This window comes from Psychroserpens sp., from assembly GCF_036960315.1.
Taxonomy (GTDB): Bacteria; Bacteroidota; Bacteroidia; order Flavobacteriales; family Flavobacteriaceae; genus Psychroserpens.
The window spans coordinates 461,374-519,044 of the sequence record NZ_JBALVR010000001.1 but is presented as its reverse complement, the minus strand read 5'-3'; the positions used below and the strand labels follow the sequence as shown (position 1 = coordinate 519,044).

Genomic DNA, 57,671 nt, shown 5'->3' with positions numbered 1-57,671 from the left:
TTATCAATTGAACAAGATTTTAGTTTCAATGGCTATGAAGCAACGGAATTTATTGATAATGGTATTGCAGCTGAAGACATACTTTATTTCTCAACCAATACAAGTTTTAAATGGTACTATTCGAGTTACTTATTTGATGCTGATTGGGTAGATCTTTATTCTTCTGCAGGTTTAGGAATCTTTACTATAGATGAGTTCAATACTTCTGCAAATGTTTCTTTTGGAGCCTTGTTTTGGATTAACCCAACTAGAACTATTGGTGTCAGAATTCAAGGGACTGGTAAGTTTGCATTTAATGCGGACAGTAAACAATTTGACAATAATCATTGGCAGTATTTTTTACAAGCTGTTTTTAGATTATAGTAAGTCAACTTTTAAAATCTTAATTCCCTAATATTTTATATTAGGGTTTTTTTATGCTTTTTTTGAATTTCAGAAAACTACAACATTCCAATTTTAGTATCCCGTAAAGTTAAAACCTAGCATGGTCTTTACTTTCTTATATAAGTTTGGAAACTGCGTTCTAAAAGACTCGGGCGATTCAATAAATGTTTCAAGTATTACAGATAAGAATTCAAACTGATTAGTAAATGCGTACTCTCGTAAAAACTGAGAGGTTATCAACTTAGATTTTAATTCGGCATCATTATCTAGCAAATGACTTAACTCTACAAAAGCATCCAATGGTCTAAATTTATTCTTTATTAACTGAAAGATACATAGAACTACGTATGTAATTGTTGTAAGTATTTAATAACTATAAAAACAATATAAAAGTTCTCTTATCCAGACAATAAAATGGGATAACCTTATATTTGTAGCCATATATTCAGTTGCCAGTAATTAAAACAATGATAAAAGATAAATTCAATAAATTATTTTTTCCAAACGACAATAAAACTCAGCACTTTAAATCTCTAGATGGACTTAGAGGAATTGCAGTACTTTTAGTATTGTTATCTCATTCAAGTAACACCAAAATATTTATTCATAAAACATTCGATTTTCACGCAGTGGGTAAGGTTGGTGTTTATTTATTTTTTGTATTGTCAGCATATTTACTTGACAGACAAATTGCTTTAGCTTTTATGACAAAAAAATCTTCTATTGGCTATTGGAAAAATTATTTTTTAAGACGATTTCTAAGGATATATCCATTGTTTGTAATCGCATTGATACTTCATGGATTACTTAATTTAGCAGGAATAAAAACTGTTATTGACAGAATTATTGATATTCCTCTACATATGGCATTACTCAGGGGAGAAAGTATATTCTGGTCCATACCAGTTGAGTTTAAATACTATTTGATTTCTCCTTTAATCATGTGGTTTTGCAATAAATTCCTCAAATGGAACGCAGTAAAGTTATTTTTTGTATTTATTTTGCTAATTCTAACGTCTATCGCAATAGAAGTTGTTTTTGAACTACCTTTAGTATCAACTTTTAAATATTTTCCAATTTTCCTTATAGGTACAATGATTTCAATTTACGAACTTCTATTTAAAAACTATTTTAAAAATAATATTGAACCAAAACTTTTTAGTATTACAGGTTTAATTGCATTTGCATTAATTTTAATTACTATTCCTTTTTACTTTGAGAAAATTTCTGGATTTAAAGTTAACTTTCATTCGCCCATTTTTTATTTTCCTTACGCTTTTCTTTGGGGAATTATATTGTTATCAGCAAAATATGGAAAAGGAATAATAAAATATGTTTTGGAATTAAAATTTCTCAGATTCATTGGTGTAATTAGCTTTAGTCTCTACTTGTTTCATATGCTCGTTCTAAACTATGTAAAACAGGCCGAGATTCCTACTCAATTCAAATTTTACACCTTTTTTATAATTTCAATTGTATTTGCTACTGTAAGTTATTTAATAATAGAAAGACCTTTATCCAAAATAAAGATTTATTCCAATGAAATAAGCGAAAAAGACATTAAAAAACGACAGCCAACACCGAATAAATTTAATTGCTAGTCCCAGCCTATTTAAGAAAATTCTGGCGGATTTTCTATTCGGTTTGTATTTCCTAACTTTATATTGACCTCAACAAGTGATTCGCCTTTAAGTATTTTTCTTATCAAAAGGAATAAAGGTAAAATTTTTAATAATAACCTATTGTGAGGAAAGTCACTTTTTAAAAGACCTATTTTTAATAACCCGTAAAGTTAAAACCTAGCATAGTCTTTACTTTCTTATATAAGTTTGGAAACTGCACTCTAAAAGACTCGGGCGATTCAATAAATGTTTCAAGTATTACAGATAAGAATTCAAACTGATTAGTAAATGCGTACTCTCGTAAAAACTGGGAGGTTATCAACTTAGATTTTAATTCGGCATCATTATCTAGCAAATGACTTAACTCTACAAAAGCATCCAAAAAAATCGCTGCACTAGTGCTATGTCGTCTTACACTCATATAATAAAAATGAATCGCATGTGTAAATTCATGTATGGCTAAGTTAAGATTATCATCTTCTATCTCATAGCCATGTAACACATCCTTCCAAGAAAACACCAAAGCCTTTAAACCTAAATTAAACTCTCCTTTATGATAAGCTTTATTGGTTTGTGAATAAAACTCCTCTGGATAACAAATAACACGCTCAACAGATTTAATTTTATAATCCCTTAAGCCAAATGTCAACTTAACCAAAGTAGCAGATATGATGATTTTCATCTCATCTGTGACATCCATATCATTTCCAATAAATTCAGTTCTTTTTATAAATTGGAACACCCTATGTTCAAAGTAATATTGGTGCTTTAATGATAATCTCTCATAGAACTTAAAATGTCTTCTCAAGATAGATTTCTCACCATTAGATAGTTTTCTTTTTCTTAAATAAACATGATTAAAAAAGAGTCTTTTCTTGACATACTCGACATAAGCCATTTCAACGAAATTAAAGATCTTATATGCAATAAATGGTATTATTAATACCAGTAAAAAAACATAAAAATATTGCATAAACACCCTTCCTTCCTCGGAAAATTTATCAGCTTGAAGGTCTAAAATAATTTTAAAATAAATTGACATTAATTTGTATTAGCGTTAGTTTTTAGTCTCAATCTTTTGAAACATTAGTCAGATGACATATCAAGGAATAAATTCCTTTCAATCCGTCTTTCCAAAAAGACAAGGTTTTTTGTCAGGATTGACCATCTCCGCTCGTCTTTTCTTAAAGCTCCGCTTTGAAAATAAAAAACCCAAACTTATAAATTCAAGCAAGCCTGATTTAACGTTTGGGTTTTTTATTTATTCGTGACCTCGATAGGGCTCGAACCTACAACCACCAGAGCCGAAATCTGATATTCTATCCAATTGAACTACGAGGCCATTACTTCCTGCTAAAGCAGGAATCTATTATTAATTATTTTAAGACAACTTTGCCTTTACAATATTTGAAATTGTTTTCCCATCCGCTTGTCCAGCGAGTTCCTTATTAACGATTCCCATGACTTTTCCCATATCTTTCATGCCTTCTGCACCTATCTGGTCTATAGTCATGACTACCACTTTCTCGATTTCCTCTTCACTTAAAGCTTCTGGCAAAAATTGACTAATCACTTCTGCTTGATCAATCTCTGGAAGCGCTAAATCTTTTCTGTCTTGTTCTAAATAAATCGCAGCACTATCTTTACGTTGCTTTACCAACTTAGATAAAATCTTTATCTCTTGTTCTTCAGTTAAAGCTCCGACTTGTCCTGAGGTTTGAGCTAATAATAGCTCAGATTTAATAGCTCTTAATGCTGCTAAAGCTGTTTGATCTTTCCCTTTCATTGCTGCTTTCATCGCAGTCATTACTTCATCTTGTAAACTCATAATCCGTGATTTAATTTGAGATGCGAAGATATGAAAAAACTTAGTAGTTTATTGTGTAATCTATAAGGACAATACAACATAAAAAACCCGAAAAGTTTATCTCAACTTTTCGGGTTTAACAAAGTGTGAAACACTAAACTAAATTTGCTATTAATCTACGTTGTCGTGTAAAAATGAATTATTACTTCTCAATTGAATATCGTCGTTCTCATCAGTAGAGACGGATGTTCTAGAAGCGTTGGTTTCCGAAGAATGCTGTGCATCCTCTAAATTCACACCTTGTCTTTTATATGCAGGTTCTTTTTCAATTTCATCTATTTTGGCCGTGTTAAACTTGTAATTGAAATCTTTCATTTTACGTCGTCTTTCATCAGCTCTTTCCTTTAACAATTCAGAAATTGGACTATTCATAGGATCTATTTCCTCTCCAACCTCTGTTTCCCTAACTTCAGATTCTATCACTTTTTTCTCAAATACGATTTCCTCTTCAACTTCTGGTTGCACCTTAACCTTAGCTTCTTGATTATTCATTGCCGACTCATACGTCATGAAATCATCCAAAGCATAACGCTTTTCTCCTTTTTCATTTGCTTCGGTTACAGGAATAATCTCTACATGTTCTTTAACTTCAAAGTCCTTAACCTCTTCATCCAAAGTGAAAACTGTTTTCTCCTCTAGAACTTCATTTTCGGGTTCTACTTCATCTTCCGAAGCTCCAAAAGATAATGGTAAATCAAATGTTAATGTGATTTGCTCCTCTTCAACTTCTTCAACACTCTTTTCTTGAACTGGAGTTATAATAAATTCTTCTTCAACAATTTTATGGTCCAAAACTTCATCATAAACTACATTGATGCTTTTGATGATATCTGTAGTTGTAATCAAATCGGTTTCTAAACTATCGGTAACCGCATTAAAACTATCTTCATCATCCATTAAGGTATGAATTACAACTTTAGGCGCTTTCTCTTCTTCCTTTTCTAAAATAATATCTGGTGTGATAATCGCTGGACCACTTTCTCTAACAGTTACATCATCATTTCTATCATCTTCTAAGGCATGAACCACTTTCTTTTGTTCTGTATTTGAGATTTCATGTTGCTGGTCTAAATCAAAACCTGTAGCAATTATCGTCACAGAGATAGACTCTTGTAATGACTCGTCTTCACCAACACCCATAATGATGTTTGCACCATGACCAGCTTCAATTTGGATATGATCATTGATTTCTCCAATTTCATCAATAGTAATTTCTTGAGAACCAGAAACGATAAGCAGCAGTACGTTTTTAGCTCCAGTAATTTTATTATCATTCAATAATGGCGAATCTAACGCTTTCATGATAGCCTCCTGCGCTCTCGTTTTTCCAGACGCTGTAGAAGACCCCATGATTGCTGTACCGCTATTACTTAAGACAGTTTTAGCATCGCGTAAATCGATGTTTTGTGTATAGTGATGCGTAATAACTTCTGCGATGCCTCGTGATGCAGTCGATAATACTTCATCGGCTTTTGAAAAACCTGCTTTAAAGCCTAAATTACCATAGACTTCACGAAGCTTGTTATTATTGATAACAACCAATGAATCTACATGTGAACGAAGTGTTTCAATACCTTTTTGAGCTTGTTCATTTCTTGTTTTTCCTTCAAACTGAAATGGCATCGTCACAATACCAACCGTTAAAATATCCAATTCTTTTGCAAGTTTAGCGATAATTGGCGCAGCACCTGTACCGGTTCCTCCACCCATTCCTGCAGTGATAAATACCATTTTAGTATTGGTATCTAACATGCGACGTAAATCTTCTAAACTCTCTAATGCAGCTTGCTCTCCTACTTCGGGATTTGCACCTGCACCTAAACCTTCGGTTAAATTAACTCCTAATTGGATTTTGTTCGGGACACCACTGTTTTGCAGTGCTTGGTCATCTGTATTACATATCACAAAATCAACACCTTTAATCCCTTGTAAAAACATGTGATTAATGGCATTACTTCCACCTCCACCTACTCCAATCACTTTGATGACGTTTGATTGGTTTTTTGGTAAATCAAATGCAATGTTGCCTAACTCATTGTTGTTGCTCATAAAATTACTTTTACTGTATTTATTATACTTTATTTCCCCAAATATCTTCGACAGTCCTACCCAATCGAAGATGTATGATATATTTATTCTGCGTTATCTAAAAAATCTTTAACGCGTTCTGTTAACTTGTCTAAAAAAGATTTACGTTCCCTTTTTGGTTGCTGAATAATTTCTTCCTCCTGTACAATATTATCTTCAGAATGTTCAGCAGCCGCAGCGTGCTGCATTTCTTCAACTTCTTTCTCTACACGTTTACGTTCCTGGCGTTTCAAGCCATCCATCACTAATCCCACAGCCGTTGCATACAACGGACTTGCGATATCATCATCACTATCTCCAGCTAGATGTTCATTTGGATATCCTATTCTCGTATCCATTCCAGTGATATACTCAACCAACTGCTTTAAATGTTTTAACTGGCTACCACCTCCTGTTAATACAATTCCGGCAATTAATTTCTTCTTTTGTTCTTCGTGACCGTAATTTTTAATCTCCACATAGACCTGCTCGACAATTTCTACCACTCGAGCATGAATAATCTTAGAGAGGTTTTTTAATGTAATCTCTTTGGGCTCTCGTCCTCTAAGCCCAGGAATAGAAACAATCTCGTTGTCCTTATTTTCTCCAGGCCATGCAGAACCAAATTTTATTTTCAATAATTCGGCTTGCTTTTCAATAATTGAACACCCTTCTTTGATATCTTCAGTAACAACATTTCCTCCAAAAGGAATCACTGCAGTATGACGAATAATACCGTCTTTAAATACCGCTAAATCTGTTGTTCCTCCTCCAATATCAATCAAAGCAACTCCCGCTTCTTTTTCTTCCTGACTCAATACTGCATTAGCTGAAGCTAAAGGTTCTAAAGTGATACCTTCCAACTCTAAACCAGAACTTTTAACACAACGTCCAATATTTCTAATCGATGACACTTGACCAACTACAACATGGAAATTAGCTTCTAGTCGTCCACCATACATTCCGACAGGTTCTTTAATTTCTGCTTGACCGTCAATTTTAAATTCTTGAGGTAATACATGAATAATTTCTTCACCTGGAAGCATTACTAACTTGTGAACTTGATTAATTAAACGATCAATATCTTCTTCATCTATAACAACCTCAGAATTTGCTCTAGTGATATAATCGCTATGTTGCAAACTTCTAATATGCTGTCCCGCAATACCAACAGTTACCTCTTCAATCTTTAGTCCAGCTTCAGCCTCAGCTTCTTGAACAGCTTGCTGAATCGACTGAATAGTCTGGGTAATATTATTAACCACACCTCTATGAACTCCTAAACTTTTGGATTTTCCAATCCCTAAAATTTCGGCTTTGCCATATTCATTTTTACGACCAATCATTGCCACAATTTTTGTGGTTCCAATGTCGAGCCCTACTGAAATTTTATTATTCTCCATCATTTACTTTTTGGTGCAAATCACTTGTTTATCAAACTTTAAATTCACTAGTTTATAATTATCTAGCACTTTATCTTCCATCGCTTTTTTATAAAAAGCTTTAAGATTATTTATTTTTTTTTCTAATAATTCTAATGTCCCTAAATGGATATTAAAATCATGACCTCTAAATTTTAGATCAATTGTTTTATCTTGGTTTTGATGAATCTCTACAACATGTTTTAGTAAAAAATCATCTTCTTGAACTTTCTTAGCAATTGCATGCACATTTTCCAATTCATTCTTCTCAATAGAACCAGTAACTAAAGGCACGCGTGCAGTATAATTTGTTGATAAAGGCATAAACGAGCCAGTCTCATCAATGTAATAAGATGCATTTGTGCTTACTCTTGCAATAGGTTTTTTTTGTTCAATTTCAGCAGTGATTAAACCATCAACACTCATAAACACTTGTGCCTGCTTAATCATTGGATTAGAGTTTAGGGCAGATTCTAATTCATTCAAATCTATAATATCTTTAGGCTTGTTTGTTACAGTCTCTTGATTTAGTATTAACAATTTACTAACAGTCTCATGTGTCACGAAAAGGTTCTCGCTTCCAACAAATTTTATATCAGGTGAAACCACTTTTCGAGCAGAATTTCTTACAGATGAAAACGCACACAAAACCACCACTAACACTAGCAGAAACGCAACTTTTATGTAGTTATAATTAACTCGCAAGGCTCAATGCTTTTTTAATATGTTTAACTTCTTCTCCAATATCACCAGCACCAATAGTTAAAATTACAGGTGCGTATTCTGTTTTTATTGCTTCAATCAATTCAGATTTTTGAACTAATCTTTTGTTTTTGTTCTGAATTTTGTCTAATAACCATTGTGAATTAACACCTTCAATGGGCAATTCTCTTGCTGGATAAATCTCTAGTAAGAAAACTGTATCAAATTGTGACAGACTTTCAGCAAAATCATCTGCAAAATCCTGTGTCCTACTAAATAAATGTGGCTGAAAAATCGCCAATACTTTTTTATCCGGATACATTTCTCTCACCGCTTGATGAACGGCATTAATTTCTTCGGGATGATGCGCATAATCATCAATATATACTAAATCATCAGTTTTAATCTCATAGGTAAATCTGCGTTTCACACCTTTGTAAGATGCTAAAGCTTTGGCGAGCTGCGGGTGAGGGAGCCCATATTCTACAGACATCGCCAAGGCTATTAATGCATTCGACAGATTGTGTCTACCAGGTAGGTTAAATTTGAAATTTTCTAGTAGTGCATTTGGTGTTTTTACATCAAATACATAGCTACCATTTATTATTTTTATGTTTTTTACTGAATAATCTGAATCGTCTTCAATGCCATAGGTAATTCCTTGTATTGGCAATCCGTTTTTGACGAACAGTTTTCCGTTTGGCTTTATTTTTTTTGAGAAATCTTCAAAAGATTTTATCAATTCTGAAGCATCTCCATAGATATCTAAATGATCTGGATCCATTGAAGTAATGCAAGCAAAATCTGGAGACAAGGTTAAAAACGAACGGTCAAACTCATCGGCTTCTACAACAGTAACTTCTGTTCCATTGAGAATTAAGTTAGAATTATAGTTCTCACTAATTCCGCCTAAAAATGCCGTCACCTCAACATCACATACATTCATTAAATGGCCGAGAATACTTGTAGTTGTCGTTTTTCCGTGAGTACCAGCAACTGCTAAACAAAACGTTTGTCGTGTAATTTCACCCAAGACCTGAGAACGTTTTAATATGTTGAATTCATTCGATTTAAAATAGATCAATTCGGTGTGTGAATTCGGGATTGCAGGTGTATATACAATAAGTGTTGCTTCAGGATCTAAAAAAACATTATCAATATGTTTGATATCATCTTCAAAATGAATTGTAACACCTAATTTTACTAGCGTATCAGTGATTTCAGTTTTCGTCTTATCATAACCTCCTACAGTTAATCCTTTAGCTACAAAATAACGCGCTAAGGCAGACATACCAATACCTCCAATACCTATAAAATAAACGTTATTTGCGTGTTCTAATTTCATTTACTGTTTTAACAATTTTTCAACTTCGTCTGCTATATCTTTAGTTGCATTTACTAATGCTAATTGTTTTATGTTTTGTCCTAGTGTCTGTCTTTTTTCTGAGGACGTCATTATCGTATTAAAATGATTTTCAAATTCATCATCCAAATCACTTTCTGTAATCAAAATCGCTGCATCTTTATCGGCAATTGCTTTTGCGTTCTTCGTTTGGTGATCTTCAGCTACATTTGGTGATGGGATAAAAATCACAGGCTTCCCAACCACACAAAGTTCAGAAACCGAACTAGCCCCAGCTCTTGATATAATCACATCTGCTGCAGCATATGCCATATCCATATTGTTCAGAAAGGCATGGACTTGCACATTTTCTAAGTCATTATAATGTTTGTATTGCTGATAGTACAGCTTTCCGCATTGCCAAATTAATTGTATGTTTTGAGACTGGAAATATTCTAGTTTTTCTTCAATAAGTTGATTTACACGTCTCGCACCTAAGCTTCCGCCCAAAACCAAAAGCGTATGCTTACTATGGATTAATGTAAACGCATCCTTACCTTCAATATGTTTATTCTCGATATTTAGTAAATCCTTTCTAATCGGATTTCCTGTGAGGACTATTTTATCCTTCGGAAAGAACTTTTCTAAGCCTTCATAGGCCACACAAATCTTATCTACCTGTGTAGACAACAACTTATTAGTAATTCCTGGATAGGAATTTTGTTCTTGTATCAAACTAGGAATACCCTTAGATGTTGCTGTTTTTAGCAAGGGTCCACTTGCAAATCCACCTGTACCAATAGCCACATGAGGTTGAAATGTATTGATGATTTTGCGAGATTTCAGCAAGCTACTAATCAGCTTAAAAGGGAACATGAGATTCTTCAAGGTTAGTTTTCGTTGAATTCCTGAAATCCAAAGCCCTTCAATCTCATAACCCGCTTGAGGTACTTTTTCCATTTCCATTCGGTCGGAAGCACCAACAAACAAAAATTCAGCATCTGGAAAACGAGACTTTAATTCATCTGCAATAGCAATCGCAGGATAGATATGTCCTCCTGTTCCACCTCCAGATAATATGATTTTGTAGTTACTCATTAAATCGTTTCACTTAAAATTTCTAATGGGTTATCCTCGTTAATTTCTTTTTCTTTTAATAGCTCACGTTTTGCACTGACACTTAAAATGATACCTATGGCTAAACAGGTCATCCAAATAGACGTTCCTCCACTACTAATTAATGGTAAAGTTTGTCCAGTAACGGGAAATAACTCCACAGCAACTGCCATATTTATTAATGCCTGAAATATGATTGGTAGTCCAACTCCTAACACTAGCAACTTTCCAAAAACGGTATCTGATTTTTGAGATACGATGACAATTCGAAACAGCAACCACGAATATAAAACCAATAAAAACACCCCTCCAATCAAACCATATTCTTCAATGATTATGGCGAAAATAAAATCTGAAGATGATTGTGGCAATACATTCTTCTGCGTGCTCTTACCTGGTCCTTTTCCTTGAATCCCACCAGATGCTATTGCTATTTTTGCATTTTCAATTTGATAATCGGCTTCGGTATCTTCTCCATTTGCAAAATTCTCAATTCTACTCATCCATGTATCAATACGATTTGGCATAGCCTCCGGAAATGCTTTTGCTACCAATACAAAAAGTGCCAATCCAGCAATACCACTTCCAATAACAACTGCCAGGTATTTTAGTGGGTAACCTCCAATAAAGGCCAACATCATCACCATTAAAAAGACAATCGCAGCTGTAGAAAAATTTGCTGGTAAAATGAGAATCAATATAAAAAATACTGGTGCCCAAAGTGGTAATAATGTTTCTACAAATGAGACTTTTCTATCTTGAATTTTTGACAAGTAACGTGCTACATAAACCATTAATACAACCGCAGCTAATGTTGATGTTTGAAAGGACATCCCAACAAAAGGGATTTGTATCCATCGACTAGCATTTGCGCCATCAATCGTAGTTCCTTGAAGCATTGTAACAACTAGCAACACGATAACTATTGGAATCATTACCATTGACAACCCTCTAAAATAGCGATACGGAATCTTATGTACACCGTACATAATTGCGAATCCTAAAAACAGGTGCATAAAATGCTTAACAAAAAACCCAAAGGTATTTCCAGAACCACCAACATAAGCCAAATTACTAGCAGCACTATACACAGGTAGGAATGAGAAAATTGCCAATAACGCCGCAATTGCCCAGATTAATCGATCTCCTTTTATGTTTTTAAATAGTGCTTGCACTTGGTATATTATAAGTTTCTTACTGCATCCTTAAATTGACGACCTCTATCTTCATAATTTTCAAACAAATCAAAACTTGCACATGCAGGAGACAACAACACACTGTCTCCAGCTTCGGCAACTTTATAAGCGATTTTAACTGCTTCACTCATAAATTGAGTTTCGATAATAATGTCAACCATTCCACCAAAACTTTCCATCAACTTTTCATTGTCAACGCCTAAGCATATAATTGCTTTTACCTTTTCATTTACAAACTGAAAAAGTTCTTGATAATTGTTTCCTTTATCTACTCCACCAACAATCCAAATTGTAGGCGCATCCATAGTTTCCAAAGCATAATATGTTGCGTTCACGTTAGTTGCCTTAGAGTCGTTGATGTAGTCTACTTTATTGATTTTTAGCACTTGCTCCAAGCGATGCTCAACACCTTGAAAATTTTCTAAGCTCTCTCGAATAGTTTGCTTTCTAATTTTCAGTAAATGTGCCACTGTCGAAGCAGCCATTGCATTTTTAATGTTGTGTTTTCCCTCTAATGCTAAATTTGCTGTTGGCATAATTATCTCGTTGTTATCTATTGTTATTTTTATATTATCGTTATCTAAATACGCGCCATTTTCAATAATTTTTGTTAATGAAAATGGTAATAATGTGGATTGAACAGGATGCGTTTCTAACCATTGTAAAATCACCTCATCATCTCCATCATAAATGAAATAATCGTCTTTAGTTTGGTTTTCTGTAATCCTGAATTTTGAGGCGATGTACTTTTCAAATTGATAATCATATCTATCTAAATGATCTGGTGTGATATTGGTTAAAACCGCAATGTGTGGCTTGAAGTCAATGATATCATCCAGTTGGAAACTACTAATCTCCAACACGTAATTTGGATAATCCTGTTCTAAAATCTGCTTAGCAAAACTATCTCCAATATTACCTGACAAACCAACACTCAAATCTTGTTGTAATATGTGATGTGTTAAGCTAGCTGTTGTTGTTTTACCATTACTTCCAGTAATCCCAACTATAATTGCATCGGTATACTTTGCAGCAAATTCAATTTCAGAAACCACTGTAATCCCTAGAGCTCTAATCTGTTTTACCAGAGTTACTTTATCAGGAATTCCCGGGCTCTTCATGACGATATCGGCATTCAGAATCTGTTCTTCAGAATGCTCACCATCCTCAAATTCAATCTCATTATGTATAAGAACTTGTTTGTACTTTTCTTTAATGTTTCCCTTATCCGAAACAAATACTTCGTATCCTTTTGCCTTTCCTAAAAGTGCTGTTCCTACACCACTTTCTCCTCCTCCAAGAATCACTAATCGTTTCATCTATCTAATTTTCAATGTCACAATCGAAATAATCGCCAATAGGATTCCTATAATCCAAAACCGTGTAACTATTTTACTTTCGTGATATCCTGATTTCTGATAATGATGATGCAATGGCGCCATTTTAAAAATGCGTCGACCTTCACCAAATTTCTTTCTTGTGTATTTGAAATAGCTGACTTGCATCACGACTGATAAATTTTCCGCTAAAAATATTCCGCATAACACTGGAATAAGCCATTCTTTACGAACAGCAATAGCTATAACTGCTATAATCCCTCCAATGGTTAAGCTCCCAGTATCTCCCATAAATACTTGCGCTGGATAAGTGTTGTACCATAAAAAACCTATTAGGGCTCCAACGAAGGCAGCGATATAGATTGTAATTTCTTCAACTCTCGGGATGTACATGATATCTAAGTAATCTGAAAAGATGATATTACCAGAAACCCATGCAAAAACCCCTAAAGTGAGCACGATTATAGCTGAAGTACCAGCTGCTAATCCATCAATTCCATCGGTGAGATTTGCACCATTTGAAACCGCTGCAATGATAAATATGGACGCCAGAATGAAAATAATCCAAGCATATTTTCCCAATTCCGGATTAATCCATGTGATTAAATCGGCATAGTCAAATTCATTTCCTTTTACGAATGGAATTGTTGTCTTTGTTGACTTAGCTTCTTCCTCAAACAGCTTTGAAGGCGAAATATTTGGATTCTCTGCCAATAGCACTTTTTGCTGTTCTTCAGGTAGTTTTTCTTTCATAGTGACATCTTCATGAAAGTACATTGTTGCCCCTACGATAATTCCTAAACCAACTTGACCCAGAACTTTGAAGCGGCCTTTTAATCCATCTTTATTATTCTTGAACTTCTTGATGTAATCATCAATAAACCCGATAATTCCCATCCAAACTGTTGTGACGATAAGAAGAATGATGTATATGTTTTCAAGTTTTGCTAATAATAGTACAGGAATCAACGTAGCCAAAATGATGATGATTCCACCCATTGTTGGTGTTCCAGCTTTTTCAACTTGGCCCTCAAGTCCGAGATCACGAATCGTTTCACCTACTTGTTGCTTTTGAAGAAACCGAATGATTCGTTTACCAAAAATTGTAGAAATCAATAAGGATAAAATAATAGCAATAGCAGCTCTAAAAGTTAAAAACCCAAACAGTGATGCTCCAGGAAACTGAAACTGTTGTTCTAAATATTCAAATAAGTAATACAACATATTATTTTATCTGGTATTTAATAATGTCACTAATGGTCAGATGTAATTTGCCATTAAACATTTTTGTTAATATGAGTATTCTGTAAATGCTCATTTTTGTAATTGCTTTAAAAATTCTTGTACTATTTTATAATCATCAAAATCAAAGCGTTCGTCTTTAATTTCCTGATAGGTTTCATGCCCTTTTCCAGCAATCAAAATGATATCATTAGAATTTGCTAGTTGACAAGCTGTTTTAATAGCTTGCTTTCTATCAACTATGGACATTGTTTTTTTAAAATTTTGAGGCTCAACCCCTTTTTCGATTTCCTCTATAATAGTTTCAGGAAGTTCACTTCTAGGATTATCACTTGTAAAAATGACCTTTGTACTCAAAGCTGAAGCGACATGCCCCATTTTAGGACGTTTTGTTTTATCTCTATCACCTCCACAACCGACAACTGTAATGAGTTGCTCATTATTTGTACGAATACTATTTATAGTTTCTAATACATTTTTAAGTGCATCAGGCGTATGTGCATAATCAATTATAGCCGTAATTTTTTCTTCTGAAATGAGATACTGAAAGCGACCGCTAACGCTTTCCAATTCGCTAATCAATCTTAGTATCTCTACTTTTTCCAGACCTAACAATTCTGCAGTACCATAAATCGCAGTGACATTATAAGCATTAAAACTTCCGATAAGTTTTGTCCATAATTCACTGTCATTGAGTTTTAATAGTAATCCACTAAACTCATTTTCTAATACTTGTGCTTTATAATCTGCATAGGTTTTTAGTGCATAAGTATATGTTTTGGCTTGGGTATTTTGAAGCATCACTAAGCCATTTTTATCATCAATATTCACCAATGCAAAAGCACTCTTCGGAAGCTTATCAAAAAATGATTTCTTGACATCACGATACTCAGCAAATGTTTCATGGTAATCTAAGTGATCGTGTGAGAGGTTTGTGAAAATTCCGCCTTCAAAATGCAATCCTTCTGTTCTATGTTGATGAATTCCGTGTGAACTCACTTCCATAAAACAAAATTCAACACCTTCGTCGTTCATCATTTTCAAGTATTTATTGATGGTTAATGAATCTGGAGTCGTGTGTGTTGCTTTATATTCGGTATTATCTATCATTACTTTTACCGTAGACAATAGACCAACTTTAAATCCCGCTTTTTTGAATAGATGATATAATAATGTAGCAATAGTTGTCTTTCCGTTAGTACCAGTTACACCTACCAATCGCAAATTTTCCGAAGGATTTTCATAAAAATTAGCAGCCATATATGCTAGTGCTTGGCTTGCACTTTCTACCTCTATATAAGTGATACCATCTTTCAATTCAGAAGGCAATGTTTCACAAACAATTGCAATTGCACCATTTTCTAAAGCGGTTTCAATAAATTCATGACCATCAACTAAAGTCCCTTTTATTGCTACAAAAACATCACCATTTGAAACTTGTCTAGAATCAAAATACACTCCATTGATATCTATACCAGTGCTTCCTGCAACAGCATTAATAGTAACCTTGTATAATATGTCTTTTAATTGTAGCATTAAGTTCCTAAAACGATGACTTGATTTGGTTTGACTTTATTTCCTTTAGTAATTGATTGTGATTTCACCACTCCTACACCTTCCATTTTTACTTTGAGTCCCATATTTTCTAATAATGCCAAAGCATCCATGGTTGGAAGACCAACTACATTTGGCATTATGGTTTTATAAGTTTGAGCTATTGTATAGAAAGATTCGTATTCTTCTTCTACTTTGGAGTTGACAATTTCTAAAGACTCCACTTCATCTATTAATGGTGTTTCTGTATATATTTTTTGAGCAATTCTTTTAAACACGGGACCTGATACATCTGCACCATAAAAACCAACTTTTGTACTTGGTTGATGAATCACGACAATGCAAGAATATTTTGGATTATCTACTGGAAAATAACCTGCAAATGAAGACACATATTTCCTATCCTTCAACCATTCTTCATAATCGTTATAGTCTGTTCTTGCTGTTCCTGTTTTACCAGCCATGGAGAAATTTTCGGAGTACATACGTCTTCCCGTTCCTCGAATCACAACATTTTTCAATATTTCGCGAATCTCACCTAAGGTCTTATCAGAACATATTTTCTGATTAATTACTTCTTTTTCAAAGACCTCAATCTCTCTACTAAACTCCTTAACAGCTTTTATAAATCTAGGCTTTACCATTTCACCATCATTAGCAATCGCGTTATAAAATGCCAAAGTTTGCAAAGGCGTCATTTGCATATTGTAACCATAAGCCATAGAAGGCAACGCATTCTTGCTCCATATTTTATCTCCAGGTTCAGGTATAATAGGCTTCCCTTCACCAATAATTGAAACACCAAGTGTATTATGGAGATTCCAGCTTTTTATTCGATTTATAAACTTCTTTGGTTGTTTAGAATAATTTTCGTCGATAATTGTAGCTAAACCAATATTTGAAGACACTTCCAAGGCTCGAGCTGCGGAAATTTTACCATAACCTCGAGAATCCCTAATGGTTCTACCATAGAAACGCTTAGAGCCATTTTGAGTATCGACTACTGTTGAAGTATCTATTACTTTATCTTCTAAAGCAGCCATTAAAGCCATCACTTTAAATGTTGATCCAGGCTCATGACTTTCACCAACGGCATAATTAAGACGCTCATAATAGTGTCCATTTTTGTTGCGACCCAAATTCGAAATCGCTTTAATTTCTCCAGTTTTCACATCCATAACCACAGCACAACCATGATCTGCTTCATACTTTTCTAATTGACCTAATAGAGAATGATGAGCGATGTCCTGAATATTAACATCAATGGTTGTATACACATCATAACCATCTTGAGGTTCAATTTGGTCATAATCCACAATAGGTTTCCATTGACCATTACCAATTTTTTGCTTTAAACGCATGCCATTAGTACCACGTAAATATTTCATTCCAAACGCACCATCGATTCCTGGCCTGGTTACATTTCCGTCGCCATCAATTTTCTCATAACCAATGGTTCGTTCAGCAATTCCACCCATTGGATGCTCTCGTCTTGTGGTTTGCTCGACAATGAGTCCGCCTCGAATTGCACCAAGCTCCAACATTGGGAAATTTCGTAATCTGATATAATCTGAATAGCTAATATTTCGAGCTAAAAGGAAATAACGGTTCTTGTTTGCACGCGCTTTCTTAATGCTATTTTGATGAAAACTTGACGATTTACCTGTGTAGTTTGCGAGAGAATCGCCTAATGCTTTAATGTATTTATTAAAAGTCTCTTCTTTAGGCTGAATCGCATCAATACGAATATCATACTTAGGAATCGATGTAGCTAACAAGCTGCCATCGGCAGAATACACATTACCTCTATTTGCTGGAATTTCAACGTTTTTTATAGTTCGTTCTTGCGCTAGGCTTCTATAATCATCACCTTGAATAAACTGAATACTACACAATTTAAACACGACGGCAAGCGCGAAGACAAACATACTGCCAGCCACGAAATATAATCTGTTTAATATGTTAGTATCGGTTGTTGCCACGTTATCAATTCTGTGATTTTACTTTTATCTTTTTGGGCGGAATCTCTGATATTTTGATTCCTTTTTCTTCAACTTCATTTATAATTGACGATTCCATTTTGAGTCTCATCAACTTCGAGCGTCCGTCAACAAATGCTGATCTAAGCTCTTTAACATCATTTTTTAGTCTTGCAATCTCGTACACTTTTTGGTCTGCACTATGCGAACTCGCAATCATAATGATCGCTAATACTGAAATAAAAATGATGATTCTCCAATTCTTAAAGGAGTCATCACTCACTAAAAATTTACCTCTTAATACGCTGTAAATATTTTTCCTCATAACTTTTCAGCTATACGAAGCTTCGCGCTTCGCGCTCTATTATTTTTAGCTACTTCTTCTTTTGATGGGACAATTAAACCACCAACTTTTTTTAACGGAACTTCAAAATTTCCAAATACATCACGCTCGGGTTCACCTTCAAATAATCCGTTTCGTATAAAGCGCTTCACTAATCTATCTTCTAGCGAGTGGTATGATATCATACTTAATCGCCCTCCTTTAACCAATACATCTGGTGTCTGTTGCAAAAATTCTTTCAACGCCTCAATCTCTTGGTTCACTTCAATTCTAATAGCCTGATAGATTTGAGCCAATACCTTATTTTCTTTTTTATGGTTTAAAAATCTTTTGAGAGCAGTTTTTAATTGCTCACTCGTTTTAATCTCACCATTTTTTCTTTCTTCTATAATCACGCTCGCCATTAATGGCGCTTGTCTTAACTCTCCATACTGAAACAAAACGTTCTTGATTTGCTCTTCGTCATACTCATTAACTACATGATAAGCAGAGAGGCTATCATCTTGATTCATTCTCATATCTAAATCAGCCTCAAAACGTGTTGAAAATCCGCGTTCTGCAACATCAAATTGATGTGATGAGACTCCAAAATCTGCTAAAACACCATCAACTTGTTTTACACCATAAAATCTTAGAAACCGCCTAACGTATCTAAAGTTTTCATTAATTAATGTAAAACGTTCATCATCGATTGTATTTAAAAGAGCGTCTTTATCTTGATCAAAAGCCAATAGCTTTCCGTTAGGACCTAACTGTTTTAATATTTCTTTACTATGACCTCCTCCTCCAAAGGTGACATCAACATAAATTCCGTCAGGTTTTATATTTAAACCTTCAACCGTCTCCGTGAGTAATACTGGGTTATGATATTCCATCTTCATCATCTTGTCCCATAACTTCTTCAGCTAAATCTGCAAAGTCTCCAGTTGCATCATCGATAGCTTTCTCATAATTTTCTTTATCCCAAATCTCAATGATATTGATTGCAGACGCAACAACGATATCTTTTGTAATACCTGAAAAAGCCACCAAATCTTTTGGAATTAATAATCGTCCTGCAGTATCAATCTCAATCTGTTTTAACCCAGCGGTAAAACGACGAATAAAGTCATTGTTCTTCTTTTTAAAACGATTGAGTTTATTCACTTTTTGCATCAATACGTCCCATTCGTTCATTGGATACAACTCCAAACAAGGTTGAAAAACCGCACGTTTCAACACGAACCCATTTTGCATCATAGGAAGCAACTGCTTCTTAAGAGCAGAAGGAAGCATGAGCCTTCCTTTGGCATCCACTTTACACTCGTATGTTCCGATTAAAGGGTTCAAAATGATTGATTTACTATGAGTAACGATTGAGATTCAAATATATTGAAAATTTTACCACTATTTACCACATCATCCCACTTTTGTTAATAAATTTATATTTCAGCATTAAATTCGTACTTAAAACCCCTATTTAAATGGCCGTAAAAACTTTACATTCAGCACACTAAAATCTCACTTTAAAATCCCAATTCTATTGTTAACATCTTAAATAAAACTATAGATTGGCCTGAATAAATAATATGCAATTCTTTTAACGGAATTACCTATATTTGTTTTTGACCAAAATGACTAACGAATAGATGGTGCACCGATTAAAAGAGGAAAAAGATTACAGATATATTGAAGTTGGAGAAGGCACACCAATCATTGTACTTCATGGTTTGATGGGTGGTTTGAGCAATTTTGATGCTGTTACCGATTTCTTTAGTAAAAAAGGGTATAAGATTTTAATTCCTGAGCTTCCTATTTACACAATGTCTCTCCTTAAAACCAATGTTAAGAGTTTTGCAAAATACCTCCATGACTTTATAGATTTTAAAGGCTTTGACGAAGTTATTTTACTTGGAAATTCGCTTGGTGGACATATTGGTCTCTATCACACAAAATTATATCCTGAAAAAGTAAAAGCACTCATCATTACCGGTAGTTCTGGGCTTTATGAAAGCGCTATGGGTGGAGGCTATACCAAACGCGGTGACTATGAGGTTATTAAGAAAAAAGCACAGGATGTGTTTTATGATCCTGCTGTAGCGACGAAGGAGATTGTTGATGAAGTTTACGAAACGGTAAATGACAGAAACAAACTTATCAAAACTCTTGCTATTGCTAAAAGTGCGATTAGGCATAATATGGCTAAAGACCTACCAAAAATGAACTTACCAGTAGGCATTATTTGGGGAAAAAATGATTCTGTTACACCTCCAGAAGTTGCAACCGAATTTAATGAGCTTTTACCAAATTCTGAATTGTTCTGGATTGACAAATGTGGTCATGCAGCCATGATGGAACATCCAGATGAATTTAATCGAATTCTTAACGATTGGTTAGAAAAAAGAAAATTATAACTTCTTATACTTCTGAAACTTCTTAAATCAAAACAAATGCTTATCAAAACTGCTGAATTTGTAATTAGTAATTCTGATGTGGACAAATGTCCTAATAATCAGATACCAGAGTATGCTTTTATTGGACGTAGTAATGTTGGAAAGTCTTCTCTAATCAACATGCTTACTAATCATAAAAATTTAGCAAAGACCTCTGGAAGACCTGGAAAAACTCAACTTATCAATCACTTTATAATTAATAAAGAATGGTTTTTGGTGGATTTACCAGGTTATGGTTATGCAAAAGTCTCGAAGACTGCTAAACGAAAATTTCAGAAATTTATTACCAACTATTTCGAAAAAAGGCGACAACTAGTTTCTGCATTTGTTTTGGCAGATATAAGACACGAACCTCAAAAAATCGATTTGGAGTTTATGGAGTATTTAGGGGTTAACCAGATTCCGTTTTCAATCATCTTTACTAAAGCAGATAAGCTAAAACCTATGGCTATTGAACGCAATGTGGAAGCGTATTGTCAAGAACTATTAAAAACATGGGAAGACCTACCAAATTACTTTGTGACTTCATCCTCAAAAGCCGTTGGTAGAGACGAGGTCTTAAAATATATAACGGATACCAATACCGAAATAGAAGCGATGCGATAGTTACACCTCATAAACTTTAAAACAATCTATAAAATTCGTTTGGTTTCTATTAAGACTTCACATCCAAAGCATCGCGTAAAGCATTACCAATCAACATAAACGCCATTACTAAAATCATAATACACAACCCTGGAATTAAGGCTAAATAAGGTTTTCCTAAAATAATATAATTGTAGTGATCTTTTATCATTGCTCCCCAACTTGCCATTGGTGGTTGCGCACCTATACCAAGAAAACTTAATCCGCTTTCTATAAGAATTGCCGCTGCAAAATTCGCTGCTGAAATCACAATAATCGGCGCCATGATATTAGGCAAAATATGCTTAGTAATAATTCTAAAATCATTAAACCCTAAAGCTCTAGCTGCAGTCACATATTGCATCTCTTTTGCGCTTATAATTTGCCCTCTCACAACTCTAGCCACTTCAACCCACATAGTTAAGCCAACAGCTATAAAGACCTGCCAAAACCCTTTACCTAAAGCCAATGTAATGGCAATTACCAAGAGCAACGTTGGAATAGACCACGTGACGTTTATAATCCACATAATAAAAGCATCTACTTTTCCTCCATAATAACCTGCAATGCTTCCCATAAAAATACCGATGATCAGAGAAATAAATACAGCTATAAAGCCAATAGAAAATGAAATTCTAGAACCTATTAAAATTCTGCTCAATAAGTCTCGACCATATTTATCAGTTCCGAAGAGAAATGTTTTTTCTTTAACATAAACCTCATCCTTATTTGGATAGGTATTTAAATCTATTGATTTATTAACACCTATTAAACCATCTGTAGCATATTCGGTATAATTTAGTATATCATCAGTGATAGTATACTCTGAAATAGGAATTTCAATATCAGCATCTGTCTTACCAAACATTAATTCAGAAAAGAACGACTGATTATTATCAATTTCAGAAGGAAGATGGAGCATTTGAACTTTAAATCCTGGGCGTTGCGAATGGATTGACAAATGCATTTGATTGGCATTTCGAGAATCATCTGGAGCAATTGCATAAGCAAAAAGTGATACAAATCCAATGATGACTACCGCCCAAAAACTAAAAACGCCCCAAAAGTTTTTCTTAAACTTTCGGAGCGCCAATTGTCTTAATGAGTCACTGTTATTGCTCATTTTAATTTTTTACGGTCGTCGCTACTTTTTTGATTTTGTAAGTCATTTTTAAATCGTTCAACACGTTAAGTGCTTCTTCGATATAAACATCCTTACTTAAACTAGTATGCCAACGGTTTCTTTTTTCTTTTAGAATTGAATCTTTATTCATCAATGCGACCTCATAAGGCAAAGATTCAAACGATAAGTTTGTTTTATAATCTGAAAGCTTTTCAAAGCGCTTAGATTCTTCTTCATTGATCTCTAATGCATTTTTATAATCTTCATAATTTAAAGAGTAAATCTCTCGATCTCTAATTTTCTTAACCCATTGCGCATTAGCATCTATCAACTTTAATTGTTCGTTGTCTGCCATACGCTCTTTACTCTTAGCTATGGTGGTATCATAGTCGTAATAACTTCCCCATAGATTATAATCAACAGGGTCTATTTTATCCCATTCTAACGGATTCTCTTGATCTTTCTCACCAATATTGATATAGCTGTAACGGTCTGGAACGACAACATCACTTTTCACACCTTCCAATTGGGTAGAACCTCCATTAATTCTGTAGAATTTTTGAGTTGTGAATTTCAAGGCTCCCATATCTCCATTACTATTTTGTCTCACCATTCGGTTTAAATCAAGTACGTTTTGCACTGTTCCTTTCCCGTAGGTTTGCTTACTCCCAATAACAATAGCTCTTTTATAATCTTGCATAGCAGCTGCTAATATTTCTGAAGCTGAAGCAGATAGTTCATTCACCAAAATCACCAAAGGACCATCCCAAACGATGCCTTTATCTCTATCTTTTAGAACTTCTTTAGGCTCACCAGCTGTTTTAACCTGAACAATTGGGCCATCTTCGATAAATAATCCACCCATATCTACAACGGTTTGGAGTGATCCTCCTCCATTATTTCTTAAATCGAGAACTAAACCTTCAACACCTTCTGCTTTTAATCTTTCAATCTCTTTTTTGATATCTGAAGCGGCATTTCTTTTATTATAGTCTTCGAAATCTACATAGAATTTTGGTAAATTAATAACTCCAAATTTCTTCTCATCTTTAATAACTGTTGATGATTTTGCGTAAGTTTCTTCTAACTCAACAATGTCTCTTGTAATCGTAATATCTTCAATGGTACCATCTACTTTTTTTAAAGTCAATGTCACATTTGTGCTTTTAGGACCTTTTATAAACTTGATGGCATCATCTAATCGCATACCAACAATGTTAATACCTTCCTCTTCATCTTCTTGGCGCACCTTCATGATTTGATCACCTACTTCTAGTTTATTCTGCCTCCAAGCTGGACCACCACTTATGATTTCGTTTACGAGAATAGCATCCATTTTTTTCTGAAGCCTTGCACCAATACCTTCGAAGTTACCTGACATTGCAACATCAAAACGATCTTTATCTTCTGGAGCAAAATAGAATGTATGTGGATCAAACTCTTCTACAATAGCATTGATATAAACCGCAAACCAATCTTTACGTTGTCTGTCATCAATAAAATCATATAGCTCATCTAGAGATCTTTGCGTATCTTCTCTTGCTTCGGCTTCTATTTCTTTTTTAGATTTCACTTCACTTTCCTCTATTTTTTCTTCCACAGAAGCTAACATAGATTCTTGATCACTCAACAAATCGTCATAATTAGCAATCGTAGAAAATTTAAGCTGTTGTCTCCAACGCTCTTTCATTTCCTTTTTCGACGTGGCATATACTAATTTTTTATAGTCTGTAGAAAACTCTTCAGCAGTTGAAAAATCAAAAGAATCTGATAATACATCTTTATAAATGCCTTTAGATTCTTCAATACGTTGCAATAAACGCTCATGCGTTATATTAAAAAACAAAACATCATACGCTTTTATTTGATCGTCTAATTGCGTTTTATAAACTTCAAATTCTTTGATATCTGAAGCATAGAAATAACGCTTAAAAGGATCCAATTGTTCCAAATAGTCTGTAAAAACAGCTTCAGAAAAATTGTCGTTAATATCTTGTGGATCGAAATGCCCTTCTTGTAGAACATATGTAATTAACTGTATTAACAGTTTATCTTTATTTGGGTCCTCAAATTTTTTCGCAGTAAAGCCGCAAGAAGCAAAGGCTAAAAGCAATACTAATAGCAGCAGTTTATAATTCCTCTTCATCATATTTCTCATATTTTATTAATGTAAAATGCAATTAACAGCAAATTAATTAGGTGTTAAATTACACTGTAGATTATTTACATAATTTCTACTAAAGTAAATGAAAAAACCATGCCAATAAAAAAGCAAGCTAATAAATTTTTGTTAAACCTGTATTTATAGGATTTTCAAGCGTGTTTACCTATTTTTGTAACTCTTTTAAATAAAGATATTTTATGTCAGAAAAGCCTCTTATTTTAGTAACCAACGATGACGGAATTACAGCTCCAGGTGTAAGAGCTTTAATCGAGGTCATGAATACCATTGGAGATGTTGTGGTGGTCGCTCCAGATAGCCCTCAAAGCGGAATGGGACATGCCATAACGATAAATTCAACACTTCATATTGAAAAGGTGACTATTGATGATGGACCACAAGAAGAATACAGCTGCTCTGGCACACCTGCAGACTGTGTTAAGCTTGGTGTTAAAGAGATATTGAATAGAAGACCCGATTTATGTGTTTCTGGAATTAATCATGGTTCGAATTCTTCTATCAATGTTATCTATTCGGGAACCATGAGTGCTGCGATTGAAGCTGGTATTGAAGGTATTCCAGCGATTGGTTTTTCGCTTTGCGATTATAATTGGAGCGCTAATTTTGAGCATTGCAAGTTGTATGTGAAAACCATAGCTGAACACGTTTTAAAACACGGATTGGACAATGGGACCGTTTTAAACGTGAATTTCCCTAATTTGGAAAAAAAAGCAATTAAAGGCATAAAAGTTTGTAGACAAGCACGCGCCAATTGGGAGGAAGAATTTGATAAACGTCAAAATCCGTATGGTAAGGATTATTACTGGCTCACCGGAAAATTCGTAAACCTAGATCATGGCGAAGACACCGATGAATGGGCTCTGGCTAATGGTTATGTTTCACTTGTACCAATTCAATTTGATTTGACGGCACATCAAAGCATTCAATATTTAAACACATGGAACTTAAATGAAAAATAAAAATATAATTATAGGCATTGTTACTGGCCTGTTAGCTAGTGCTATCGGGTTACTTTTAGTGCTGTTGCTCTTCGGAAAAGGGAATTCTTTAAATGATTCACTACAAATTGCCCTTAGTCAAGGTGTTTTTACTAAATTAGTAAGTATGGGAGCGATTTTAAATCTAGGCGCCTTTTTCCTGTTTTTAAGAAGAAAAGAAGACGCACGAGCACAAGGTGTACTTATCGCAACTGTTATTGTTGCTATTATAACATTAATCATCAGATTTATATAAAGTGAAATATTATATCATTGCTGGCGAAGCCTCTGGAGACCTACATGGTTCCAATCTTATGAAAGCCTTACAACGACAAGATGTAAATGCTGAAATTAGATTTTGGGGAGGCGATTTAATGCACGCAGTTGGTGGCACATTAGTAAAACATTACAAAGAGCGTCAATTTATGGGTTTTGCTGAAGTTATTTTTAACCTCAGAAAAATTCTAGGCCTTATCAAATTTTGCAAAAATGATATTGATAGTTATCAACCTGACGTCATCATTTTTATTGACAACTCTGGTTTTAATCTACGAATCGCCAAATGGGCAAAAGAAAAAAACTATAAGACGCACTATTACATTTCGCCACAAGTTTGGGCATCTAGAGCTAGTCGTGTTGAAAAAATTAAACGTGATGTTGATGCAATGTATGTGATTCTTCCGTTCGAAAAAGAGTTTTATAAAACATACAATTATGACGTTCATTTTGTTGGTCATCCATTAATTGATGCCATTGCCGACAGGACTCAAGTTGATGAGTTTAAATTTAGAGAAGAATACGGCCTTACTGATAAACCTATAATTGCCCTACTTCCTGGAAGTCGGAAACAAGAAATCACTAAAATGTTAGGCGTTATGCTTAGTGTGGTTGATGGTTTTTCAGAATACCAATTCGTAATTGCTGGTGCTCCAAGTCAGGAGTATAGTTTTTATGAGCCATTTATAAAACAAAATAATGTGGCTTTTATATCGAATCAAACTTACGATTTACTAAGTGTTTCAACTGCTGCGTTGGTCACTTCTGGTACTGCAACTTTAGAAACAGCTTTATTTAAAGTGCCGCAAGTAGTCTGCTATAAAGCCAATGCGATTTCTTATCAAATTGCCAAACGTATTATTACACTTAAATACATTTCGCTAGTCAATTTAATTATGGATCACGAAGTCGTGACAGAATTGATTCAGGGGGATTTAAATACGAAACGTCTTAAAAAAGAATTGCATAATATTCTTGATGATGACCAGCGCATCAAATTCTTTATTGAGTACTACGATTTAGAAAAAAAATTAGGTGGAAAAGGTGCCAGTGATAAGGCAGCACAACTCATTTTTGAAAGTTGTAAATAAGATTGTTAAAAACCCAAACGTTATTGGCACATTAAACTATCAGAAATATATACTTTTAAGCATTATTTCCTACTTTATGAAAAAAATTATCCTGCTTCTCATTTTATGTGTCTGCTTTACAAATTGTAAATCCGCAAAAAGTGTTGCTACCAAAAAGGGCAGAACTACAAAAACGGCTACTAAAAAGTCTACGCCATCCAAAGCATCATCAAAAACTATAGAGAATATTATTGACTACGCAAAAACTTTTAAAGGCACTCGCTACAAATATGGCGGAATCACCAAAAGAGGTATAGATTGCTCTGGACTGGTTGTGACAGCATTCAGCAAAGAAGATATTGCATTACCACGAACGACAGGCGATTTATCAAAACGCGGTGAATGGATTGATGTGAAGGAAGTCCAAGAAGGCGATTTGTTGTTTTTTGCAACCAAAAAGAATAGCCGCAAGATTAACCATGTTGGTATTGTCGCTAAGGTAAGACCTGGCTATGTCGAGTTTATTCATTCTACAACAAGTAAAGGCGTAATTACTTCCAGATTATCTGAACGCTATTGGTACCAAGCTTATGTGCAAGCAAGACGAATGATGTAGTTTATTTACTATATATAGATTATTTACTATATTGAGAGTATGAAACCTCTTAATTTTACGATAATCAAATTAACGATTTGCCTCATTGCGGGCATATTACTTTCCTATTATATAAGTCTCAATCTTAATACCTCGTTTTATACGATCGTAACTGTTTTAATAGTATTGTTTGCTATATATCTGATCGCTAATCGTCAATTAAAAAAGACCATTTGGTTTGGTCTCATCTCATATATATTCATGATGTGTCTTGGTATACTGACACATCAATTACACGACAAAAAAAACGTTTCGAATCATTACACGCATCTAATAGATACAGAAAGCAATCAACCACGTTTATTGACATTCAAAATTCGTGAACGCTTAAAACCAACAACATATAATAATAAATATGTTGTGGATCTCATTACTATAGACAGCCAATCTGTTACTGGAAAATCCTTATTGAATATTGCAAAAGACAGTTTGCAGAATAGATATAACATTGATGATGTCTTATTGATGTATTCAAGTTTTGAACCAGTACATCGACCTCTAAATCCGAATCAATTTAATTATAAAACCTATCTAGAGAAGCAATATATCTACCATCAACTATATGCAGAACAGCATTCACTATTAAAACTTGAATCACAACAACATACGGTGTTTGGTTATGCAGCAAGGTTGCGAGATAAAATCAACAAAAAGCTAAACACTTACAATTTCAAAGCCGAAGAATTAGCCATCATTAATGCTCTAATTCTTGGGCAACGACAGGATATGAGTAAGGACATTTATCAACGTTATGCTAATGCTGGAGCCATACATATTTTGGCGGTTTCAGGTTTACATGTTGGTATTATTCTGTTGCTACTTAATATTGCTTTAAAGCCAATTGAACGTCTAAAACATGGCAAACTCATCAAAGTTGGTCTCATTCTCATTCTACTGTGGTCGTTTGCAATAATTGCTGGGCTTTCAGCTTCGGTAACAAGAGCAGTGACGATGTTTAGTATTGTCGCCATAGCACTGCATTGGAAACGAGCGACCAACATTTACAACACACTTGCAATTTCAGTTTTTATTCTACTTTTATTTAAACCGATGTTTTTATTTGATGTTGGTTTTCAAATGAGTTATCTAGCCGTTTTAGCTATTGTAAGTATCCAGCCAATCCTATATAAATTATGGCAACCAAAATGGAAGATAATAGATTACTTTTGGCAGATATTTACAGTGACCATAGCAGCTCAGTTCGGTGTAGTTCCGGTAAGTCTATATTACTTTCACCAATTCCCTGGTTTGTTTTTCGTGTCCAATCTAGCGATTATTCCTTTTCTAAGTATCATTTTAGGTTTAGGCATTTTGATTATTATTTTAGCCTTGTTCAATGCGCTTCCCGAGTTTCTTGCAAATCTCTTCGGAAACATCATTAGTTTGATGAATTCGGTCGTTGGCTGGGTATCTCATCAGGAAACATTTTTATTAAAAGACATTTCATTTGATGTATCGCATGTTATCACGTCTTATGTATTAATCATTACATCAGTTTTGATGTTTAAAAAAATAAATTTTAGGCGTATATCATTAGTTTTAATTTCAATACTATTGATTCAAGGCGTTTGGATGGCTTCAGAATATAGAAACGCAAACAATTCGTTTACCATCTTTCATAAAAGCAGATATAGTATAATCGCACATAAAATGCATTCAGAATTGAACGTTTATCATAATTTAGATAGTATTACGGCATCAAATGATAGAGTCGTTAGTAATTATTCCGTCGGGAATTTTATCAATAAGATTAATCGTGATTCTTTAAAATCGGTTTATCAGTTTCAGAATAAAACCTTACTCGTAATTGATAGTTTAGGCGTGTATAATGTCAATTCATTTCAACCTGATTACGTATTACTTCGTAATTCGCCAAGAATCAATTTGGAGCGTATGATTGATTCTATACATCCGAAATATATTATCGCAGATGGTAGTAATTACAAATCCTATATCAAGCGTTGGGAAGTGACTTGTATCAAAAGAAAACTCCCTTTTCACCAAACAGGCAAAAAGGGAGCATTTATAATTAAATAAGCTTTTGTTTTACTCCTGAAAGACTGGTTTAAATGCTTTGTAAAACGTATTAAACTGCGCTTGAGTTGTGATATCTTTATAAGCATCCGTTTGGAACAACTTTAAATACAACTCGATTTGTTGTGGTTTCATATAACCGCTAATAGGCTGAATTTTGTCTCCTTTTTCGTCAAAATAAACGATAGTTGGATAAGCTCTAACACCTAAATAGCGAGATAATTGATGTACACCGTTTCTACGATTTTTGAGTTCTTCCTTGTAACTAGGGTTAGAGTATTCTTTACCTTCATAGGTGACTTTAGAATTCCCTTCAGCATTAAACTTAACGGCATAGAAATTTTTGTTAACAAAGGCTACAACGTCTTTGTTGTGGAAAGTATTCTTATCGAGCAATTTACATGGACCACACCAATTCGTGTAGACATCCATCATAATTTTCTTTGGGTTTTTCTTTTGAGCAGCTAAGGCATCTTCAAAAGTCATCCAATTAATTTCCTGTGACTGAGCGATAGCAGAAGTTGATGTTATCAACGCTACTGCAAATAATAAAACTAGCTTTTTCATAATCTGATTTGTTGCAAAAGTTGTTCCGAACTTACAAAAAATGCTCCAAATTAGGAGCATTTCAGGTTATTTTAACGGATTTATTCGATTAACGAACACCATGCATGAGTTTTTTAAGTAAAGGATTTAAAAATATGGAAAGCAACCCTACAACAATAGGTATGAGTGTAAATATTAAAAAGAATGTCCCTAAAGAGTATTGTTCAGAGATTTTATCAATCATTCCTCCCATTGTTCCTGCAGCTTTTTGACCAACTGCAATGGCTAAGTACCAGACTCCAAACATAAAACCAATCATTCTAGCTGGAACTAGTTTACTTAAATAAGACAATCCTACTGGAGAAATACATAACTCACCCATCGTATGTAACACATATGCTAAAATTAAGAATATCATACTCACTGAAGCGGTTTTCGCACCAGAAGGAATATCTGAAGCCCCATAAGATAGAATGGCAAAACCAAGACCTAAAAGAATTAATCCGATACCATACTTCATAGCAGCGCTAGGATTGTATTTACTTTCCCACCATTTCGAGAAGAATGGTGCCATTGTAATAATAAAGAATGAATTTAATATTGCAAACCATGAAGCTTCTACTTCAGTAACGTCAGCCGATAGTTTAACATATAACCTATATATTACCAAAATCCATAATCCTAAAAATGCAATTGCTAAAATAATATTTGATAGGCCTATTCTTGAAAAAGTCTTTTTAGCTAGTAACCAAAGTACCCATGTAATAATAAATAAAGGTATTGTCGTTAAAAGTGTGTCAATAATACTAAATATCGTTCCAGCACTGCCTTCTAAAGTACGATCTGTATAGTCTCCAGCAAACAATGCCATCGATCCCAAAGATTGCTCAAAAAAAGCAAAGAAAAATACGGTGAATAAACCAAAAATTGAAACCGCAATAATTTTATCCCTTACAATAGGCATATATCTAGCAATCCTTGTAACTAATAAAACCAAAAACAAAGCTAAGGCAGTCAAAACAACCACATTAGAGCCACTTAGCCCACCTACATTAAAAGGCAACATATTTATATCTCTTATTTTTTCTAAAGGATCATTAAAAAGATAAAGTAAACCACCAACAGAGGATAATACGATTAATATTTTATCAAATAATGTAAAAGGATTAAGCTTTTCATTTTCATTAATTTCAGTTGCATGTTCTTGCGGGCTTTCTTCATTTATATTTTGTGACAATTCAACCTCGTGTACTTTGCTTGGTTTAGCCCCAATACTTCCGAATAAACTTCCAGCTAACCAAAATTGCAACATACCTAACAACATAAAAATACCTGCTAGACCAAATCCATAAGACCACCCATAAGTTTCTCCTAAATACCCACAAAGTAACATTCCGAAAAACGCACCTGCATTTACACCCATATAAAATATGGTGTATGCGCCATCTTTTTTAGATTCTTTGCCTTTGTACATTTCTGAAATAATAGATGTAATATTTGGCTTAAAAAAACCAGTCCCAATCACTAAAAGGGCTAAACCTAAATAAAAGGACATAGTATTTTCTAAGGCCATCGCAGCGTGTCCAAGGGTCATAATTAAACAACCGATTACAACTGCTATTCTATAGCCTGTTATCTTATCAGCAATCCAACCACCGACAATTGGTGTTAGATATAATAATGATGCATAAGTTCCAATTAAAGATAAAGCATGTTCTCTTGGCCATTCCCAACCTGGGTTATCACTTAATATAGGTGCCGTTAAAAAATATATTAATAAAATACGCATTCCATAGAATGAAAAACGTTCCCACATTTCGGTAAAAAATAATACGAACAGCCCAGCTGGATGTCCAATGACTTTGTCTTTAAATAGATTTTCGATATCTGTATTCATAAGAAGAATATTTAGTTAGAAAAGAGAAACCCTCACAATATGAAATTGCAAGGGTTTTTATATTAAATGTTAGTTATTAATGTCTGGATCTGCTAATTCGAAACCTTCAGTTTCATCAGTGTGCATCATGCGCTCATTATCTTCTGCGCCATGAGTTAAACGTTTAAGTGGTTTTAATAATGCTATAACTAATAAACCAAAAACAACTGTAAATACTACAATGCCAATAAAAATAGTGTATTCCCCAAAGTGTTCAGATTTTTCACCTAAAATCCCTGCTACTTTTCCTCCAAGACCGGTAGCTGCAAAATACAATCCCATCATTAAGGACGCGTATTTAATAGGCGCCAGTTTCGTTACAAATGAAAGAGATACGGGAGAAGAACATAATTCTCCAATCGTATGAAATAAATAGGCTAGTACTAACCATTGCATTCCAGAACTTCCGTTTGCCTCAAATTCTTTTACAGCAAAAATCATAAACACAAAACCTAGTCCCATAATTATTGTTCCTGTAGCCATTTTAAATAATGACGAAGCTTCTTTGTTTTTAAGCTTTCGCTTAGCCCAAACATTTGCTACCCAAACCGCAAATAAGATAATAAAACCAGCATTTAACCCCTGAAACATCGGTGTTGGGATTAGATACCCAAATAACATCCTATCTGTTTTTGTTTCGGTATAAACACTCATTAATCCTCCTGCTTGTTCAAAAGCTCCCCAAAAAACAATAACGAGTAAAAAGGAGAGAAGTAACACCAAAAAGCGATCTCTCATCACATTACTTTCTAAACTTTTATAAATCATCATTAATAATCCAACAACTAATGACAGAAATATAAAAAGAGCTCCATAACCCCAATGATCGACACCTTCAAATGTAAAACCTGCGTATACCGATAATGCTAATAAAATTATTAAAATAACTAAATGTACAGGAGACTTAAATATGTTTGAAAAAAGTTTAACTAAAGAAACATCATTCTTTTTTTCTTCGACTGTAGGCTTATTTCCTACATGTTTAATATATTTTTGACCATAAAGGTATACCATTAAACCAAAAAGCATTGCAATTCCTGCCAATCCAAATCCTGCATGCCAACCCCATTCTGCAACCACAATACCAATTACAGATGTCGCTAATAGTGAGCCTAAATTAATTCCTATATAAAAGATACTAAAACCTTTATCTCTTCTAATATCTCCTTTTTTATAAAGACCTCCAACCATTGTTGAGATATTAGGTTTTAAACAACCAACGCCGAGAATAATTAAGGCTAATCCTGTAAAGAAAGCCCAATCAGCTTCTATTGCAAGTGTTCCATGTCCTAAAACTAATATGATAGCTCCAAGCAGAACTGTCTTTCTCTGTCCTAAAACTTTATCAGCCAAAATACCTCCTGGAATTGAGATAACATAAACCAACATCACATACCAACCATATAATTGATACGCTTCGAGTTTTGTCCAACCTAAACCTGGTCCATCTGCATGAGATGCTTGTGCAATCATATAAATAACCAATATTGCACGCATTCCGTAGTAAGAAAAACGTTCCCACATTTCTGTGAAGAATAACACGTATAAACCTATGGGATGTCCCCAAAGTTCTTTTTGATGCGGTTTTAAAGTTGTCGTTGACATATATATTAAGTATTAGTTAGTATTTTTATCCTTTAATTTTGACTTGTTCTTCTTTCGATTCTGTATCCATTTCACGATCTTTTCCTAAGGTCTCATGAATAAATTTTGTCATTTTATTATACAAATGTAATCTTGTATTACTTCCTGCTCTAATCCCATGCTTCTTATCCGTATAAATCATTTGATCAAACTCCTTATTGGCTTGTACTAAAGCTTCATTCATGCGCATCGAATTTTGAACATGTACATTATCATCACCTGTACCATGTACTAATAAAAAATCGCCTTTTAATTTATCGACGTGATTTATTGGTGAATTTTCATCATAACCAGTTGGATTCTCTTGAGGTGTCGACATGTAACGCTCTGTGTAAATTGTATCATAAAATCTCCAACTTGTCACAGGCGCAACAGCAATAGCCATAGAAAAGGTGTCATTCCCTTTAAACAAAGCATTACTACTCATAAATCCACCGTAACTCCAACCCCAAATCCCAACATTATTTTCATCAATGTACGGTAATTTTGCCAATTGCTTTGCAGCAGCAATTTGATCTTCTACTTCATATTTACCTAATTCATTTTGGGTGACTTTTTTGAAATCGGCACCTTTAAACCCCGTTCCTCTGCCATCTACACAAACTACGATATAACCTTGCTGTGCGAGGTGTTGATACCAATAATCATTTGCGCCATTCCAACTGTTAGCCACTTGTTGTGAACCTGGACCAGAATACTGATACATAAATAATGGATAGGTTTTATTCTCATCAAAATTGGCAGGTTTAATCGTCCACATGTTTAAGTCATTGCCATTAATAGTAATGGTACTAAACTCTTTTTGCGATGTTGTATAACCAGAAACTTTTTGAGACAACTTATCATTGTCTTTGATACTCTTCACCAAATCTCCAGTCTTAGAATTGTTCAATGTGTATTCTGGAGGGTTTGTAGCACTCGAAAATGTATTTATAAAGTAGGTGAAATCTGCACTAAATGCTGCCGAATTCGTTCCTGTACTTTTTGTTAAACGCTTTTTCTTTTTCCCGTTGAGTCCAATAGAGTAAACACTCCGGTTAATTGAACCATCTTCGGTTGATTGGAAGAAAATACGCTTAGACTTCTCATTATAACCATAATAATTCGTGACTTCCCAATCACCAGTCGTGACTTGATTAATCAACTTTCCGCTTTTATCATAATGGTAAATATGATTCCATCCATCATTCTCACTTGTCCAAATAAAGCTATTATCTTTCAAAAACGTAAGATTGAACGTCACATCAACATAGGCCTTATCAATTTCGGCTAATACCAACTCACCTTTTCTATTTCTAGAATCAATCATCCATACATCCAATTCATTTTGATGCCTATTCATATACTGCGCACTTAAGACATAAGGATCGTTAGTCCATTTAATTCTTGGAATATAAAAATCGTTATACCTTTTTGAAGGGCTAAATTCACTTACTGTTTCAAGATCCAAATCGAATATATGCAATGATACCATCGAATTTTTCTCTCCAGCCTTAGGATATTTAAACACTTGTTGCGTTTGATAGAGCTTCTGTCCATAAATATCCATTGAAAACTCAGGAACATTAGTCTCATCAAAACGAATAAATGCAATTTGATTGCTATCAGAATTCCATTCAAAGGCTCTAACGAAGCTAAATTCTTCTTCATAAACCCAATCAGTAATCCCATTTATGATTTCATTCTTTTCACCATCAAAAGTAACTTGGCTTGTTTTTCCCGTCGCTAAATCTTTAATATATAGGTTATTATTTAAGCCATAAGCGATTTTTGTTCCGTCTGGTGAAAATGTAGGTTCTTGTATTTTTTCTTCGGAAACTAATGATGTTTTATTTGTTTTTGTATCGAAGACAAAGTATTTCCCAAGGGAAGAACGTCTATATATAGCCTCAACATCTGTAGCTAGTAATACTTTAGATTCATCGTTACTGAACGTGTAGTCGGTAAAATTATTGATAGCATTGATATCTGCAGAATTGACAAGCGTTTTTTCCTTGTTTAGTGTTTTGTAATCGTAAATATCAATTTGAGATGTTCTGTTTTCAAAATTTAAAACTGAATACTGCTGTCCATTCTTCATCGAATGTAGCGCATCCATTCGTTCAGTTCTAAAGGTTTCATTCCAAATCTCTTCAAGGGTGATTTCCTTATTTTGTGCTGATGCTAAAGCGGTTACAAAGAAAATAAGAAGTGAGACCGATTTGAATATGTTCATGTAGTTATTTTATTGACAAAATATTGTCAAGTTTACTAAAAATAATGCAAAAAACAGTAACTATTAGGTGTTAAATATGCAATATTATGGTATGGCATAAATAATAATACCAAGAATAGTATCTTTGCATTTTGCATTCGTTAGCAGTTTCTTGTCAGCGGATTTTAAAATTTAGCAGATGAACAAAACCATTACTGGGTTTTCCAAATTATCGAAATCAGAAAAAATCGATTGGCTTGTTAACAACTATTTCAGTGACCCACAGTCGGCAAAAATCGTTATTGAGCAATACTGGAATTCCGATAAAAAGCTGCAACAGCTTCACGATGAGTTTATAGAAAACACCATTACCAATTATTATTTACCTTTTGGTGTAGCGCCTAATTTCTTAATTAATGACAAGGTGTACACGATTCCAATGGCCATTGAGGAAAGCTCTGTAGTTGCTGCGGCAAGTAAAGCCGCTAAATTCTGGTTTGATCGTGGCGGATTTAAAACTGAAGTCATCTCAACTGAAAAAATTGGACAGGTTCACTTTACATTTGATGGTAATGCTGAAGATTTAGACATCTATTTCAGTCATGTTATCAAGCAAAAGTTTTTTGACCAGTCAAAACACCTTACCACAAACATGGAAAAGCGAGGTGGAGGGATTTTAGAAATAGAGCTTAGAAATAAAACTGACGTACTTGAAAATTACTATCAATTGCATGCGACCTTTGAAACTATGGATGCGATGGGAGCCAACTTCATCAATTCCTGTTTAGAGCAATTTGCCAAAACCTTAAAACAAGAAGCCGATAAAAGCCTAACCGGGAACTTAAATATTGTCATGTCTATTCTTTCCAATTACGTGCCTAATTGTTTAGTACGAGCAGAAGTAAGTTGCAAGGTTGAACAATTAACAGAAGACACTAATATTTCGGCCCAGGAATTTGCCGAAAAATTTGTTCAAGCTGTTCGTATAGCTGAAGTTGAGCCATACAGAGCAGTCACGCACAACAAAGGCATTATGAATGGCATTGATGCTGTAGTTTTAGCTACTGGAAATGATTTTAGAGCTGTCGAGGCTGGAGTTCATGCTTACGCGTCACGAGATGGTAAATACAGTAGTTTAACACATGCTAAGATAGAGAATAACATATTTACTTTTTCAATGGAAATCCCATTAGCCTTAGGCACTGTTGGTGGATTGACAAAACTTCATCCATTAGTAAAAATGGCACTGGAATTATTAGGAGAACCTTCAGCAAAAGAATTAATGGAAATTGTAGCTGTTGCTGGATTGGCACAAAATTTTGGTGCACTTCGCTCATTAACGACTACAGGAATTCAAGAAGGTCATATGAAAATGCATTTGATGAATATCTTAAATCAATTTGAAGCGACTCCCGAAGAAAAAGTAACACTCGTTGAATACTTTAAAACCAATACGGTTACGCATAGTGCGGTTGTATCTGAAATAGAAAAACTGAGACGCTAAATGAAAAGCTTTTACAGTCACGGAAAATTATTATTAACAGGAGAATACGTCGTTCTTGATGGCGCTATTGCCTTGGCTGTACCAACAGTTTATGGACAATCATTAGATATTGAAAACGGAGAAAGTGGACAATTAAAATGGATAAGCTTAGATGAAAATGGTAACCCGTGGTTTGAAACTAAATTTGACTTACGAAATAATAAGATTCTGAAACCAATTCAGAATGACGACCCCATTTCACATCGACTATTAGAAATTTTAAATGCTGTTAAAGAACTCTATCCTGAATTTTTAAATAGTGCTGATGGGTATAAGATAACTACAGAATTAGGGTTCCCTAAAAATTGGGGACTCGGCACATCGTCCACTTTAATTAGTAATATAGCACGTTGGGCAACTATAAATCCGTATCAACTCCTTGAGGCTACTTTTGGAGGAAGCGGATATGATATTGCATGTGCAAGAGCACTTGGGAGTTTGACATATCAGTTGAGAAAACAAAACAATGAGATCCTGAATCAAATTCAGGATGACCAACAACGATCTATCAAAACTGTGGACTTCAGTCCATCATTTCATAATCATATTTACTTTGTTCATTTAAACCAAAAGCAAAATAGTCGCGAAGGAATTGCACAATACAGAGCCAACACATCAGATGTATCGTCTTCAATTTCTGCCATAAATTCTATAACCGAACGCATGATTACTTGTGATTCATTATCTGAATTTCAAAAACTGATGGAGGATCATGAACAGCTCATTTCAACAATCATAAAACAGAAACCTGTAAAGCAGTTGTTATTCAATGATTTTAATGGAAGCATAAAAAGTTTAGGTGCTTGGGGAGGCGATTTTATTATGGTAGCTTCTGATGAGAATCCAACCTCTTATTTTACATCAAAAGGGTACCATACTATCCTTTCCTATTCAGAAATGATCTTAAATCCCCAATAAAGCAATAAAATAAAACATTTAAATAGTTTCTTTTTACTTATTTGGTATAACTAAAAAAAGCTTCACAAATAGTGAAGCTTTTTTAATTCTATCTTTTATAGATACTAGTAGAATCTAGCTCTATTATCTTCGATATCTGCCGTTTCTTTTAAAGCATTATATACTTTAGTTTGCGCTGCATTAACTCTTGTTGTACTTAATCGGTTAGCGATAGCCTGATAGTTGTCTATTTTTGTTGCTTCATTGACCTTAGTCACCTGAACCATAAAGACACCTTTATTACCATCTATTAACCCCGAATTTTCACTTTCTGATAAACCAAACAAAACACCTACAACCTTAGGTTCTGAACCAGCTCCAGAAATTGTTGGGCTCTTCATGCTTACTGCAGCAGCAGTATTTGTAGGCCTACTTTGATTTTTAGAAACATCATCTACAGTTGTTCCAGTAATTTTCTCACGAATCATCTTCGCTTTCTTTTCTTTTCTAATGTCATTTAGAACAGTTGCAGAAGCATTTTCAGAACTCATTAGTCCCTTTTTAGTTTCATTAACCAATTGCACTACGGCATATCCTCCACTAGGAATTGAAAAACGTTTGTAGTCTCCAACTTTGGTTTCAGCATTAAATGCCCAACGTACCATTGTTCTTTGTGAACTTAAACCAGGAATATTCTCATCTAAAACTTTAATTCCGTTAACTGGACTAACTTTCAAATTACGTTCTTCAGCCATTGCTTGGAAACTTGCATCCTGTATTGCAATTTCAAATCTCGAAGCTTCAGTAAATATATTATCTATAGTTTCTTCAGATGCTTCAATTTTTTTAGCAATCGTAGCCACCTTAACAGCTTTTGAAGACCCTTTATGATCTAATATTTCAATAATATGAAATCCAAATTGTGTTGGTATAACATCGATATCTCCAACGTTGTTTAAGAATTCAAAATCACTAAATGGCTTTACCATTTGAGTAATTGGGTGAAAATCGTATTCCCCTCCATTTTCAATACTTCCTTCATCAGATGATAAGGCCGTTACAAATTCTGGGAACTTTGATCGATTTGCTCTTACAATTTTTAAAACACTATCTGCTGTTTTCCTAGCATCAGCTTCTGTCTGCGCATCTGCGGGAGCTCTATTTGCTCCAATGTGCGGAATTAATATGTGACGAACTTTAGCCGAATCTGGAATCTGTCTAGCAGCAACCATCTTCGTTAATTTAATTACTCCATTATCTTTATATGGACCATACACATCTCCAACATTTAAGTTGAACAAGGTATCGGCAAATGTGGCAGATAAAGCTGTTTTCTTCACAAATGAATCTGTGTAATTTTCATCAGACTCTGCTAAACCTAAATAGTTTTGAACATCTTCTGCCTTTATTTGCGCAAATGGTTTAATGGTATCATTTTGACCATTAATAAACTCTATCTTACCTTCACTAAATTTATCAAAACTAGATTTTAAATCTCCTTCATCTTTAAGACTAGGTGCTTCTTTAAATTCAACATAAACAATATCACGAGATGCTTCTACTTCAAATTTCTTTTTATTCTCGTTGATGTAAGCTGTAATATCAGATTTAGTAACATCAACTAAACTATCATTGATAGTTGAGTATGGTACTTGTACATATTTGATGTCTCTTGTTGAGTTTTCTAACAAGAAATCAACCTCCGCTTCATTTAAAGTGGCGTTAACACCTGCTTTAATCATATTGTAATATGAAGTTTCTTGAGCTCCAATAGCTATAGAATTTTCATTATTCACCCAATCGTTATAGCTTAACTGGAAATTACCAAGAAGAGCTCGATCGCCTTCGAGTGCCTTTAAGTTAGCGATATATTCTGTTAATTTATTCTCATCAAAAAGACCAGCTTCATTTTGAAATTCTGGATAAGTCGAAAAGTTTTGCTTTAACAAATCTTTCATTTGATCTTGCTCAACACTTAATCCAAGCTCTTCAAATTGCGTAGCCATTACTGCACGACGCACTTCCTGATCATAAACCCTATTCATTGCTTGGGTAGAAGTTGCATTAGGACCTAATTGTCTTTGCATGTTCTCTACTCTCGACATAAAATCGGTTTGATTGATACTTTTACCATTTACAGTTGCAACTATATCTTGTGCTCCACCAAATAGTGCATCACTATTTTTGAAGAGATCTGTTAGTACAAATGAAAATAACGCTAATGCGATGATAAGAATCAAAAACAGGGAACGTTGTCTAATTTTATTTAAAACTGCCATTTTAGTGTATAATTTATCGAATAATAAGTGGGCGAAAATACCATTTTCTATCAAATAATGAAAGGAGAATTATGATTTTATTACCGATTTATATTGGGTTTCGTCGAATGTTGGCTAAAGGTCACTGTTTAACGGGTGAATAACCTTCTAAAGTTAAATTTAAAATCTAAAATGAAGACGGCGTTGAAAGTTAAATAACTCGAACAAGAAACTAGTCTTCTTCAAGGATATGAAGAGCGACCAAATTGATTTTGGTAGAAGACACTTCAAGAATTGTAAATTTAAAAATTCCGATAAGCACTTTATCGTTTTCCTGCGGAATTTCCTCAGCCTCATGAACTATTAGTCCGCCAAGTGTTTCATAATTCTCACCTTTAGGCAGATTTATTTTGTAAGTCTCATTAATGTAATCAACTTCCAATCTTGCTGAAAACTTATAATTATTCTCATCAATCCTTTCTTCAATGAGTTCTACGTTATCGTGCTCATCTTCAATTTCACCTACTAACTCCTCTACAATATCTTCGATGGTCATAATTCCAGCAGTACCTCCATATTCGTCGATAACAACAGCCATACTTTTGCGTTTCTTAGTCAGAATGCTAAGCACATCTTTCACTAACATTGTTGCAGGCACATAAACTACAGGCTTAGCCACCGATTTAATAGATTTAGGCTTTTTAAACAGTTGAAATGAATGCACATAACCTAAGATATCGTCTATGTTTTCGTTATACACTAAGATTTTTGAGAATCCAGAATCTATAAACATGGCACTAATAGTCTTAATCGTATCATTAACCTCAACAGCAATAATTTCGGTTCTTGGCACCATAACTTCACGAGCTTTTACTTCGGAAAATTCGAGCGCATTCTGAAAAATCTGTATTTCACTATCTACCTCGTCATGTTCTTCGACCGATTCCATCTGTTCACTAATGTAATTCCCCAATTCTACTTTGGTCATCGCTAGCTGTACATCTTCGCCTTCAGTCTTAAAAAAACGTTTCAGAATCATATCAGACACCCAAATAATAAATGATGATATAAACCAAAAGAGCACATAGAAAATATAGGCTGGTAAAGCAAATATCTTTAAGAATGAATTGGCATAGATTTGAAAGAAGACCTTTGGTAGAAATTCCGCAGTAATTAGAATGACAATTGTAGAGATTATCGTTTGCGTTAGTAAATTTAAATCGTCTAGTAAGTAAGTAATAATTTGATATTGAGATGGCAACATAGAATGAAACCAATTGACCAGAACATCACCCATGACAAATCCATAAATGACCAATGCAATATTGTTACCAATAAGCATGGTCGCAATAAATTTGGATGGTTTTTCGGTAAGCCTAGTCAAGATATTTGCTAAAAAATCATCTTGCTTTTTCTCAATTTCAATATGGATTTTATTGGAAGACACGTAAGCGATTTCCATTCCAGAGAAAAATGCCGAAAGCAAGAGCATAACAATAATAATGACAATGCTTAAGTCCATTACCTACGACTTATTCTTGTTATCGAATTTATTTCTAAACTTCTTTCTGAAGAAATACATGAATATTGCTAAAGCTGCAAACACAAATGAAATGATCGCTCTATTGCCATCTTCTCCTAGATTTTCAAATCCATCATAGATAAATATAACTGCGAAAAATAGATAAACATATTGAAAAAACTGAAGTATTTTCATCTTAGTAATTAAGTATTAGGGTACAAAGATAAAGATGTTTTGGCAACTATAGCTTAACGTGCTAATCTTTTAAAATCATATCACCTCGACCTTCAAGAATCGTGTAGTTTTTAAACTTGGTGTCTGAGTCAAAAATATCTCCATGGCCATTATTTGCAGTAGCTGATTTTAAACGCACAGGCAGATTGGTAAATAACCACTCACGCTTTTGGTCATAATACAATTGTTCGGCAAATAGGCTATCTCTTTGTGGCGTAATTAAGATCACGTTGCCTTGCAAATCAATTAAATCGGTAGCATTATAGACAATGGCATAATCTGCCAATACAATGTTTTTTTGGTTGTTCTCATCATAGAGTGATAAGCGCACACCATCAGGAAATTCTGAAAACGAAAAGTCTCTGTTAGAATAATCTAGCATCTTCGGACTTTCTATATTTGCGATAACTCTACCAATAGAGTCTTCGGTTTCTGTATATTTTAAATTGATGTTTTTTGCTTCACCTATAGGTTGGTTTTGAAGTACACCAATTTTCTCAACTTCCTTTAAATCGTTTTTACATGAAAAAAACATAGTCACAGCAATTGCTGTGACTATGACTATATTAGTATGTGAACTTTTTGTTCGCATTTACAGGCTTGGAACTTTAACGCTTCCCCCTATCCAACATCCAATAGTAATAGTTGTTCCTCCATTACCTTCGGTAAAGATTTCTGCTTTTGAAGGTGCGTTAGCTCTGTATGAGTTTGCTGCTTGATTAGCCGCTCCTTTTAAATTAGGGTCTACTTTTCCAGCTTTTAAAGCCTCTTGTGCAGCATACCAGAACACCGCTCTTTTGTTAAAGTTAGAATTTCCACAGTTGTTAGCACTCTTAGCGTACATTGCTGCAATTTGTAAGTGTGGTGTCCCGTCTGATGGGTTTAATTTTAATGCTTCTCTATAGTATGTTCTTGCAGAACCATAGCTACCACGCTTTTTAAAATCGTTAGCAATTTTCTTTGCTAGTCTCGCTTTCTTAAACGGATTTGTCTGTAGTTCGTAAGATTGCTTGATATAACCATCTGCCTCTTTGTTTTTACCTTGCTTGCGCAAAATAGTTGATACAAAATATTTTGTATCTGCTGATGGTGCAGTTTTATCATAAGCTTTAACTAACTCAATGTATAAAGGATCGTCTGTACATTCCTTGTTGTACATTCTACTTACCGCTCTTTTTAACCAAGTCGCATCATTATTATACGTAGGGAAATCTTTTTTAAATAAAGGAATTAGATTTTCACAATTTGCCAAATCCCCAATATAAGTATCTAAACTTCCAGCGATCTTTTCATTAGCCACAAGCTTATCTTGATAGTACTTTTTATATCTAGCTTGTTTTTTAGCTAATATTACTCCACCTTCTTCTTTTTTGATTAGCTCATTTAATGATTTAGCATATTTTCCATTTAAGTTTTCTAATTGCTCATTAACGTCATCGTACTTATCAAATACCTTTTGTAGTTCAAAATTACCCGCTTTGAATATATCAACAGTTTTAGTGAAGTAAACATATAACCCTTTAGTACTCTTGAAATTCTCTAAATCTTCTTTATATCCTCTATCAAAAATGTTATATAAGTCCATATCAGACTTACCTAACTCTTTTTTATTGTCGTACATCATAATACCTTGCTTCTCTAGAACTTCTCCTAAAGAGTATCTTGATTCGTAGTGCTCTCTGCCTTTTTCTAAAAGAATCATGTAATCTTCTATAAAGGCTACTTTTTCTGCTCCTGAAGATTTTTTAATTTTATGAACTAAAATCTTCTCTCCATATTGATATATTGCTGCATTAAACTTCGGACATTTATTTCTTACTTTCATCCAAGGCTCATAAGCTTCGTCAAATTTTTTGCTCTTAACGTAGTCGTTCATCATTGACAAGTTAAGCATACATTCTTCATCTTGTTGTGCAAAACCGAAGTTCGCAGCCATAAATAAAGCCGCTATAATTAATGTAATTCTCGTTTTCATCTTCTTTTATTTTACGTTAGTTATATTTTAATTTCTGGAACCATCTATCGTTTAATGACAGACTCAAATTAAAGTTGAAAAAGTTTTCTTCTATCAAGTTTTGGTCTGTCGTTCCTCTTCGTCCGAACTCAAAACCAATGTTAGCATTTGAGAAAATATTCCCAACTGGTAATCCTACTCCAAAAGACATGCCAAACTCATTAATAGTTTGGTTATTAATCTCTAGACCTGTATTCTCAAAATGAAAACCAGCTCTATAGGTTACTCGTTTCCAATATTTAGAAAACGATGAATAATCTGGAACAAAGAAACCTCCAACAGACACCTTCGAGGCATTTACAAAATTAGCGTTTTCTATTGAAACAATTGGATTTGAAAACTCACTTGTGTTTTGACGTGTATATTCGGCTCCTAAAAACCACTTTTTTGGCGCTCCTATTCCTGCTCCAAAGGAAAACCTGGAAGGTAGTGTTAAATCTGTTTCAGCAAGGCCATCGCCCTCTAAATCAGCATCAAACTCATTAATTACAAATTCTTGTCCTGTTGTTTGGTTAATGATTATTGTCGCAAATGAACGTTCGTTAATAGATGATAAATCACTCTTAGGTGAATAGGTTAAACCAGCTTGAAGTTCTAATTTTTCAGAAATCATGGATTTGTATGTCAGTCCAAGATTATAACTGAGTCCGCTTAAATCAGACCGATTACTTTCCCTAGATTGGTGTTGTACAGGATCACCTTCATCATCATATAAGAACTCAATGGCACTATTTTGGATATTTCCGAAGTTATAATTAACATCAACACCAAAGCTTATTTTTTTTGTGATTTGATAACCCAAGCCAAAAAATCCTCTATTGACGCCACCTTCACCTCTATATCTGTTTTGAAGCACATCATCATCGATATCTTCTAGTTTATATCCTACTGATGTATAAGGCACTAAACCAAATCCAAAGCCGAATTTACCCATTGGTATTGAGAGCGCCAGATAATCGAAAGTCGTAGAACTCACTTTTGACTCTCCAGAATCTGCCTTTAAGTTCAAGCTACTATGACTTGCCGCCACCGAAAATTTTATAGGACGATTTTCTTCATTCCATCTCGTAAGATTAGGTCCTGCATATGCTGCTGGATTACGCAGATTAACATGAATACTATCGGTATAGATACTTAACCCACCCATACTTCTATTTTCGACTGTACCTTTAAATTTTAAACTTCCAATTCCGTAGAACGAATATGGAGAAGCAGTACCCTCTTGGCCATACGATTGCAGCGCAAAAAAAGCAATTAAAACTATTACAAGTTTTTTTATCATTATTTCGAGTTATATTCCAATATAAAATTTAAGCCTTCCAAAAGAAAATTTGAATTCGCAAATATGCTATTTTTTAATTGGTTTGACAAAAATTTGGCGTCTCCTCCTGTTAAAATAACTGTTAAATCTGAATATTCTTTAACATAATCATCAATTACACCATCAATTTCCTTTAAAACGCCAAAAACCACACCTGAATGAATTGAATTTTCTGTAGAGTTCCCCAGAATTTCTTGTGGGATTTCAGTTTCTAATAACGGTAAATTAGCAGTTAAATCATTGAGCGTTCTATATCTTAATCTAATACCTGGAGAAATAGCACCTCCTAAGTATTCGTTTTTCGTATTTATAAAATCATAGGTAATACATGTACCGGCATCTATAATAAGCACATTATTATCTGGAAATTGTTCAACTGAAGCACTCACCAAAGCGATGCGATCAACGCCCAGTGTTTTGGGTGTAGCATATAAATTTTTAAAAGGAAGTTCTAGTTTATGAGACAATTCAATCACCTTAATCTTAGTCTCTATAGCCTTAATCTGTGATTTTTCTAATTTTCCTACGGAAGAAACAATGCCTTGATTAATATCTGGATGATCTTTAAGCACCTCAAATACCAAGTTTTCAAAATTCTTAAGCTCTCCAACAACCTTCTCTATAAGCTTACTTTGTTTATAAACCGCAAACTTCACAAAGGTATTACCAACGTCAACAATTAAATTCATAAGTAATTTAAAACGTTAAAACTACAAAATGAAGCTTCAAAACAGGGTAGTAATTAACCAAAATATAACATTATTTAGATTGAAATCAATGATTTGTGATAGGAATCAAATAATAAGTTCAAATTTTTATAGTTTCTTTTTGTGAATATTAAAAATGAGTCTATATTTGCACTCGCATTTTTATGCAACTGGTGCCTTAGCTCAGTTGGTAGAGCAAAGGACTGAAAATCCTTGTGTCCCTGGTTCGATTCCTGGAGGCACCACCATCAAAAAGTCTTAAACATTTGAAAACAAATGATTTGAGGCTTTTTTGGTTTTTATAAGAGCCAAAATCAGGGACAACATAACTTAGTTTTTGCGCTCGTGTAGCTAACCTCACACCTATCTATAGATACAGATGAATTTATATTTTATATAATAAATATAAAAACATATCATAGATAAACACAGTTGTGTAATTATTCCATAGTAACAAAAAGAGTATTATGTCGTCTGATTTAAATTACCTTTAAAGATAACTAATGAAAAAAAGAAAAATATTATTATTAATTATTTTAATTCTAACGCTAGGAGTTACTTGGATTATTGAACCCCTATCTTTCAATCCGTTTAGTCAAGTCGAAATCCCTGAAGCCAAAAGTGAAATTAATTTTAATTGTGAAGAACAACATTTTGCTGTAAATAGTGAATTGGAAAGTAAAGCGAATGAAATAATTAATGAACATATGGCTTCCAATAACTTTTTGGGAGTTACTGCAGGATTGTATATAGAAAATTGCGGAACTTATATAAGTGGCGCAGGTTTTACTGATAAAAGTGATCAAAAAATAACCAAAAGCAACATGCTGGGAAGAATAGCTTCTATTACTAAACCAATGACTGCTATTGCAATTATGCAACTGTACGAAAAAGGTATGCTTGATTTAGATACACCTATTCAAACTTATGTAAAGGAATTTCCAAAAAAAGCTGAAGGGGACATCACAATAAGACATCTACTAAAGCACACTTCTGGAATTTCTCATTATTCATCAAAATGGGATGCACTTTCGTTCACACATTATACGACGTTGACAGATGCCTTAGATGCTTTTAAGGATAATGATCTTGAGTTTGAACCCGGAACTGAATTCATGTATTCTTCTTATGGATATACCGTCTTAGGGGCAATAATTGAAAAAGTATCTCAAATGAGTTATGGAGAATATATGAAAAAAAATATATGGGATATAGCGGGAATGTCGAATACAAGCCTAGAAGAATCTGGACAAGACTATAGGAACAAATCCCAACTCTATTTAAAAGTAAAATCCACATATATAAAAAGCCCAAAAACTGATTTAAGCATTATATATCCGGCAGGAGGCATTCAATCTACCGCCAAAGATTTGCTCAAATTTGGAGAGGCCGTTCTGCATAATAAGTTCATTGAAAGCGCTACTTTGGACATGATGATAAATGCAACTGATGATATGGCACCAGCCATTGGTGATGACCCGTATGGTTTTGGCTGGGCTGTATACGATGACGTAAAATATGGCAGAATCATCCAACATGGAGGTACTCAACCAGGAACTAGCTCTTTCTTTTCTATTTATTTAGACCATAAAATTGTGACTGCTGTTTTATCCAATAGTTTTGGAACTCGTCAAAACGCATTTTCTCTTTCAAGAGATATATCATATCTGGCTTTGGAAGAATAAAAATAAATTACTGACAATGTCTAAAAAGCGGCAAACGCTTTTTAGACTTACCGTTGTGCTACATTTGATGATTTACTTTATGGAAGTAAGAACTAAGAACATCGCGTGCTAATAAATCGGCTAAGAAAATTTAAAGGAGAAATATTTTAAATATGACCAGAATGGAATTAAAAATAAACACCCTTGAAAATTTAAATTAACAAGGGTGTTTACTGATTGTTTTGATTGATGTGTTATCTACAGATAACCCGTTTACTAACTGTAACGTCTTTTTGTATTCCAAGCAAATGTTTTAGTGGTATTTGTTGTGGCTGTAATTCTGTTCGTGTTTAGTGTTCTCATGATGTTAATTTTATATGGGTTGATGGTTTTACTATTAGTTTAGTTGTGACGTCTTTTCGAATTCCAAACAAAGGTTTTCGTTGTGTTTGTTGTTCCTGTAATTTTATTGTTATGTAATGTTCTCATGGTTTTAATATTTGACTGTTTATACTGTATAGACGATGGTGTTTTAATATTGTTACGGTAATTAACCCTTGTTAACAGAGTTTAACAAAACGTTAAGGAATTGGAACACCTCCTTTGAAAAAGAAAAAATGAAAGCTGAATGTCCAACAGGATATCAGATTAACTTGTTCTCGAAAAAAAATATTAAACTATTCTAGCGTTTTATTGAACTATCTCAGACTATAACCATAGTCAAACAATGGTCTAATTGATGGATCCCAAAAATTCTGCCCATACTTTCCTGTAAAACCTTCAACTGATTTAGGCCAAGAATGTGGCAACTTTCCTTTAAAATTATAATCACCAAATAACACTTCGGCAATACCATCACCTTCAGAACCTGGCAACCATGCAGCCATAAAAGCAGCGTCATTCTAAACTCTAGTTAGTTGATACAGAGTGATATTTCATAAATCTAAGCCTGTATCAAATAGATTCAGTCTTTTTTATTGAAAAATTTAAGCAATTGAACATCATATTAATACCATTCTAACTAATTAATTAACAAGCACTTAGCCACATGTCGATCCTATTGGATTTAGCTTAACAACAAAAACACTAAGAGCAAAACGTAGCACAACAAGTAATTTTAATCCTAGCAAATGATTTTGCCAAAATAAAACTATGAGCGAATTAAATAAATACAGCAAAACAGTCACACAAGATCCAACACAACCAGCTGCTCAAGCAATGCTGCATGCTATTGGGTTAACTAAAGAAGATTTTTACAAACCTATTGTAGGAATTGCAAGTACAGGTTATGAAGGTAATCCTTGCAATATGCATCTTAATGACCTTGCCAAACTGGTCAAAGAAGGCACTAAAAATGAAGACATTATTGGCTTAATCTTTAACACCATTGGTGTAAGTGATGGTATTTCTATGGGAACACCTGGGATGCGTTATTCACTTCCATCTCGTGATATTATTGCAGATTCAATGGAAACTGTAGTCCAAGCCATGAGTTATGACGGACTAATAACTGTTGTTGGCTGTGACAAGAACATGCCAGGAGCATTAATGGCCATGATTCGTTTAGATCGTCCTTCTATTTTAGTTTATGGAGGAACAATAGATTCAGGTTGTCATAACGGAAAAAAACTAGATGTGGTTTCTGCTTTTGAAGCCTGGGGAAGTAAGGTTGCAGGAACAATGACTGAAAATGAATTTCAGAATATCGTTGAAAAAGCTTGTCCCGGAGCTGGCGCTTGTGGAGGCATGTACACAGCAAATACAATGGCTTCGGCAATTGAAGCTGTAGGAATGACATTACCATTCAATTCTTCTAATCCCGCTTTGAGTGATGAAAAGAAACACGAATCTATTAGAGCTGGTGAAGCCTTAAGACTTTTACTCGAAAAAGACATTAAACCTTCAGATATCATCACCAGAAAGTCATTAGAAAACGCCATTCGCTTAGTTACCATATTAGGAGGCTCAACAAATGCTGTGTTACACTTTTTAGCTATTGCAAGAGCTGCTCAAATTGATTTCACGCTTAAAGATTTTCAAAAAATAAGTGACAATACACCGTTTCTAGCCGATTTAAAACCTAGCGGGAAATATCTCATGGAAGATGTTCACGCCGTTGGAGGAATCCCTGCAGTATTAAAATACCTTCTAAAAAAGGGCTTAATTCATGGTGACTGTTTAACCGTTACTGGCAAAACCATAGCCGAAAACTTATTGGATGTTGCCGATTTAACTGAAGGTCAAGACGTCATAAAACCAATAGAAAAACCGATTAAAATTTCTGGGCATTTAAGAATGCTCTACGGAAATTTAGCAACCGAAGGAAGCGTCGCAAAAATCACAGGAAAGGAAGGACTTAGTTTTAGAGGAAAAGCCAAAGTCTTTGAAGGTGAATATGCTGCAAATGATGGAATTCGCGATGGAGAAGTTAAGAAAGGAGATGTCGTCGTCATTCGTTATGAAGGCCCAAAAGGCGGTCCTGGAATGCCAGAAATGCTAAAACCCACTGCCGCTATTATGGGAGCAGGTTTAGGTAAAGATGTCGCTTTAATTACCGACGGAAGATTCTCAGGAGGAACACATGGTTTTGTCGTTGGACACATCACTCCAGAAGCCCAAGAAGGTGGAACTATTGCTTTAGTAAAAGATGGGGATATCATATCTATCGATGCAGAAACCAATTCTATTTCTGTTGAAGTTTCCGAATTAGAACTGCAAAAAAGATGTCAAAAATGGAAAGCACCAGAATTAAAATTTGAACGTGGTGTCCTATATAAATACGCAAAAACAGTGTCATCAGCATCAAAAGGATGTGTTACTGATGAATTTTAAAAGAAAGAGCAGATGAAAGAAACTCAAACCATACAAAATCAAACAAATAGTACGCAAACAACAGAGCGTATTTCTGGTAGTGAAGCCATTATAAAATGTTTATTAGCCGAAGGAGTTGACATCCTTTATGGCTATCCTGGAGGCGCAATCATGCCAGTTTATGACGAACTGTATAAATACCAAGATAAAATTCATCATGTCTTAACACGTCATGAACAAGGTGCAACACATTCTGCACAAGGTTATGCAAGAATTTCCGGAAAAGTTGGTGTAGCCATAGCGACATCTGGCCCAGGAGCTACCAATCTAATTACTGGTATTGCAGATGCTCAAATTGACTCAACACCAATGGTCTGTATCACTGGTCAAGTCGGCTCACATTTATTAGGAAGCGACGCCTTTCAAGAAACGGATATCGTTGGAATCTCAACCCCTGTCACCAAATGGAATCACCAAATTACAAAAGCTTCGCAAATTCCTGAGGTGTTTGCCAAGGCATTTTATATCGCTAAAAGCGGAAGACCAGGTCCAGTTTTAATTGACGTTACTAAGGATGCACAGTTTGAAGAATTTGACTTTACATATAAAAAATGTACAGGGATTAGAAGCTACAAACCAGTCCCAGAAACTGATGAAAACACTCTAAAAGCTGCTGCCGAATTAATCAATAACGCAAAGAAACCAATGGTCGTTTGGGGACAAGGCATAATTTTAAGCGAAGCTGAAGAGGAGTTTAAAGCCGTTATTGAAAAAGCTGGATTACCATCGGCTTGGACTATTTTAGGCGCTTCTGCAATTCCATCATCTCATGATTTAAATGTTGGTATGGTTGGTATGCACGGAAATTATGCGCCCAACGTATTAACTAATCAATGTGATGTTTTAATTGCCATCGGAATGCGTTTTGATGATCGTGTTACAGGAAATCTAGCCAGCTACGCAAAGCAAGCTAAAGTGGTACATTTTGAAATCGATCCTGCCGAAGTTGATAAAAACGTAAAAACGGATGTTGCTGTTTTAGGAGACGCTAAAGAACGTTTGAGTGCTTTACTGCCTTTACTAAATGAAAATTCTCATGATGAATGGCATCAAAAGTTCAAAGATTTATACAAAATTGAATACGAAAAAGTTATTAAAAATGACTTATACCCTACAAAAGAAGGTTTGACCATGGGAGAAGTATTGAAAGAAATCAATATACAAACCAAAGGTGAAGCAGCTATAGTTAGTGATGTTGGTCAGCACCAAATGATCGCCTGTCGTTATGCTGAATTCAATACAACTAAAAGTAATATTACTTCAGGTGGTTTAGGAACTATGGGGTTTGCATTACCAGCAGCAATTGGAGCAAAAATGGCAGCACCAGACAGAGAGGTTGTTATGATTGCTGGAGACGGCGGTTACCAAATGACCATACAAGAATTAGGTACTATTTTTCAGCAGAAAGTTCCTGTGAAAATTGTGGTATTGAATAATGAGTTCCTCGGAATGGTACGTCAATGGCAAGAACTATTTTTCGATAAGCGTTATGCATCAACAGAAATGGTGAACCCAGATTTTGTTGCGATTGCCAAAGGCTATCATATCGATGCAAAAAAAGTGACTAAAAGAGACGAATTAAAAGACGCAGTAAAAGACATGATTGATTGCGAAGGCCCTTATTTTTTAGAAGTTTGCGTAGAAAAGGAAGGTAATGTGTTTCCAATGATACCAACAGGAGCTAGTGTTTCAGATATGAGATTAGAGTAAATTAAAGCATAAAAAATGAGCCAAGAAAAAAACATATACACCGTTTCTATTTACACTGAAAATAACATCGGACTTCTTAATCGTATTTCGGCAATTTTTCAGCGTAGACAAATTAATATAGAGAGCTTAAACACTTCAGTTTCTGAAATTGAAGGCGTTTCAAAATTTACGATTCTAATTGAAATTTCAGAAGAACAAATTAAAAAAGTCATCGGCCAGATTGAAAAACAAGTCGAAGTTATTAAAGCCTATTATCATTCTGAGGAAGACACAATTTATCAAGAGTCGTGCTTGTTCAAAATCAAATCAGATTTGCTATTTGATGAACGTCAAATTCAGAATATTATTAAAGAAAGTAATGCTAGGATCGTCACGGTAAACAAAGACTTTTTCGTTCTTGAAAAATCAGGCAGAACGCAAGAAATAGAATTATTATACAGAAAATTAAGTGTCTTTGGTATTATGCAATTTACACGTTCAGGACGTATTGCAATCACTAGAGACGAAATGAAAATTTCAACAATGCTAGAAGCATTTCAACATTAAAAATTAAAACAATGTCAAATTATTTTAACACACTACCATTAAGAGAACAATTAGAGCAATTAGGAAAGTGTCATTTTATGGATGCTTCAGAATTTGAAGATGGTGTAAACGCACTAAAAGGAAAGAAAATCGTAATTGTAGGTTGTGGCGCACAAGGTCTTAACCAAGGCTTAAACATGAGAGATTCTGGATTAGATATTTCTTATACATTACGTCAAGCTGCAATTGATGAACAACGTGATTCTTATAAGAATGCGACAAGTAACGGTTTTAATGTTGGAACTTATGAGGAGCTAATTCCTAATGCCGACTTAGTCTTAAACTTAACACCAGACAAACAACACACAAACGTTGTGAAAACGGTAATGCCTTTAATGAAAAAAGGAGCGACATTAAGCTATTCTCATGGATTTAACATCGTAGAAGAAGGCACTAAAATTCGCGAGGATTTAACCGTAATTATGGTCGCACCAAAATGCCCAGGAACCGAAGTTCGTGAAGAATATAAACGTGGATTCGGAGTACCAACATTAATTGCTGTACATCCAGAAAATGATCCAGAAAGCAAAGGTTGGGCACAAGCGAAAGCTTATGCAGCAGCAACAGGAGGTCATAGAGCTGGTGTATTAGCATCGTCTTTTATTGCTGAAGTAAAATCGGATTTAATGGGAGAACAAACTATTCTATGTGGTTTACTACAAACAGGAGCGATTTTATCGTTTGATAAAATGGTTGAAGAAGGTATCGAACCTGGTTATGCTGCAAAATTAATTCAGTTTGGTTGGGAAACAATTACCGAAGCTTTAAAACATGGCGGAATTACAAATATGATGGATCGATTATCTAATCCATCAAAAATAAAAGCTTACCAATTATCTGAAGAATTAAAAGATATCATGCGTCCATTATTTGAAAAGCATATGGATGATATTATTTCTGGTCATTTCTCTGAAACTATGATGGAAGATTGGGCAAATGATGATGCAAACTTATTAAAATGGAGAGCAGCTACTGGTGAAACAGCTTTTGAAAAAACAACTTTAACATCAGAGCATATTAGCGAACAAGAATATTTTGATCATGGTGTATTATTAGTAGCTTTTGTAAAATCTGGAGTTGAACTAGCTTTCGAAACTATGGTAAGTGCCGGAATTATTGAAGATTCTGCTTACTATGAGTCCTTGCACGAATTACCATTAATAGCAAATACTATTGCAAGAAAGAAATTATTTGAAATGAATAGAGTCATTTCTGATACGGCAGAATATGGTTGCTACTTATTTGATCATGCGTGCAAACCCTTATTAACTGATTTTATGAAAACTGTTGACACCTCTATTATAGGAAAGTCATTTTCTGATACTAATGGTGTGGATAACATAGAATTAATTACTGTAAATGATGACATCAGAAATCATCCAATCGAAGCTGTAGGACAACGTTTACGAGCTGCTATGACAGCAATGAAGGTAATTAAAACGACAACTATTGAAGATTCGGTTTTAGCATAATTATGATAACAGACACCACATACAAGCCAACACTAAAAGCAATTGAGGCTGCTGCTGAAAAACTTAAAGGGGTTGCTTCGGTTACACCTTTAATTAGAAACGCACAGTACTCAAAACAGTTTGACGCAAATGTTTATTTTAAAAGAGAGGATTTACAAGAAGTGCGCTCTTATAAAATTCGTGGTGCTTACAATAAAATCTCATCCTTGAGTACAACTCAAATTGAAAATGAAATTGTATGTGCAAGCGCAGGAAATCATGCACAAGGTGTAGCGATTTCCTGTAAACTTTTAAAAATAAAAGGCACTATTTTTATGCCTTCACCAACACCTAATCAAAAAATTGAACAGGTAAAAATGTTTGGTGAAGATTATGTTGAAGTCGTTTTAGTTGGTGACACCTTTGATGATGCATATCATTCAGCAATTGAAGAATGTGAGCGTTTAAATAAAACATTTATTCATCCTTTTAATGACGAAAAAGTTATTGAAGGCCAAGCTACCGTAGGTTTAGAAATTATAGATCAAGCCGAAGCTCATCCTATTCATTACGTATTTGTGCCTGTTGGTGGTGGTGGACTTGCAGCAGGATTGTCGTCTGTTTTTAAAATTTTATCACCTCAAACCAAAATTATTAGTGTGGAACCAAAAGGAGCACCTTCCATGTTAACTTCTATTAGAGCAAATAAAAATACCGAATTAAAATCCATAGACAGTTTTGTAGATGGTGCTGCTGTTAAACGCGTTGGCGATTTGAATTTTGCGATTTGCAAAGAGACATTACATCGTGTTGTCACAGTAGATGAAGGCAAGATTTGTCAGACTATTTTGGATTTATATAATAAAGAAGCCATCGTTGTTGAGCCTGCTGGCGCTCTGAGTCTTTCTGCATTAGAGCAGTTTTCCGAAGAAATAAAAGGTAAAAATGTGGTATGCGTTATTAGCGGAAGCAATAACGACATTACACGTACTGCAGAAATTAAAGAACGTGCCTTACTCTATGCCAATCTTAAACATTATTTCATCATAAAATTTCCACAACGCGCAGGCGCTTTGAGAGATTTTGTAGGGGATATTTTAGGTCCATCCGATGATATCACACATTTTCAATACACTAAAAAAGCAAACCGAGAAAATGATGTTGCCGTCGTTGGTTTGCAATTAAAATCCCCAAGCGACTTACAACCTTTAATTACTAAAATGAAACTCCATAATTTTTATGGAGATTATCTTAACGATAAACCCGATTTATTTCAATTCTTAGTTTAAATGAAACATTATATGAACATTCCTGAACAGTATCAAATCAAAGAAACAGTTAACCAAAACACTTATTTAGTAGGAGGTGAACTTAAATCTTGGACTGGAGACACTTCTGAAGTTTACTCAACAATTTCTTCAACAGAAGATTACAAACCAACACTATTAGGTACTATTCCAACTCTAGGTAAAGAAGAAGCTTTAGAGGCGCTTGATGCTGCTGTAGATGCCTACAATAAAGGACAAGGCTTATGGCCAACAATGAAAGTTGTAGATCGTATCGCTTGTATGGAAAAGTTTGTAGAACAAATGAAAACTAAGCGTGAGGAAGTTGTCAAACTATTGATGTGGGAAATTGGTAAAAATTTACCAGATTCAGAAAAGGAATTCGATAGAACCGTTGAATACATCTACGACACCATTGAAGATTACAAGCAAATGGATCGTAATAGTGCAAAATTTGAAAAAAATTCTGGTGTAAATGCTCATATTAGAAGAGGACCTCTTGGTGTAGTATTGTGTTTAGGACCTTACAATTATCCGCTGAATGAAACCTTTGCGCTTTTGATTCCTGCTTTAATTATGGGGAATACAGCCGTTTTTAAACCCGCAAAATTTGGAGTATTATTACTATCACCTTTATTAGAAGCATTCCAAAACAGTTTTCCAAAAGGGGTTGTCAATATTATCTACGGAAGAGGACGAACAATAGCTACTCCAATAATGAAAGATGGTAGAGTTGATGTACTAGCATTAATTGGAAATAGTAAGTCGGCTAATGCCTTACAAAACGAACATCCAAAAAGTAATCGTTTGCGTATGGTTCTAGGCTTAGAAGCCAAGAATCCAGCGATTGTATTACAAGATGCCGATTTAGATTTAGCCATAAGTGAATGTATTGCTGGAACAACCTCCTTTAATGGACAACGTTGTACAGCACTCAAAGTACTCTATGTACACGAAGCAATTGTTGATGAGTTCAATACACGTTTTTCTAAAAAGGTAGATGCAATAAAATTTGGGAATCCTTGGGAAGATGGTGTAAAATTAACACCTCTACCAGAACCAGATAAGCCAGCATATATTCAAGAATTAATTGATGATGCCACTGAAAAAGGCGCAAAAATTATTAATTCAAAAGGTGGAGATACTACAGAAAATTATATTTTTCCTGCAGTTCTCTATCCAGTAACTAAAGACATGCGCGTTTATGAAGAAGAACAATTCGGACCAGTAATTCCAGTAATTCCGTTTTCTGATATTGAAGAACCTTTAGATGATATGGCCGCATCAAACTATGGACAACAAGTGAGTTTATTTGGTAAAGATGTCAAAACATTAGCACCATTGATTGACACTCTAGTAAATTTAGTTTGCCGCGTGAATTTAAATAGTTCTTGTCAACGTGGACCAGATGTATATCCGTTTACAGGTCGAAAAGATTCTGCCGTTGCAACTTTGAGTGTTCATGATGCATTACGTTCATTCTCAATTAGAACTTTTTTAGCATCAAAAGACAACGATTATAACAATGCTATTTTAACAGATTTATTAGACTCCAGAGCGTCAAACTTTGTAAACACTGATTATATTCTTTAAATAAAACAGCTTATAAATGAGATATATACAATTTGAAAGTCGTTTTTTTAGAAATTCATAATTCTTATAGAAAAGAATAAAATTCCTATTGTAGTTAATAATTTAATATGTAGTTTAGCCATATGTTTACACTAAAACACAAATATAGAA

Annotated in this window: 48 protein-coding genes and 2 tRNA genes (1 of these 50 running past the window's edge); 19 read left to right on the top strand and 31 right to left on the bottom strand. The window is 34.4% G+C overall.

The window, feature by feature from the left end; all coding sequences use genetic code 11:
- Positions 1-363: the 3' portion of a hypothetical protein gene (locus V7719_RS02275; RefSeq protein WP_335728232.1), read on the top strand. Its footprint begins 225 nt before the window's first position; only the last 363 of its 588 coding nucleotides appear in the window; its start codon lies beyond the left edge, outside the window; the stop codon is at positions 361-363.
- Between the two features lie 93 nt (positions 364-456).
- On the opposite strand, the gene V7719_RS02270 is transcribed toward V7719_RS02275, so the two are convergent.
- Positions 457-684 carry a zinc-dependent peptidase gene (locus V7719_RS02270; RefSeq protein ID WP_335728231.1) on the bottom strand — a complete coding sequence of 76 codons (228 nt, stop codon included), beginning with the start codon at positions 682-684 and terminating at the stop codon, positions 457-459.
- Between the two features lie 167 nt (positions 685-851).
- Between V7719_RS02270 and V7719_RS02265 the strand changes: the two genes are divergently transcribed.
- A complete protein-coding gene (locus V7719_RS02265; protein ID WP_335728230.1) occupies positions 852-1,985 on the top strand; it encodes an acyltransferase family protein in 1,134 nt (377 codons plus the stop codon).
- Between the two features lie 175 nt (positions 1,986-2,160).
- Here the strand turns inward: V7719_RS02265 and V7719_RS02260 are convergent, their stop codons facing one another.
- From V7719_RS02260 to mraZ, 16 genes are all read right to left on the bottom strand, one after another.
- Positions 2,161-3,048, bottom strand: coding sequence for a zinc-dependent peptidase (locus tag V7719_RS02260; RefSeq protein ID WP_335728229.1), 888 nt, complete (start codon positions 3,046-3,048; stop codon positions 2,161-2,163).
- Between the two features lie 226 nt (positions 3,049-3,274).
- Positions 3,275-3,348, bottom strand: a tRNA-Arg gene (locus tag V7719_RS02255).
- A 39-nt stretch (positions 3,349-3,387) separates the two neighbouring features.
- Complete coding sequence (locus V7719_RS02250) at positions 3,388-3,834, bottom strand: GatB/YqeY domain-containing protein (RefSeq protein WP_335728228.1); 447 nt, start codon at positions 3,832-3,834, stop codon at positions 3,388-3,390.
- Positions 3,835-3,984: 150 nt separating this feature from the next.
- Positions 3,985-5,922 carry a cell division protein FtsZ gene (gene ftsZ / locus V7719_RS02245; RefSeq protein ID WP_335728227.1) on the bottom strand — a complete coding sequence of 646 codons (1,938 nt, stop codon included), beginning with the start codon at positions 5,920-5,922 and terminating at the stop codon, positions 3,985-3,987.
- An 83-nt stretch (positions 5,923-6,005) separates the two neighbouring features.
- Positions 6,006-7,343 carry a cell division protein FtsA gene (ftsA, locus tag V7719_RS02240; RefSeq protein WP_335728226.1) on the bottom strand — a complete coding sequence of 446 codons (1,338 nt, stop codon included), beginning with the start codon at positions 7,341-7,343 and terminating at the stop codon, positions 6,006-6,008.
- A gap of 3 nt (positions 7,344-7,346) precedes the next feature.
- Positions 7,347-8,066 carry a cell division protein FtsQ/DivIB gene (locus V7719_RS02235; protein ID WP_335728225.1) on the bottom strand — a complete coding sequence of 240 codons (720 nt, stop codon included), beginning with the start codon at positions 8,064-8,066 and terminating at the stop codon, positions 7,347-7,349.
- Positions 8,056-9,408 (bottom strand): UDP-N-acetylmuramate--L-alanine ligase, encoded by a 1,353-nt coding sequence (gene murC / locus V7719_RS02230; protein ID WP_335728224.1) that lies wholly within the window; start codon positions 9,406-9,408, stop codon positions 8,056-8,058. Before murC ends, V7719_RS02235 begins: the two co-directional genes overlap by 11 nt.
- Positions 9,409-10,503 carry an undecaprenyldiphospho-muramoylpentapeptide beta-N-acetylglucosaminyltransferase gene (gene murG, locus V7719_RS02225; protein ID WP_335728223.1) on the bottom strand — a complete coding sequence of 365 codons (1,095 nt, stop codon included), beginning with the start codon at positions 10,501-10,503 and terminating at the stop codon, positions 9,409-9,411. It abuts the gene before it with no gap.
- Entirely contained in the window at positions 10,503-11,696 is a 1,194-nt protein-coding gene (locus tag V7719_RS02220; protein ID WP_335728222.1) for an FtsW/RodA/SpoVE family cell cycle protein, read from the bottom strand. The genes murG and V7719_RS02220 overlap by 1 nt, the downstream gene beginning before the upstream one ends.
- A gap of 8 nt (positions 11,697-11,704) precedes the next feature.
- Positions 11,705-13,036 (bottom strand): UDP-N-acetylmuramoyl-L-alanine--D-glutamate ligase, encoded by a 1,332-nt coding sequence (murD, locus tag V7719_RS02215; RefSeq protein WP_335728221.1) that lies wholly within the window; start codon positions 13,034-13,036, stop codon positions 11,705-11,707.
- Positions 13,037-14,278, bottom strand: coding sequence for a phospho-N-acetylmuramoyl-pentapeptide-transferase (gene mraY, locus V7719_RS02210; protein WP_335728220.1), 1,242 nt, complete (start codon positions 14,276-14,278; stop codon positions 13,037-13,039). It lies immediately after the preceding gene.
- A gap of 90 nt (positions 14,279-14,368) precedes the next feature.
- A complete protein-coding gene (locus V7719_RS02205) occupies positions 14,369-15,832 on the bottom strand; it encodes a UDP-N-acetylmuramoyl-L-alanyl-D-glutamate--2,6-diaminopimelate ligase (RefSeq protein ID WP_335728219.1) in 1,464 nt (487 codons plus the stop codon).
- A complete protein-coding gene (locus V7719_RS02200; RefSeq protein WP_335728512.1) occupies positions 15,832-17,778 on the bottom strand; it encodes a penicillin-binding protein in 1,947 nt (648 codons plus the stop codon). Before V7719_RS02200 ends, V7719_RS02205 begins: the two co-directional genes overlap by 1 nt.
- A 58-nt stretch (positions 17,779-17,836) precedes the next feature.
- Positions 17,837-18,154 (bottom strand): FtsL-like putative cell division protein, encoded by a 318-nt coding sequence (locus tag V7719_RS02195; RefSeq protein WP_335728218.1) that lies wholly within the window; start codon positions 18,152-18,154, stop codon positions 17,837-17,839.
- Complete coding sequence (gene rsmH, locus V7719_RS02190; RefSeq protein ID WP_335728217.1) at positions 18,151-19,047, bottom strand: 16S rRNA (cytosine(1402)-N(4))-methyltransferase RsmH; 897 nt, start codon at positions 19,045-19,047, stop codon at positions 18,151-18,153. Before rsmH ends, V7719_RS02195 begins: the two co-directional genes overlap by 4 nt.
- Positions 19,034-19,501, bottom strand: coding sequence for a division/cell wall cluster transcriptional repressor MraZ (mraZ, locus tag V7719_RS02185; protein WP_335728216.1), 468 nt, complete (start codon positions 19,499-19,501; stop codon positions 19,034-19,036). The genes rsmH and mraZ overlap by 14 nt, the downstream gene beginning before the upstream one ends.
- Positions 19,502-19,800: 299 nt before the next feature.
- On the opposite strand from mraZ, the gene V7719_RS02180 reads away from it, so the two are divergent.
- Positions 19,801-20,565 (top strand): alpha/beta fold hydrolase, encoded by a 765-nt coding sequence (locus tag V7719_RS02180; RefSeq protein WP_335728215.1) that lies wholly within the window; start codon positions 19,801-19,803, stop codon positions 20,563-20,565.
- 36 nt (positions 20,566-20,601) lie between these two features.
- Positions 20,602-21,210 (top strand): ribosome biogenesis GTP-binding protein YihA/YsxC, encoded by a 609-nt coding sequence (gene yihA, locus V7719_RS02175; protein ID WP_335728214.1) that lies wholly within the window; start codon positions 20,602-20,604, stop codon positions 21,208-21,210.
- 49 nt (positions 21,211-21,259) lie between these two features.
- Here the strand turns inward: yihA and V7719_RS02170 are convergent, their stop codons facing one another.
- Both V7719_RS02170 and V7719_RS02165 read right to left on the bottom strand, forming a co-directional pair.
- Positions 21,260-22,351, bottom strand: coding sequence for an ABC transporter permease (locus V7719_RS02170; protein WP_335728213.1), 1,092 nt, complete (start codon positions 22,349-22,351; stop codon positions 21,260-21,262).
- A 1-nt stretch (position 22,352) separates the two neighbouring features.
- Positions 22,353-24,497: a carboxy terminal-processing peptidase gene (locus V7719_RS02165; RefSeq protein WP_335728511.1), complete on the bottom strand. Its 2,145-nt coding sequence runs from the start codon at positions 24,495-24,497 to the stop codon at positions 22,353-22,355.
- Between the two features lie 215 nt (positions 24,498-24,712).
- Here V7719_RS02165 and surE point away from each other — a divergent pair, with 215 nt between their 5' ends.
- The 5 genes from surE to V7719_RS02140 all read left to right on the top strand — a co-directional run bounded on the left by surE (position 24,713) and on the right by V7719_RS02140 (position 29,548).
- A complete protein-coding gene (surE, locus tag V7719_RS02160) occupies positions 24,713-25,492 on the top strand; it encodes a 5'/3'-nucleotidase SurE (RefSeq protein ID WP_335728212.1) in 780 nt (259 codons plus the stop codon).
- A complete protein-coding gene (locus tag V7719_RS02155; protein WP_335728211.1) occupies positions 25,482-25,766 on the top strand; it encodes a hypothetical protein in 285 nt (94 codons plus the stop codon). Before surE ends, V7719_RS02155 begins: the two co-directional genes overlap by 11 nt.
- 1 nt (position 25,767) lies before the next feature.
- A complete protein-coding gene (gene lpxB / locus V7719_RS02150; protein WP_335728210.1) occupies positions 25,768-26,877 on the top strand; it encodes a lipid-A-disaccharide synthase in 1,110 nt (369 codons plus the stop codon).
- A 76-nt stretch (positions 26,878-26,953) separates the two neighbouring features.
- A complete protein-coding gene (locus tag V7719_RS02145; protein WP_335728209.1) occupies positions 26,954-27,472 on the top strand; it encodes a C40 family peptidase in 519 nt (172 codons plus the stop codon).
- 39 nt (positions 27,473-27,511) lie between these two features.
- Complete coding sequence (locus tag V7719_RS02140; protein WP_335728208.1) at positions 27,512-29,548, top strand: ComEC/Rec2 family competence protein; 2,037 nt, start codon at positions 27,512-27,514, stop codon at positions 29,546-29,548.
- A gap of 9 nt (positions 29,549-29,557) precedes the next feature.
- Here the strand turns inward: V7719_RS02140 and V7719_RS02135 are convergent, their stop codons facing one another.
- The 4 genes from V7719_RS02135 to V7719_RS02120 all read right to left on the bottom strand — a co-directional run bounded on the left by V7719_RS02135 (position 29,558) and on the right by V7719_RS02120 (position 35,886).
- Positions 29,558-30,115 (bottom strand): thioredoxin family protein, encoded by a 558-nt coding sequence (locus V7719_RS02135; RefSeq protein WP_335728510.1) that lies wholly within the window; start codon positions 30,113-30,115, stop codon positions 29,558-29,560.
- An 85-nt stretch (positions 30,116-30,200) separates the two neighbouring features.
- Positions 30,201-31,988, bottom strand: a complete 1,788-nt coding sequence (locus V7719_RS02130; protein WP_335728207.1) for a peptide MFS transporter — start codon at positions 31,986-31,988, stop codon at positions 30,201-30,203.
- 69 nt (positions 31,989-32,057) lie between these two features.
- On the bottom strand, positions 32,058-33,632 hold the full coding sequence (locus tag V7719_RS02125) for a peptide MFS transporter (protein WP_335728206.1): 1,575 nt from the start codon (positions 33,630-33,632) through the stop codon (positions 32,058-32,060).
- Between the two features lie 25 nt (positions 33,633-33,657).
- Positions 33,658-35,886, bottom strand: a complete 2,229-nt coding sequence (locus V7719_RS02120; protein ID WP_335728205.1) for a S9 family peptidase — start codon at positions 35,884-35,886, stop codon at positions 33,658-33,660.
- Between the two features lie 178 nt (positions 35,887-36,064).
- Between V7719_RS02120 and V7719_RS02115 the strand changes: the two genes are divergently transcribed.
- Positions 36,065-37,369: a hydroxymethylglutaryl-CoA reductase, degradative gene (locus V7719_RS02115; RefSeq protein ID WP_335728204.1), complete on the top strand. Its 1,305-nt coding sequence runs from the start codon at positions 36,065-36,067 to the stop codon at positions 37,367-37,369.
- Complete coding sequence (locus V7719_RS02110; protein WP_335728203.1) at positions 37,370-38,326, top strand: GYDIA family GHMP kinase; 957 nt, start codon at positions 37,370-37,372, stop codon at positions 38,324-38,326.
- 104 nt (positions 38,327-38,430) lie between these two features.
- On the opposite strand, the gene V7719_RS02105 is transcribed toward V7719_RS02110, so the two are convergent.
- The 7 genes from V7719_RS02105 to V7719_RS02075 all read right to left on the bottom strand — a co-directional run bounded on the left by V7719_RS02105 (position 38,431) and on the right by V7719_RS02075 (position 46,343).
- Entirely contained in the window at positions 38,431-40,584 is a 2,154-nt protein-coding gene (locus V7719_RS02105) for a peptidylprolyl isomerase (RefSeq protein WP_335728202.1), read from the bottom strand.
- A 211-nt stretch (positions 40,585-40,795) separates the two neighbouring features.
- Positions 40,796-42,085, bottom strand: coding sequence for a hemolysin family protein (locus V7719_RS02100; RefSeq protein WP_335728201.1), 1,290 nt, complete (start codon positions 42,083-42,085; stop codon positions 40,796-40,798).
- Positions 42,086-42,088: 3 nt separating this feature from the next.
- Positions 42,089-42,280: a hypothetical protein gene (locus V7719_RS02095; RefSeq protein ID WP_335728200.1), complete on the bottom strand. Its 192-nt coding sequence runs from the start codon at positions 42,278-42,280 to the stop codon at positions 42,089-42,091.
- A 61-nt stretch (positions 42,281-42,341) separates the two neighbouring features.
- Positions 42,342-42,911 carry an LPS export ABC transporter periplasmic protein LptC gene (gene lptC, locus V7719_RS02090; protein WP_335728199.1) on the bottom strand — a complete coding sequence of 190 codons (570 nt, stop codon included), beginning with the start codon at positions 42,909-42,911 and terminating at the stop codon, positions 42,342-42,344.
- Positions 42,912-44,294 carry a tetratricopeptide repeat protein gene (locus tag V7719_RS02085; protein WP_335728198.1) on the bottom strand — a complete coding sequence of 461 codons (1,383 nt, stop codon included), beginning with the start codon at positions 44,292-44,294 and terminating at the stop codon, positions 42,912-42,914. It lies immediately after the preceding gene.
- A gap of 16 nt (positions 44,295-44,310) precedes the next feature.
- Positions 44,311-45,615, bottom strand: a complete 1,305-nt coding sequence (locus V7719_RS02080; RefSeq protein WP_335728197.1) for a hypothetical protein — start codon at positions 45,613-45,615, stop codon at positions 44,311-44,313.
- Entirely contained in the window at positions 45,615-46,343 is a 729-nt protein-coding gene (locus V7719_RS02075; protein WP_335728196.1) for a type III pantothenate kinase, read from the bottom strand. Before V7719_RS02075 ends, V7719_RS02080 begins: the two co-directional genes overlap by 1 nt.
- 190 nt (positions 46,344-46,533) lie before the next feature.
- On the opposite strand from V7719_RS02075, the gene V7719_RS02070 reads away from it, so the two are divergent.
- Both V7719_RS02070 and V7719_RS02065 read left to right on the top strand, forming a co-directional pair.
- Positions 46,534-46,609: transfer RNA gene (locus V7719_RS02070), tRNA-Phe, on the top strand.
- Positions 46,610-46,864: 255 nt separating this feature from the next.
- Positions 46,865-48,046, top strand: a complete 1,182-nt coding sequence (locus tag V7719_RS02065) for a serine hydrolase domain-containing protein (RefSeq protein WP_335728195.1) — start codon at positions 46,865-46,867, stop codon at positions 48,044-48,046.
- 677 nt (positions 48,047-48,723) lie between these two features.
- Here V7719_RS02065 and V7719_RS02060 read toward each other — a convergent pair.
- A complete protein-coding gene (locus V7719_RS02060) occupies positions 48,724-48,912 on the bottom strand; it encodes a glycoside hydrolase family 3 C-terminal domain-containing protein (RefSeq protein ID WP_335728194.1) in 189 nt (62 codons plus the stop codon).
- A gap of 265 nt (positions 48,913-49,177) precedes the next feature.
- On the opposite strand from V7719_RS02060, the gene ilvD reads away from it, so the two are divergent.
- Genes ilvD through V7719_RS02030 form a run of 6 tightly spaced genes read left to right on the top strand, consistent with a single transcriptional unit; the run spans position 49,178 to position 57,521 of the window.
- The gene (gene ilvD / locus V7719_RS02055) at positions 49,178-50,857 is read left to right on the top strand and encodes a dihydroxy-acid dehydratase (RefSeq protein ID WP_335728193.1); all 1,680 of its coding nucleotides are present in this window, start codon (positions 49,178-49,180) and stop codon (positions 50,855-50,857) included.
- A 12-nt stretch (positions 50,858-50,869) separates the two neighbouring features.
- Positions 50,870-52,606, top strand: a complete 1,737-nt coding sequence (gene ilvB, locus V7719_RS02050; protein WP_335728192.1) for a biosynthetic-type acetolactate synthase large subunit — start codon at positions 50,870-50,872, stop codon at positions 52,604-52,606.
- Positions 52,607-52,621: 15 nt separating this feature from the next.
- Positions 52,622-53,152 (top strand): acetolactate synthase small subunit, encoded by a 531-nt coding sequence (gene ilvN, locus V7719_RS02045; RefSeq protein WP_335728191.1) that lies wholly within the window; start codon positions 52,622-52,624, stop codon positions 53,150-53,152.
- An 11-nt stretch (positions 53,153-53,163) separates the two neighbouring features.
- A complete protein-coding gene (ilvC, locus tag V7719_RS02040; protein WP_335728190.1) occupies positions 53,164-54,663 on the top strand; it encodes a ketol-acid reductoisomerase in 1,500 nt (499 codons plus the stop codon).
- Between the two features lie 2 nt (positions 54,664-54,665).
- Positions 54,666-55,931 carry a threonine ammonia-lyase IlvA gene (gene ilvA / locus V7719_RS02035; protein WP_335728189.1) on the top strand — a complete coding sequence of 422 codons (1,266 nt, stop codon included), beginning with the start codon at positions 54,666-54,668 and terminating at the stop codon, positions 55,929-55,931.
- The gene (locus V7719_RS02030; protein WP_335728188.1) at positions 55,932-57,521 is read left to right on the top strand and encodes an NADP-dependent glyceraldehyde-3-phosphate dehydrogenase; all 1,590 of its coding nucleotides are present in this window, start codon (positions 55,932-55,934) and stop codon (positions 57,519-57,521) included.
- Positions 57,522-57,671 lie beyond the last annotated feature (150 nt).

Bases quoted from the DNA above. Each gene is read 5' to 3' on its own strand.
- V7719_RS02265 (WP_335728230.1), top strand. From the start codon at position 852: ATGATAAAAGATAAATTCAATAAATTATTTTTTCCAAACGACAATAAA.
- V7719_RS02260 (WP_335728229.1), bottom strand. From the start codon at position 3,048: ATGTCAATTTATTTTAAAATTATTTTAGACCTTCAAGCTGATAAATTT.
- V7719_RS02250 (WP_335728228.1), bottom strand. From the start codon at position 3,834: ATGAGTTTACAAGATGAAGTAATGACTGCGATGAAAGCAGCAATGAAA.
- ftsZ (WP_335728227.1), bottom strand. From the start codon at position 5,922: ATGAGCAACAACAATGAGTTAGGCAACATTGCATTTGATTTACCAAAA.
- ftsA (WP_335728226.1), bottom strand. From the start codon at position 7,343: ATGGAGAATAATAAAATTTCAGTAGGGCTCGACATTGGAACCACAAAA.
- murC (WP_335728224.1), bottom strand. From the start codon at position 9,408: ATGAAATTAGAACACGCAAATAACGTTTATTTTATAGGTATTGGAGGT.
- murG (WP_335728223.1), bottom strand. From the start codon at position 10,503: ATGAGTAACTACAAAATCATATTATCTGGAGGTGGAACAGGAGGACAT.
- murD (WP_335728221.1), bottom strand. From the start codon at position 13,036: ATGAAACGATTAGTGATTCTTGGAGGAGGAGAAAGTGGTGTAGGAACA.
- mraY (WP_335728220.1), bottom strand. From the start codon at position 14,278: ATGTTGTATTACTTATTTGAATATTTAGAACAACAGTTTCAGTTTCCT.
- V7719_RS02205 (WP_335728219.1), bottom strand. From the start codon at position 15,832: ATGCTACAATTAAAAGACATATTATACAAGGTTACTATTAATGCTGTT.
- V7719_RS02200 (WP_335728512.1), bottom strand. From the start codon at position 17,778: ATGTTTGTCTTCGCGCTTGCCGTCGTGTTTAAATTGTGTAGTATTCAG.
- V7719_RS02195 (WP_335728218.1), bottom strand. From the start codon at position 18,154: ATGAGGAAAAATATTTACAGCGTATTAAGAGGTAAATTTTTAGTGAGT.
- rsmH (WP_335728217.1), bottom strand. From the start codon at position 19,047: ATGGAATATCATAACCCAGTATTACTCACGGAGACGGTTGAAGGTTTA.
- V7719_RS02180 (WP_335728215.1), top strand. From the start codon at position 19,801: ATGGTGCACCGATTAAAAGAGGAAAAAGATTACAGATATATTGAAGTT.
- yihA (WP_335728214.1), top strand. From the start codon at position 20,602: ATGCTTATCAAAACTGCTGAATTTGTAATTAGTAATTCTGATGTGGAC.
- V7719_RS02170 (WP_335728213.1), bottom strand. From the start codon at position 22,351: ATGAGCAATAACAGTGACTCATTAAGACAATTGGCGCTCCGAAAGTTT.
- V7719_RS02165 (WP_335728511.1), bottom strand. From the start codon at position 24,497: ATGAAGAGGAATTATAAACTGCTGCTATTAGTATTGCTTTTAGCCTTT.
- surE (WP_335728212.1), top strand. From the start codon at position 24,713: ATGTCAGAAAAGCCTCTTATTTTAGTAACCAACGATGACGGAATTACA.
- V7719_RS02155 (WP_335728211.1), top strand. From the start codon at position 25,482: ATGAAAAATAAAAATATAATTATAGGCATTGTTACTGGCCTGTTAGCT.
- V7719_RS02145 (WP_335728209.1), top strand. From the start codon at position 26,954: ATGAAAAAAATTATCCTGCTTCTCATTTTATGTGTCTGCTTTACAAAT.
- V7719_RS02140 (WP_335728208.1), top strand. From the start codon at position 27,512: ATGAAACCTCTTAATTTTACGATAATCAAATTAACGATTTGCCTCATT.
- V7719_RS02130 (WP_335728207.1), bottom strand. From the start codon at position 31,988: ATGAATACAGATATCGAAAATCTATTTAAAGACAAAGTCATTGGACAT.
- V7719_RS02125 (WP_335728206.1), bottom strand. From the start codon at position 33,632: ATGTCAACGACAACTTTAAAACCGCATCAAAAAGAACTTTGGGGACAT.
- V7719_RS02120 (WP_335728205.1), bottom strand. From the start codon at position 35,886: ATGAACATATTCAAATCGGTCTCACTTCTTATTTTCTTTGTAACCGCT.
- V7719_RS02115 (WP_335728204.1), top strand. From the start codon at position 36,065: ATGAACAAAACCATTACTGGGTTTTCCAAATTATCGAAATCAGAAAAA.
- V7719_RS02110 (WP_335728203.1), top strand. From the start codon at position 37,370: ATGAAAAGCTTTTACAGTCACGGAAAATTATTATTAACAGGAGAATAC.
- V7719_RS02105 (WP_335728202.1), bottom strand. From the start codon at position 40,584: ATGGCAGTTTTAAATAAAATTAGACAACGTTCCCTGTTTTTGATTCTT.
- V7719_RS02100 (WP_335728201.1), bottom strand. From the start codon at position 42,085: ATGGACTTAAGCATTGTCATTATTATTGTTATGCTCTTGCTTTCGGCA.
- V7719_RS02095 (WP_335728200.1), bottom strand. From the start codon at position 42,280: ATGAAAATACTTCAGTTTTTTCAATATGTTTATCTATTTTTCGCAGTT.
- lptC (WP_335728199.1), bottom strand. From the start codon at position 42,911: ATGCGAACAAAAAGTTCACATACTAATATAGTCATAGTCACAGCAATT.
- V7719_RS02085 (WP_335728198.1), bottom strand. From the start codon at position 44,294: ATGAAAACGAGAATTACATTAATTATAGCGGCTTTATTTATGGCTGCG.
- V7719_RS02080 (WP_335728197.1), bottom strand. From the start codon at position 45,615: ATGATAAAAAAACTTGTAATAGTTTTAATTGCTTTTTTTGCGCTGCAA.
- V7719_RS02075 (WP_335728196.1), bottom strand. From the start codon at position 46,343: ATGAATTTAATTGTTGACGTTGGTAATACCTTTGTGAAGTTTGCGGTT.
- V7719_RS02065 (WP_335728195.1), top strand. From the start codon at position 46,865: ATGAAAAAAAGAAAAATATTATTATTAATTATTTTAATTCTAACGCTA.
- V7719_RS02060 (WP_335728194.1), bottom strand. From the start codon at position 48,912: ATGGCTGCATGGTTGCCAGGTTCTGAAGGTGATGGTATTGCCGAAGTG.
- ilvD (WP_335728193.1), top strand. From the start codon at position 49,178: ATGAGCGAATTAAATAAATACAGCAAAACAGTCACACAAGATCCAACA.
- ilvB (WP_335728192.1), top strand. From the start codon at position 50,870: ATGAAAGAAACTCAAACCATACAAAATCAAACAAATAGTACGCAAACA.
- ilvN (WP_335728191.1), top strand. From the start codon at position 52,622: ATGAGCCAAGAAAAAAACATATACACCGTTTCTATTTACACTGAAAAT.
- ilvC (WP_335728190.1), top strand. From the start codon at position 53,164: ATGTCAAATTATTTTAACACACTACCATTAAGAGAACAATTAGAGCAA.
- ilvA (WP_335728189.1), top strand. From the start codon at position 54,666: ATGATAACAGACACCACATACAAGCCAACACTAAAAGCAATTGAGGCT.
- V7719_RS02030 (WP_335728188.1), top strand. From the start codon at position 55,932: ATGAAACATTATATGAACATTCCTGAACAGTATCAAATCAAAGAAACA.